Source organism: Neobacillus sp. 19, assembly GCF_049463095.1.
GTDB lineage: Bacteria > Bacillota > Bacilli > Bacillales > Cytobacillaceae > Neobacillus.
On sequence record NZ_JBMPZU010000056.1, the window covers coordinates 57,672 to 114,392 of the forward strand.

Below are 56,721 nucleotides of genomic sequence, written 5' to 3' on the forward strand. Positions count from 1 at the left end.
AATTAATTTTCCAAGTAGCTGCTAAATTCCAGACCTTTACCAAAAGGAGTACAACTAAATAAGGGAAAAAGGAACGAAAGCCGTTATTGCTGACATGCGCGTACAGCGGCATAAGCACCGCAAAGACCATTAAAAGAATATACCCTTGGAAGACAAAGCTTACGATACCAGAACGAAGAAAATATCCTTTTAGTTTCTCCTCAAGCGGCAGTAAAAACACCCTGTCAGCCTCAAGCAAAAAGTTGTAGACCGGACTATATGTGACAAAAATACCTAGGATCACAGCTAAAACAAGCTCAGCCGGAAAATCTGCAGGCAGTGCTTCAACCCATTTTTGATAATAAAATGCGGCTGTACCGATTAGAAACAATAAAACGATGACAAGATGCCCATTGAAAATGTAGCGTAAATATCTTCCTAAATCTTTCATTCGGCCGCTGGCGCGGTCCTTCCAAAGTTTCTTCTCATCAAACATAATTTTCTTCCTTTGTTAATTGAATATATAAATCATCTAGCGAAGCCGCCGGCATCGAGAACTGCTCTCTTAATTCAGCAAGCGTTCCTTTGGCACGTATTTTTCCCTCATGTAGAATGACAAAACGATCACAATATTTTTCCGCTGTTGCGAGTATATGTGTTGACATTAAAATCCCCGCACCGTTATCTTTCATCTTTTTCATTAAATCAAGCAGAGATTGAATCCCGAGCGGATCGAGGCCAACAAATGGTTCATCAACAATATAAAGCGATGGTTGAACTAGAAAGGCACACATAATCATAACCTTTTGTTTCATTCCTTTAGAAAAATGGGCTGGAAACCAGTTTAAGCGTCTTTCCATTCGAAATTCCGACAACAGCGGAGCAATTCGCTGCTTATAGCTGGCTTCATCAAGACCATATGCCATTGCCGTCAATTTTAAATGCTCATCCAGTGTAAGTTCTTCATATAAAACCGGCGTTTCAGGAACAAATGTAAACATGCGGCGATAAGCTTCTTTATTTTCTGTAAAGGATTGTCCATTAATTTTGATGGCTCCGCGATGAGGCTCCATTAATCCGATAATATGTTTGATGGTGGTACTTTTGCCAGCCCCATTTAAACCAATTAGACCGACCATCTCTTTTTCATTTACTTCAAAGGAAACATCCTTTAATACAGGGTTCCTTGTATATCCCCCGACAAGATTTTCAATGGTTAATAAAGACATTTGCAAACGTCCTTCCGTAGCATGTTATGATTTTCATTTTACCAAATTCCTCTTAATAAAAATAGGAATTCAATTTTTGATAATTTTTTTGTATATTTCTTTTGGAAGCGGACATCATAATATTCGAAGGGGAAATAACTTACTTCGATGAAGAAATTCATCAAAACTTGAAATGAGGTGTCTGTTAAAGACAATTTCCTTTCAAACAAGTGAGCTTCCAATCGTTTCAAATAAGGGGATGGTTGTTTTGTACAATGTGCATTCAATCCATTTAGAGTTCAACACCAACTGTTTATCCTAAAAAAATAAACGACAAATGAGGTGTTTACCGCAGATCGCTACCCGTTTTTATAAGTTGGGAAAACATATAAAAACAATTAGGGGATGGTCAGCTTGAACAAAGATGATTCTTTATAAAAAACACTCTATGAAAAATGAGGTGTTTATCAAAGAACACTCCTGAATGAACGTTAAAATTGAAGCAATTCCCCTTCGGGAAGGCAGGATTCCACGCGGATCCTGTCTTTTTCTTTTTCATCATTATGTGGTAAAATAATACAAACAATTTTTAAAGGGGTTGTATGAGTATGAGCGATTGTATTTTTTGTAAAATAGTTAATGGTGAAATTCCCGCAGCGAAGGTTTTCGAAAACGAGCATGTCTTAGCATTTTTAGATATAAGTCAAGTAACTAAAGGACATACACTTGTGATTCCTAAGGTACATAAAGAAAACCTATTTGAAATGACTCCCGAAATGGCAAGAAATCTTTTTGAAGTCGTCCCGGCAATTGCCAATGCATTAAAACAGGAATTCGACCCCATTGGATTAAATACAATCAATAATAACGGTGAACATGCTGGCCAATCTGTTTTTCATTTCCATATGCACCTAATCCCGCGTTTCGGTAAGGGTGACGGTTTTGGAGCGGTTTGGAAAAATAATCAAAATGATTATACACCTCAAAAGTTACAAGAAATTGCAGCAGCGATTGCTAAACAGCTGTAAAACAAGTTTTCTGAAAATTATATCTTTATTAATATTATAGTAATATGGTATAATGATTGTAAGTTTTTCGCTGCAGGCAATCAGTGCACTGCAGGAGGAACAAATAGCTTAGAATAGCAGAGGAGAGATGAGAAATGAAAACAAAAAATCTAGTCGTTTTAGCGCTTTTAGCTGGTATTGGGGTCGTATTGCATACGGTAATGCCAAATTTCCTTGGAATTAAACCAGACATGATGCTGGCGATGATGTTTTTAGGTATTATTCTTGTGCCAGAAGTAAAAAGTGTCATGCTAATGGGAATTGTAACTGGAGTTTTATCAGCATTAACCACAGGTTTTCCTAATGGCCAGATCCCAAATATTATTGATAAGATTGTCACTTCATTAATCTTTTTCGGTTTATTTTTGGTCTTAAGGAAATTGGTTAAACCGATTGTTAGTGCTGCAATCTTAACTGCAGTTGGAACATTAATTTCAGGAACTGTCTTTTTAGGCTCGGCCCTTTTATTATTTGAATTACCAGGACCTTTTGTAGCATTATTTTCTGTTGGGGTTTTACCGGCTATCGCACTAAATACTGTTATTATGATTATTTTGTTTCCAGTTGCTCAATCAATTGTAAAAAGAACAAATTTGTCAACAGCTTCCGTCATTCAAAAGTAATGCACGGGATCTTATTTAAGAAAAGAACCCCATGGGGTTCTTTTCTTAAATTACATACGACAACCATTCTATGTCAAGGTTAAAAGAATTATAGCAATCAGCAGGATAATCCCTCCGCCTCCAGCTAATGCAGCTGCTCTTTTCTTTAATACTTGTTTTGGCGGATAGACTCCTGGCCTTTTGAAATCAAATAAATATTTAACTGTTCCTAAAAAAAGAAGCGTACTTAAAATAAGTAACGTCACAGCAACACTCTTCATCTTTTTTGTCCCCCTACTTGAAACTTTAATCAGAACAATGGTTGTAACTATTTATATGTTTTACCGTCCATTCCTATGAACAAGGTCTCGATAAACAGGGTGTAGAAAACGATTAATAGTCAAAATAATTATTCTTTTAAAATTGTTTTTTTGGAACATTCACCATTATGTGGAGGAAACTAAGAAAATGAAGATGAAACCTTTTTTATACGGATTTTTAGCAGGGGGACTTGCTGCAGGTATTAGTACGCTGCTCTCAGTTCCAAATACAGGAAAAGTAACAAGAGTTAGATTGAAAGAAAATAAACAGGCAGCAATTGATCAAATACAGGAACTTAAAACGAACTTAATACAATTAAAGGATTCCGCAACCAACGCGACAAAGGAAGGAAAAACACAAATTTCAAAGTTCCTTTTTGAAGTTAAATCCTCTCTTGCCCATTGGGAAAAGGATATCCGCGCCCAACAACTAGAAATCCAAAAAGAACTTGTTGAAATGAGAGAAACAGTTCAAGAGTTAGAAGCAGATATTTCAGAATATGGTAAATAGTGTTTACTTTTATCAAGCTGCTAAGGCATTTTCATGAAAAATTTACAAATTCAATATAAAAATTTCATAATTTCTAAAAATTTTGTGAATTTATATCTTTATTAATTTTTATTTTATTGGCATAATGATAATAGAGAAATATAAAAGTAGGTGAAAATGGGGATGACTGAGAAACAATATTCAATGAAAGAAGCAATGATTTTTAGTCAAAGGATTACGCAATTAAGTAAAGCGTTATGGAAGTCGATTGAAAAAGATTGGCAGCAATGGATCAAGCCATATGATTTAAATATTAATGAACATCATATTCTTTGGATCGCCTATCATTTGAACGGGGCTTCTATCTCGGATGTCGCCAAATTTGGGGTTATGCATGTCTCAACAGCCTTTAACTTTTCAAAAAAGTTAGAAGAACGCGGGCTGCTAAAATTTTCAAAAAAGGAAAATGACAAACGTAACACGTATATTCAACTCACCGATAAAGGTGAAGAGATTTTACTACAATCCATGGAATCATATGAACCAAATGGAAATGCCGCTTTCTCTGGAGCTTTGCCATTACGGGAATTATACGGGAAATTTCCCGATATTATTGAAATGATGGCGATTGTCCGCAATATTTACGGAGAAGATTTTATGGAAATTTTTGAGCGTTCCTTCCATAATATCGAAAGTCAATTCGTTGAGGAAAATGGGACACTGAAAAAGGCGAAAGATAAGGAACAGGAGCTAGCCTAGATCTCCATCATAGACATTTTTCGAGTTCTTGAAAAAGCGGCTCGTATAAATTTTGGAGTAAGCATGCTTTTATTACCTCTTCAATCTTCAGATTTGCTGGTAAAGAGGCTGAAAGTTTATCAAAAAGCGGATGAAAGTAAACATATCCTTCCGCTTTTTGTTCTGCTAATTTCTTGCTCAATTCGTCACATAAATAATAAAATGAATTAATTTCCTGCTCAGTCATTCCCTTCTCGATGATGAGTTTATAAAACTCTAGTTTAGGATTGTGCAGCAGCTTTACCAACAACTTTTGGTGATATTCAAGGAGATTTATTCTATTCATCAATATTTCAAGTTCATTCATACTATTCGCCCTCCTACTCGAGCCGTTTCATTTCTCATGCTTATTATTCACCTTTCAAGGAGTGGGGTAAACCTTTTTTGTAATGTTTCAACAGCGGATAGAGGATTTTTTACCGTAGAATAAAGTCTAACATTCTTCCATTCTTTATGACTATCTTTTTTGTGTAATTTTTGGTATTGTATAAAGCATAATATGAACAACAGGGAGGGAATCATTGATGATCTCCGTTTTTATTGTCTTCGCTATTTTTATCTTGTTTTATGTAAATAAACTGACAAATTCTCTTTGTATCCAAAAAGAAATCCCAGAGGAAAACCAGCATAAGGTGTTCCGCACGATAAATGTTCTTATTACCATTTTACTGATCTCATCTTATTTGGAAATTTTATATACATAATCTAACGGTAAAAATAAGACGGCGGATTTGAATTTGTGTTGAAAACACTCCAACAAAAAATCGAAGCGATGAGGAAAGGTCTCATCGCTTTTAGTTTTTCATTTTTTTCTTAATAAACCCAAGAAGCCCCAATGATAATTAATAGGATGAAAAGGACTACAATTAACGCAAATCCTCCACCGTAAGCTGCTCCACCAGACATGTATCCTTACCTCCTCTCATGATAATTTTTTCATTTTAGTAAACCCAAGAAGCCCCAACAATAATCAATAAGATGAAAAGGACTACAATAAGAGCAAAACCAGCTCCATATCCTCCAGCACTCATCGAAATACCTCCTTTTTCATTTGCTAAGATATACTATTCAACATGGATTCATTTCGTTTAGGCACTTAGCTTATTTTTTTTGGAAAAGTCCTAAACTCGTTTATGTAATTTTCAATAAAACCTCACATCTTTTATTTTTGCAGTAGTTCCCATTTATGTTATAGTAAAGAATGTGGACAAAATGCCATACGAATTTACTGTTTAGGAGAGATTCAGCATGAAAAGATGGATTTTAGCCCTCACCATAGCTGGCGGGGTTCTTACATTAGGCGCTTGTAATCAAAGTGGTTCTGATACGGTGGTTGAAAGTAAGGCAGGAAATATTACGCAAGAAGAGCTTTACAACTCAATGAAAGAAAAAGTCGGAGATCAAGCCCTGCAACAGCTTGTATATGAAAAAGTTCTTTCTAAGAATTACAAAATCTCTGATAAAGAATTAAATGAGAAAATCGATCAATTAAAATCAGATCTTGGCTCAAATTTTGAGGCTACTCTTGCACAGTATGGCTATAAAAGTGAAAACGATTTAAAGAAAACGATGAAGCTTGGCATGATGCAAGAAAAGGCAGCTCTGAAAGACGTAAAAGTATCTGAAAAGGAAATAAAGGAATATTACGATAGCTATCAGCCGGATATTAAAGCTCGCCATATCCTTGTTAAAGATGAAGCTACTGCTAATGAAGTAAAGAAAAAGCTTGATAGCGGTGCAAAATTTGATGAAGTTGCGAAGGAATACTCAACAGATACTGCGTCAGCCCAAAATGGCGGCGAATTAGGTACGATTAATAATACCAACAAAGGTCAATATGATCCTGACTTTACTAAAGCAGCTTTTGCCCTTAAAGCGAATGAAATTAGTGCTCCGGTAAAAACACAATTCGGTTATCATATTATCCAAGTAACAGAGAAAAAAGAGAAGAAGTCTTACGATGAAATGAAGAAAGAAATGGAATACCAATTAAAATCATCTAAATTAACAAGTGAAGACATTAATAAAGCAATGCAGCGTGAACTTAAAGCAGCGAACGTAAAAGTAAGCGATAAGGATTTAAAAGACGCACTTAATCCGGAAACACCAGCTGCACAACAATAATAATAAAGCGGAAGCGCCTAGGGCGTTTCCGCTTTTTCTATTGTCCAGCTGAAGCGCCTATTCCCCTGTAGCCCTAAGTTCTTCCCGCATTTCCTTTTCTCGCTCTAGACGTTTAATATAAATCTCTCCTTCTAGCTCAATGTTTTCCCTTTCTACCTCCCGTTCTTCTCTACCCGTTTTAATTGCCATTATAGCACTGATTACAATTCCAACCACAACTGCATAAATCCAAATAGGTATCGTCAAAATATATTGCTCCCCTCTTAGTGGTTGTCCACTTTTTATTACAACTTATTCGGTATTCCGAGAAATATTCATTTCTTCTCAAAAAAAATAACCCTTTATGGGTTATTTTAATTTACTTATGAAACGCTGGCTTATAAAATGAACGGTTATCAAGGGCAAAAATTCTCTCTGTAAATTCACCTGGCTTTACTCGTTCTAAAGCACGATCCAGCATATTCATTTTTGCATCAAGATTATCTATATAATGAAGAATTTCCGCTTCCTTAATCATTGGCGGTTTCGGGCTGCCCCATTCTGCTTTTCCATGATGACTCAGGACAAGGTGTTGCAAAATTAATACCTCTTCCCCAGATATCCCAAGTTCTTCAGCCGCTTTGCCAATTTCGCTAACCATAATCGTTATGTGCCCGAGCAAATTCCCTTCAATGGTATAAACCGTTGATACAGGCCCAGACAATTCCAGTACCTTCCCCATATCATGTAAAATAACTCCTGCATACAATAGATCCCTATCAAGACTTGGATACAACGAAGCAATTGCTCTGGCCAGGTCTAGCATGCTGACAACGTGATAGGCAAGCCCGGAAACAAATTCATGATGATTTTTAGTGGCCGCAGGATATTCCAAAAAGGATTTTTGATGTTTCTTAATTAAATGCCGGGTTATTCTTTGGATATTAGGATTTTTCATTTCGAAAATATATTGTGTCAGCTTGCTGACCATTTCTTCCCTGACTAAGTGGAGCTGTCTCAAGAAAATCATCTAGCTTCACCCCATCAGCAGGGCTTGTTCGACGAATTTGGCGAATTTTCAGCTGACTCTTGCCGCGATAATTTTGGACATCTCCGAGAATTTTCACAATATTTTGGGCTGCGTAATTCTTTTCATCCTCTTCACCTGCATCCCAAAGTTTTGCCTCAATGTCCCCGCTTTGATCTTGCAGAATTAAAGTTAGAAACGGCTTGCCATTACTCGCAATCCCTTTTGTGGAGCTTTTGATTAAAAGAAATAATTCAACCTGTTCTCCAACCTCATAATCTAATATACCTTTTCCCATCCTTTACACGCTCCTTCCCATAGTGTGAGTATACCATATACCACTATTTCTCTATTAAATAATTTACAACAGTACCTTTTGCTAATGATAGAATATTTTCCCTCCGGAATTGGTGAAGCAGGTGTGAGTGACATGTAAAAAATAAGATTTGATTACGTTCCAGCCTTTTTAGAAGTTCAACCACTTTTTGTGTGCGTTTTGCATCAAAATTGACAAAGCTGTCATCAATGATAATAGGAAACTGATATTTTTCATATAGCGTTGTTGTCAGTGCAAGCCTGATAGAGACATACAATTGTTCCATCGTTGCTTGGCTTAGCTCATTTGCCGCAAATAAAGTATGATCTTCCCGCTCAACAAGAAAGCCAGAACCTTCTTTTTGCAGGTGAATCCTCGTATACCTTCCATCCGTTAGCCATGACATATATTCCTCCGCTTTTGAAAGCATCCTCGGAAGATGAACGTTTTTATATTTCTCTATCGTTTGTGCCAAAATGGCTTGCGATAAACTATAGACTGACCACTCTTTCGCTATTTCTTCCATTTCAAATTTTTTCTGCTTGTAGCGGTGGAGAATATCTGAATACACCCCTCCATCCTCAAGTAGTTGTATTTCGTACTTTATCGCGGCATGTTCCTCTTGAAGCTTTTTCAATTTAGCTTTTACATGTTGTGCTTCTGAATTGTAATTGGCGACTGCTTCATCCGGATTATGAACCGCTAAATAGGTTTCCCTATCATGGACAGGGAGGAGTGAGTATTGAAGCTGGATCTCAAGCTGATTAAGCCTTTCTAAAAGTTTATCATGTTTTTCTGTCTTGCCCCCAAGGTCATAGAATTGAAGTTCGGAGTCAGCCTTTGCAGCAGAAAACAGCTTATTTCTTTCAGTTTGTATTAGCTCCACTTCTTGAGATTTTTGGTTTAAATCAGCTATTAGTTCGGTAAGCTTCCTTAATCTTTCCTGACTTTTTATCTGCTTTTCATGCTCTTCCTTCAGCTTGTTTCTAAGCAGATAAGCTGAATTATGCATATCTAAGCCTTTTTCTTGCAAAAATACATCCTCATACGAGTTTATCCCTTCAACTATTTTTGACTGCCGCTGATTTATTTGCTCTAGTCTTAAAAGGGTTTGATTTTTTTCTCTGCAGATCGCTTTATATTGCTCTATTAATTCGAAAGCTTCTTGTAAAAAAGAAGCAGCGATATATTCGGGAATCTTTAATTCTCTGCTGATGGATATCAGCTTTTCTTTATTTTGAACCGCGTCTGCTTCCCATTGTTCAAATTTATTCAAAATCTTTTCGTATTGAGATTGCTGATGTTTTAGTTTGGTTTTATGCATCTGCAGCTCTTCAAGCCGATGATTATCCTGCAGTAATTGGTTCTTTAGCCATGTGATTTCAATATATTCTGCGGATTGAAGTTTTTCCTTTAACTCCTTTTCCTTTTCTCTTAACCCATTAATCTCTTTCTTCATGTCTGCTTCTTTATCTACTTTGGAACTCTTTGTTTTCAAAACAACCATGGCAAAAAAGCCTAACACTCCAAGAAATAGAAGTCCCCACTGCTTTGTGACCCCCCCATACACAATCAGTCCTAATAATAAACATCCAAATAGAAAAAATTGCAGCTTCCTCTGCTTTTGCATACGTTCATATGATGCTTTGTCCCGTTCCTGTGCCTGCTGTAGGAATTCTTGTTTTTCCTGTAAGGACCTCAAATTCCCATTCAAGGCTTTGTTTATCATTTGAATCACTTATCTGTTTTTCGATCTTCTCCCTTTCTTGTTTAGGCAGTACCTGTCTTTCAGCAAATCGGACCTCTTTTTCTATTTCCTCAAGCGTATTTTTTTCTTCCAGGTAGCGGTCCTCTAACTCTTCTTTTATTTCTTCGAGTTTTTGTCTTTTTCTAGAAGCAGCTTCAACTTGTTTTTTCATATAAATATTTGTGTTGATTGCAATGATTTCTTCTTCTTGTAAGGGTAAATGAAGCTTTTCTCTTGTACTTGCAAGTTTTTCTTCATACTCCGCAAGTTTTGTCTCACATTGCTGTTTTTCTATCAATAATTGCTCCATAATCGGAACTTGATCAAGCAATCCTAAAATAGCAGACTCATTTTCAAGAATCGAATGCTCTGGCTCAATCTCCGCTAATTCCTTTTTTAAATTTTCTATTCTCTCGCTTATACTGATCATTTCTGCTTTCTTAGGATGGATTAATTGATTTAAATGCTCCATTCTTTCAAGCCCGCGTGCTGGGAATACAATTTCCCCCAGCTCTTTAAGCTCCTTTTTAATCCACTTTTCTTCTTTGACAAGCGGCTCGATTCTCTTCCATTCAGTCAATTTCTCTACCTTTTCGCCAATATCCTGAAGTGAATTTGTTAATTCGGCCATTTCCTGTTGAAGCAAGTCTTTCTTAGAAACCAAGTTTTCATATTCCTTATTCTTTGCAGCTGCTTTCTTCAAATCTCCATTGATTTCATGAAGTTCCTGTAATCTTTCATTTAATAGCGGTTTCTTTCCGGACGGCTTAAAACGGGCTTCCAGCTCTTTCTGCAGGACAGTTTCGGCTTTCGCTAACTGTTCTGTACCTAATGTTCCGGCAGAGAATAAGAACTTGCCGATTTCTTCCCCTTTCATTTGCTGAATGTTTTGCAGCCCATGCAAATTAAAAGAAAAAATTGCTTGGAATAAACTTTTATCGAAATTCGCTGTCAGTTCTCTTAACAGTTCTTCGCCGCCAATTTCTCCTGCATCCAATACTACCTTCAGATCGCCGGCTGCTTTTCCTTTGATTCGTTCAATAACGGCGTATCCGTAATCTTCATGATAAATCCTAATGTTTCCGCCGTATTTGCTGCTATGCTTTGGCTCATAACGAAGCTCTGTTTGTTGTTTAGTAGGAAAACCAAACAAGATTCCATGAATAAAAGCCATTATCGTTGACTTACCAGCTTCATTTTCACCGTAAAAAACTTGAAAATCCTCCAAGTTCGCAATTTTAAGATTCTCTAATTGTCCAAAGCCATATATGTGCATTCCAATTATTTTCAACTCATCCACCTCTATCCACAGGTTGATAAAGTAATTCGATCAGCAGTTTCTCTGCCTTTTCAAGCAGTTCTTTTTCTTCAGCGTCTGATAATTGAGACAAATGCCTTCTTCCCAAGGAATGTTCATACAATGGTGCTAAAGCATGTTCGACATTGTCATATTGTTCTATTGTTTCAAATAGCTCAGCATAAAAGTTAGCTTCTGTTTTTAATTGTTCTTTATCAATGGGGAAACTTTCGGTGATGTTTAACTCAACAATCCAAACAAAGGACACCTCATCCTTTTCATCTTCTCTAAGAAGCTCCATAAGGTCATCATGTAAGCTTCTTGTTTCACGTTCATCGGCTAATTGAATGTTTTTTAAACTAAGCCTTAACAGGGTGCCTGTTTGTATTTTGCGCACTTGGCTGATGGCTGTTTGGCATAAACGAAGTACATCATGAAAGCTGCTTGCTGATTCAGCATTAATCACAAGTTCCTCCCAGACGATATCGGACGATTCGATAAAATCTAATTTTGCATCAATCTCTGACAAGGTAATATGATAAAACCCTTTACTGCCGGTTTCCTTTTTATTTCTCCCTTGGATATTACCCGGATAAATAATCGGGGGATTTTCAGACAAAACGGCCCGTTTATGGATATGTCCCAGAGCCCAATAATCAAAGTCTTTTGCGTGTAAGTCCTTGACTGAAAATGGGGCGTAGTTATTGTGGTCAATGCCTGTACTTTCATTGCCATGAAGAATGCCAATATGAAAATCTGCCCCATCTACCCTTATGTAATCATCTATTTTTCGGTCAAATATATGCCTGGTGGCGTAACTAAAGCCATAAAGATGCACCCATTCACCACTCTTCGTCTGCAGCACTTTTGTTTCAACCTCACTATGAAACACATGAACATTGGCAGGCATGTCAAGATGCACCCACGACCCATTTAAGTGGTCGTGGTTTCCATGAACTACGTAAACAGGAATGTCCGCTTCAGCTAGCTTAAGCATTTCCGTCCGAAAGCGCGATTGTGCCCGTAAACTGCGATCTTCTCCATCAAATAAATCACCCGCTAAAATCAAAAAATCAACCTGCTGCTCGATTGCTTCTGCGGTAAGTTTTTTTAAGGCTGTAAAGGTACTCTCCTTTACCCTAGAAAAGATATTTGCCGGTAAATGCTTTAATCCAATCATCGGGCTGTCCAAATGAAGATCCGCTGCATGAATAAACGATATCTTTTTCATAACAAAATCCTCTCAACGTCTTTTCTTTATTGTAGCATTTCCAAAAAGCGAATGCACGTTCTGTTCTAAAAAAAATGAAAAGCTCTACCAATATGGTAAAGCTTTTAAACACTATTCATTCTTTGTTAATTGTATTGCCTTTTTAATATCTTTATAGGAATTAGACTTTCCATACATTAAGACGCCACCTCGATATACTCTGGCCCCAAATATAGCTAACACTATGATCGTTGCGATAAGAATGGCGATTCCTACTAATGCCTCCCAAGCCGGGATTGTCAGCATCCCAACACGTAAAAACATAATCATCGGTGTGAAGAAAGGAATATAGGACGTCGCTGTAATGAACGAGGCATCAGGTTTTCCAAGGCCAAACATGGCAATCATAAATCCTGCCACTACGAGCAACGTCATCGGTGTAATCATCTGCTGGACATCTTCAATCCGGCTGACAAGTGAGCCCAAAAAGGCCGCAAGAGTGGCATATAGAAAATAGCCGAGAATAAAGAAGATAACCGCATAGATGATGGTCCCGACAGGAATCTCGCCAAACCCATATACACCAAAAAAGCCTTCTTTTAACGATTCCATATTTTTTGTTAATGAATAATAACCTACAATTAAAAATGCTGCTAATTGCGTAAGACTTAATAGGCCAATCCCTAAAATTTTTGCAAACATTTGCTTAATTGGCGAGACACTGGAAATTAATATCTCCATGACCCTTGAGGACTTTTCCGTCGCTACTTCCATCGCAATCATGTTGGCATACATAATCACGGCAAAATAAATGATGAACAACAGAACGTAAACGAGACCCCGGGCCTGATTAAGCTCTTCTTCCGTTTTGGCATCTCTCTCAAGTGCAACTTTCTCAAAGGATACCGGTTCATAGAGCTTCTGCAGCTGCGCCGGAGCCAAATTAATCTGTGAGGCCGCAAGCATCGTCTTTACCTGCTGCAAAGCTGTCTGAAGGTCAGTAAATAGGGCAGAATCCGCAATACTCATGGCTTTATAGGTCGCTTCAGGAAGTTTTTCATCATTTACCCGTAACAGTATAACTCCATTTACATCTCCCTTTTCTACTTCCTTTACCGCTTCCTCTTCACTGCCTTTATAAAGCGTTAAGTTTATATCTTTGTTAATTGTTTTAAGTTGTTGTTTAAATGGGGCGTAAAGTTCCCCAGTTTCATCCAATACGGCCACATTGTCTTTTCCACCATTCTTATCAAAAAGATTAATGATATTATTGATATTTGTCAGGGCTAATACGATGATCACCGTCATAATCGTGGTGACGATAAACGATTTACTTTTTAGTTTGTTTAAATAGGTATGAAAAAGGATAATCCAAAAATTATTCATATGAATTACCTACTTTCTCGATAAAAATGTCATTTAAAGACGGTTCTTCAAGTGCAAATTTTCGGATGAACCCTTTGCCAACAATCTCTTTTAAGATACTATCTGACACTTGCTCACCCTCAATCTGTAAAAAAATTCCTTCCATCGTCTTGGTTGCTTTAACCACCCCAGGAAAATGAGCCAATGATTCTAAAGGAAAATCAGCATGGATCATCAAATTCTTTTTGCCAAACTCACGTTTAATTTCCTTTAAAGAACCTTGAACTACCGGTTTTCCTTTTTGCATGATGCAAAGATGCTCGCACATTTCTTCGGCATGATGCATTTGGTGGCTTGAAAATACGATGGTTGCCCCATTTTGTTTTAGACTTAAAACAGCTTCTTTTAACATTTCAACATTTACCGGATCAAGTCCGCTAAATGGCTCATCAAGAATAATTAATTTCGGATTATGTACAACAGCCGCAATGAATTGGATTTTCTGCTGATTCCCCTTTGATAGTTCCTCTACCCTTTTATTCTCGTACTCGGGAATTTTAAATCGTTCCAGCCACTTTTTAAGCTCGGTTATGGCCTCACTCTTCTGCATTCCTCTTAATCTCGCTAAATAGACGATTTGGTCACGGACTTTCAGCTTAGGGTATAAACCTCTTTCCTCCGGCAGATAGCCAACCAGCTTGCTAGTCGAATAATCGATCGGTCGATCATCCCATGTGATTCTCCCGGCCGTGCTGTCGAGCAAACCTAATATCATCCGGAACGTAGTTGTTTTCCCTGCACCGTTTGCTCCTAGGAAACCAAACATTTCTTTTTCCGGAATCGTTAAGGATAAATCGTCAACGGCCGTAAATTGCCCAAACCGTTTAGTAACATGTTCAAGTTTTAAAACCATTACCTCACTCCTTTCCTTCCTTAATACGAATATAGCATAAAATGGTTTCATTTTCCTTTTTGCGCTATTTTGGGAATTATGCAAAAATGGTAGTATATTATTTTTAAAAGGGGTTTTTATAATGAAGATGTATAAATTAACAGCATTTGAAGCAAACGGTGAAAAGCTATTAGACGAAAGCTTTCAAGCTGAAAATGACGAGGCAGCGAAGAGACATGGGGAACAGTTATTATTGGAGAAAGATTTACTAGGAAAAACGCATCGCTGCACATCACCGAGCGGCAAGCTCTTGCTTTTCCATTCATGATAGAAGAAGGCGCATGAACAATTTTTCATGCGCCTCACTATTATTTTCCGATAAACCTCGGTTTCCTTTTTTCAATAAAGGCTTTGATACCTTCTTGATGATCAATCGTTTCACGCATTTTTTGCTGGCCATGTTTTTCTAATTCTAATATTTTCAATAATTGCGGCCGATTCTTCTCGGCCATAATTTTTTTTGTTTTAATCATCGCCTGAACCGGGCGGCTTAACCAATCGGCAACTCTTGAATCCAATGCCTCCTGAAGTTCACCAGCCGCAACCTCTTGAATCAGCCCAAGGTTAAACGCCTCGTCGGCACTTAGCATTTTCCCATCCCAGATCACCTGCTTTGCCTTCGTTTCACCCAATCTCTTTTCTAAAAAAAAGTGGGCGCCGCCGTCAGGGATCAGACCAATTCCAATAAAATTCATTGCCAGTTTGCTTGATTTGTCTGCGATAATATAGTCTGTTGCCAATGCTAAACTAAATCCCAAACCGGCTGCAGCACCTGTAACAGCACTAATGGTTAGCTTAGGCATGCTGTAAAGAGTTATAATTAATTCACTTATACAATCCATAACAGGGAAGAAATCGTTTTCATTCATGTTGGAAAGCATAGTTTTAATATCACCGCCAGCTGAAAAGGCCTTGCCTTTACCTGTTATCACCACAATGTCAATATCATCTGAATCGCTAATTTCTTTAAGCTGGTAAACAAGCCCCTTAATAACTTCTGTATCCATTGCATTTAAGCTTTCAGGTCTGTTCATTTCAAGTGTTGCCACACGTCCATCAATCCGCAAATTTACCTTATCTGTTACAAAATACATCGACATGGTAAATCCCTCCTTTTTCTTCATTCAATTCCATTATATATGGAAAAGCGAGGAATAAAAATAAGTTTTCTTAATATATTGAATCTTCCTTTCCTCTTTAACATTCATCGCAAAAGGCAAGGGAGATATCCCTTGCCTTTTGTTTATTCATTTTTTCGCGATACTTCTTTTTGGACTTGGTCCCGTAAGACCATCTTCAGGAATTTACCAACAGATGTTTTAGGGATTACATTAAGGAAAAGGATTTCATCTGGAATCCACCACTTGGCAAACTGCGGGGTTAGAAACGCTAATAATTCTTCCTTGGTAATTTTTCCTTTATAAGCATCCTTTAACACGACACAGGCTAGCGGCCGTTCCTGCCATCTTTCATGCGGTACGGCAACAACTGCCGCTTCGAACACTGCCTCATGTGCCATTAAGGCATTTTCTAAATCAACGGATGAAATCCATTCGCCGCCGCTTTTAATAATATCCTTTGTTCGGTCAACAATTTTCACGAAACCTTCTTCATCAATCGTGACAACGTCCCCCGTATAAAGCCAACCATCATGGAAGGCATCTTTTGTTCGCTCATCCTTATAATATTCAGAGGCAATCCATGGGCCCCGAAGGCATAATTCGCCCATTTCTTTGCCGTCCCAGGCAACTTCGCCATCCTTTCCAATGATTTTCATTTCCAGCCCAGGCACAAGAGTTCCTTGCTTGGCCCGCAAATTAAGTCTTTCCTCATAATCCAAATCCTCTTGGTAACTTTTTAATGTTGAGAAGAGCGCAAGCGGACTTGTTTCCGTCATTCCATAGGCGTGCATGAATGGCACCTTATATTTTTGCTCAAAGGCTTTAATCATCCCTTTTGGTGCAGCCGACCCGCCGCATAAAATGCCCCTTAAACTGCTTAAATCATAGTTACCTTCTTCAAGTTCTTTAAGTAACCCGAGCCAGATCGTCGGAACACCGCTTGTAATCGTGACTTTTTCTTGTTCAATTAACTCCGTCAGTAATTTTGGCGTGAAATACGGGCCTGGAAGAACGAGTGTAGTACCAAACCAGACCCCCGCAAATGGCATTCCCCATGCATTTGCATGGAACATTGGAACAACAGTCAGTGCAATATCTTTCTCACTTATGGCCGCACTGTCAGCAAGACCTAAAGCCAAACTGTGCAGGAAAATTCCTCTATGGGAGTAGACGACTCCTTTTGGATTGCCTGTTGTCGCCGATGTATAGCACATACCGGCAGGATCATTTTCATCAAGATTGGACGGATAGTTGAATTCTGGATTTGCTTCTTCTAACAGATGTTCATAATGATAGACGGGAGAGAGTTTTGTTTCCGGCAATTCTTTTTCATCAGTCATAATAATAAATGCTTTCACGGTTTTTAATTCGGCTGCACAGCTTTCAAGTAATGGCAGGATGTCCGCGTCAATAAGAAGAACCTTATCTTCAGCGTGATTAATAATGTAGGATATATGCTGAGGTGATAAACGGATATTAATGGTGTGGAGAACAGCTCCCATACACGGTATTGCAAAATAGGCTTCCAGGTGGCGGTGATGATTCCAGGCTAGGGTACCGACCCTCTCACCTTTTGTAACCCCTAATTTTGTCAGGCCATCAGCAAGCCTTCTCGTTCTTTCGGCTATTTGTTTGTAGGTAAACCTGTGGATGCCGCTTGCCGTTCTTGATACAACCTGTTTCTTAGGAAAAAACTTTTCCGCTCTTTCAATCATTTGCGTCATCGTTAAAGGTGTTTGCATCATAACGAAAATCCCCTCCAAAAGTGAAAGCGTTTTAATCGCCCGTAGAAATATATGGGGCAATCCTTGTAATTATTCGACATTTAGAAGGTATAATCCTTTATTAAGAACTGCTGAAAGAAAAAATTCTCCTGCTCGTTTTAAGCAGGAGATTCTTTACTAGAGAATAGTTCGTTTAATATTTTTATTTTTTCATCGGTGTAGGCTTCAAACCCATCATTATAGGATTTCGGATCCTTAGGGTTGGCAAAGTGAGTAATCTTCCCGGAAACGGGATCAATAAATTTACTTGCTGCCCCGCAGCCAAGTCCGATAATCGTCTGCTGCTCCTCCATGATCATAATATTATAGATACTTTCCTGTTCTGGGCGGGAGTAGCCGACATTCTCAAGATTGCCGAGAATGTTCTTTTGTCTGTACAAATAATAAGGCACATAGCCATGATCTTTCGTCCAATTTTGGGCAAGCTCCATCATCTTTTCGACCTCTTCGCGATCCGCGACCTTATATTTCTCTTTATTTTTGGTCATTTCTGATGCCCGCTTGAATGATAAGGTATGAACGGTCAAGGATTCAGGCATCAGCTTTTCCGTTTCAGCCAAGGAATGGGTAAATTCAGAAATCCCCTCACCCGGTAACCCAATAATTAGATCCATATTAATATTATTCATACCCATACTTCGTGCCATATGGTATTTGTCAATCGTTTCCGTAACAGTATGATGTCTGCCTATTGCCTTTAATGTTTCCTGCGTATAGGATTGCGGATTGATGCTAATCCGATCGATATCCCATTTGTTTAAAACGTCTAATTTTTCAGGTGTAATTGTATCCGGACGGCCCGCCTCAACCGTAATTTCACGGATCTGTTTCACATCCGGAAACGACGCGTACATTTCCTCATAAAGCATATCCATCTCTTCCGCTGTAATGCTTGTCGGGGTGCCCCCGCCATAGTAGACGGTTGTAATCCGGACTCCATTCTCTTTCAGCCAGGCACCAATTTTCTTCATTTCATAGTGAAGACCGCCTAAGAAAGAATCGACCGAGCCTTGCCTTCCGTTAATGGCGTAGGCAGGGAATGTGCAATAGGCACATTTTGTCGGGCAAAATGGGATGCCAATATAGATACTAACTTCATTTTGAAGCGAGTACAGGTCAGGAACAACAGCAAGCTGGCGGTCAACAATTTGCTGCATCAGTTCAATCTTCTCGTCGGTGATTAAATAATCATCCTTTAATTGCTGATGCGCTTTCTGTAACGGTATCCCTTCACGCACTTTCCGATGAAGTAATTTGGTTGGTCTGATCCCTGTCAAAATACCCCATTTTTGCGTAATGCCTGTCAAATCCTGAAGCACAGTTAAATAGACATGGGCCATGGCATTTTTTATTTGCTTGAATCTTTCCTTTTCGGAATCAACTGGTATCATTTCTTTTTGATAGCGAGAGGTAAGTACTTTCCCGCTCATATCATGTAATGCTGCAGAAACAATGATATGTTCATAAACCTGTAAAGTAAATTTTATTTTGAGGTCGGCGTCTTCAGCATCACCCATAAGTATCTTTGTCTCTTCAAAAAATAAATTGGCAATGAGCTGCAGCGGCCGGTTAAATCTTTCATCCTCTAATCCTATTATCGAAATTTTCATTAGATCACCTTTTTATAGTTTACAGAATCGCAAAAATAAGGTCAATACAGTGGATTTTATTGTCATTGAAAAAGATATCATCTGCGGAAGCGGATGATATCTTTTTAGGTTAATTTTTAATAATTTTCATTTTTCTTAAAAACTCAATTGGCTGTTGTTTGCGGAAATGCTCTTTGACCATATAGGCAACACCATGTTCATTTTTTGACCTTGTTACCCAGTCAGACGCTCGTTTTACTTTGAAATCGGCATTCCACATAGATACACCAAGACCGGCGGCTTCAATGAGCGGGATATCGTCCAAACTATCACCGATATAAACCATTTCACTCTTTCGAATGCCAAGCTGGTTGCCCAGATAGGTTAGTCCTGTTAGTTTTGAGACACCTGCAGCAACAATATCCAGCCGTAACGAATCAAGCTCAATGACGTCAACCTCGGTAAACATGTTAGCTAATGCATTTTTAGCATCCTTTAAATCTTGTTGGTCTTCAAAATATACCTCAATTTTCGGGGTAGTTACCGGCTGGTCATGTAAATATTCGCTCAATGTAGACACAAATTGTTGTGAATAGAAAACAGGATCACCCGAAGTGAAGACTGTTTTTGCCAGCAACTGATTGTGAAGCTTTAACTTATTGGCTAATGAAAATTGTTCATGGACGAGGCGGATTTGGCATGGTAACGTCTCTAAAAGTCGGACTGTATCATAGGTAATATCCTCATTAATTCTTTTTACATAAATTGGTTTTGTCTCAGCACCCGCAATATATGCCCCTTGATGGGTGATGAGCGGTGATTTTATTTTTAACGCTTTAGCCACTTTTTTAGCTGAAGGGAAGCTGCGAGATGTGACGAGCGTTACGTAAATTCCTTTTTGCTGGACATACTCAATAGCTTCTTTTGTTGATTTATGAATTTTTCCATTGGATTGGAGAAGCGTTCCATCAATATTTAACGCAAGCAAGCGATAAATCATGTTGTTGCCCCCTGTTCTTGGTGAAATTGCCCTACTATCACTTTTATGACTTTTCACTCGTTTATAGAACAGTAAAGCAAAGTGAAAAAGCCTTCGGTGTTCAAACCGAAGGCATTTCCTGTAATACTTACATATTTCCGTATAGGTCTTCTAATGGTTTCATAATAATCTTGTTTAATTCACCGATGATCATGCTCATCCGCTGTTCAGCTTCCATCAGATGTGAAATTTTTGGATTTTGCTGGACAAGTCCAACTGTTGATTGTGCCTGTTGAATTTCTTGTTCAGAAATATCCTGGCCCATCATTTGTTTCTGCTGCAGGTTCATTTGAATTTGTCTAAACTGGTCAAACATTTGCTTTGCCTGCGGGTCTGCATTTACCTGGTTATATGCCTGTTGTAATTGTGTGTACTCCGGACTTTGGCGGATTGCTGTCTCTAACGCATATGCGGAATCGTATAAGTTAACTGCCATTATGGGTCACTCCTTTTGAAATTAACAATTCTTCACAACTATAACAAACTATGCGTTTAATTGCGAGAATGTTCAAATCACCATCAACATTGTTTTCACATACATTACTATATCAACGAATGCCCATTGACTTGTAAATGAGGAGTGATTATGTCATTTTCATTAACCCCCATTAAACTAATGCCTAACAAACGGGCTTATCAGGATGAACGCCATATCCAAATGTCCAATCAATTAGTCAGCCATTTACACTTACAAAAGAACCGTGAGTTACACCTTACGATAGGGAAAAAGACGATTACTGCACATGTGCAAACAAGTAACATTCCTGCCAACGAGATTCACATTCCGGAACATATGCTGATAGAGTGCAATCTTCCGATTCAAAACCATACCTTTCATGCAGTGGTTTTCCAAGAAAGTCACACCCTTAAGCTGGGTCCAGTGATTGGATTATTAACCGACATTCCATCGACTAAAATTGAGGAGCCGCACTTTCGCACCATTCATTTATTTTGTGAGGAGCTCCATCACGGCATAACTGAACTGGGCGGCTTTTTTTACGTTTTTTCACACGATCAATTTCCTAGTCTAGGTTATTACCTAAAAAATGAAAAATGGATTCCGGCAGAGCTTCCCTTGCCTAATGTCATCTACAACCGGATTCATTCTCGAAAACTCGAACAAACAGAGCTCTTCAAGAAGTTTCGTCAAAAACTTGACCAGCTGGTCATTCCATTTTTTAATGACCGCTTTCTTTCAAAATGGGAAGTGTATGAGAAGTTAAAGGATGAAAACCAACTTCATTCCTATATACCTGAAACAAAAATATTTTCAAAGGAACATCTTTATGATTTTGCCGAAAAATATCAAACGATCTTTCTAAAACCGATACATGGCAGTCAGGGGAGAAACATTTTCAAATTGAAGAAGGAATCGGACCGCCATTACTCATTCCAAACTTCATTAACAACCGTGTCTGACAAATTTAATCAATTGTTTTCTCTGGATGAAATGTATCAACAAATCAAACCGCTCATTCATAATCGAATCTACATCATTCAGCAAGGCATTTCATTTATGACGAATGAATGTAAAGCCATAGATTTCAGAGTTTTATGTCATAAAACTCACATGCATCATTGGGCAGTAACCTCAACTGTTGCAAGGATTGCCGCCGAAACTGAGTTTGTTTCAAATCTAGCACGAGGCGGAACCATTACACGTCCGCTGAATGCCTTACGAACTTGCATGAGTCCAAAGCAATCTTCAGAAGCACTGGCCCTCATTAAGGAATTAGCACTGGAAACCGCTGCGGTGATTAGCCGCCAATCCGAAGGAATAACGGGAGAGCTCGGCATCGACATTGGTATTGATTATGAAGGAAAACCTTGGTTAATCGAGGTGAATTCTAAACCTTCCAAAAACTTCGAGGATGGTTTAGGAAAAATAAGGCCGTCAGCAAAAGCTATTATACAATTTTGTACGATCCTGGCATTTGATTCTGCGATAGAAAAGGAGGACTATGAATGATTACATTTGGCATTATGACATTAAATATGGAAAGTGAAAATTTATATATAAACGAAATGGCAAACCTGGCTGAATCATGTGAGATGGAAGTCTTTCGATTTATTCCATCCGATATAAACCCTCATACCCTTCAGGTAAAAGGGCGAAAGTTTGATGTCAAAACAAAGTCCTGGCAGGACAAAGACTTACCGATTCCTACGATTATTTACGACCGCTGTTTTTACGGAGATGATGAACATTCGAAGCAATGCCTCCCGATTGTCTCATGGCTTAAGAGCAGAAAGGATATTACCTTTTTAGGTTACGGCCTGCCTAATAAACTTGAATTATATCATGCAATCAAAAACACAGTCTTATCCTCCTATTTACCGGTCTCTCTGTTAGTTACCGAGCCAGCCCTTGTTTTAAATGAACTTTCCGCTAAGAAAAAGGTAATTTTAAAACCAATTAACGGTTCACAAGGATATGGCATTTATTACGTAAAGAAAAACGACAAAACCTTTCATGTTAAAACAGAAAAGCAAAAACAAATTATTTCACGAATTTTTCCTAATGAGGCCAAGCTCATTCAATGGCTGAGAACTATATTGAAACAGCGCGGCTATCTTTTACAGCCCTACCTGGAACTGTCGAATAATGACCAACAGCCGTTCGATATCCGCATTCTCCTGCAGAAAAATGCAACGGGGGTTTGGGGTGAACGCGGCAGAGGGATTCGTACCGGGAACACGGGCGGAATTTTATCAAACTTGAGTGCCGGCGGTTCTGTCATCAGCTTTTCAGAATGGGCCTCTTCCCTTCCACCTGCAAAGGGAGAATATATTCGCCAGGAATTAGATTATATTCTTAGTCAGCTCCCGGAAATTCTTGAAAAAGAGTTTATGCCATTATTTGAAATTGGTGTTGACATCGGAATTGCTAAAAATGGTTCGATTTGGATTCTCGACATCAACTCCAAACCGGGTAGAAAGGTCCTGTTACACACCCGTCCAGACATACAGAAAACTCTAATTCTTGCCCCCCTCCTTTACGGAAAATACCTTTCTCAGACGGAGCAAATGGAAAGGAAGAACGTTTATGAGAAAACATTATCTCATTGAGGTTGTTCAAAACGATCAATTAATTGTTTTTTGTCCTCCGGACGTCATTCGTGATAAACAAATCAAAAGGGTTGCCTTTGGTTCAAAATCTATGGAAGTAGAATTTCTTCCCCATCCCGATCATAATGACAGGATTGTAATCAGCAGAAAAATTCAAGAGGGGATACAGTTTCCACATTTCAAACTCCCATTGCATACCTTTTTGGAAAATGAAATTCTTTATATTGGCCCTCTCGTTGGAATTTTCACCGCTGGATTTACACCTTTTTCCCAGCAGCCGATCGGTGAGCGGACAGTATTCTTTTCAAAATTGCTTTCTGTAAATAAAACGGTCGGAGCCCTTCCCTTTGTCTTTGGAGAACAGCATATTGACTGGGAGCAGGGAACCATTGCGGGGTATTTTTTTCATGACCATGGATGGCAAACTGTGGAGGTTCCCTTTCCAAATGTCATTTACGACCGGCTGCCAAATCGGAAAAGCGAAGGGAATCCTAAACTTATCAAGGTAAGGGAACGGCTGCAAAAGGAATATCTTATCCCTTGGTATAATCCCGGATTTTTCAATAAACTGGATATTTATGAACGACTGCAGCAGGATGCATCGGTGACGATGTATCTCCCTGAGACCTATCCGTTTACATCCTTTTCCTCACTAGAAACGTTGCTCTCCAAATATGGCCATATTTTTATTAAGCCAAAAAACGGCAGCCTCGGACTGGGTGTTCATCAGATCATATATGACAAAAATACGGACGATTATTATATTCGCTATCAAGACGAAACAGGAGTCAATCGCTTGAGGAAATATTCCAGTCTAGAGCGATTGTTCCAATCGGTATTTGCTAATCAATCACTTGAAAAAATGATTGTGCAGCAAGGAATTCACTTGCTCAGAAATGAGACTCGATCTGTCGATTTTCGTGTCCATACGAATAAAGACGAACATGGAAAATGGCATGTAACTGCAATGGCAGCGAAAATAGCCGGTCAAGGCAGTGTCACAACCCACGCAAGAAGCGGTGGAGATATTAAAACCATCAGCGAGATTTTTTCAAAAGAAGAAGGTGATGCATTCACTGAAAAGCTGTCGCAAGCAGCACTGCTGTTAAGTACGGCCCTTGATGCCCATGTTGAAGGCATTATTGGCGAAATTGGCTTTGATTTAGGCATCGACAGGAATGGTGATGTATGGCTGTTTGAAGCCAATTCCAAACCAGGCAGGTCTATTTTTAGCCATCCGGAATTAAAGGAATTTGATTACCTGACTCGCAAATTATCGATTGCATTTGCTGTTTTTCTTACCGAGCAAGCTCTATTACATCCTGAGGAACTATTTAAATGAAAAAAAATTACCCATCACCGCTGATTGGCATTTTAACATCCCGCAAGGCAAACGGGGCACTTGCCGGTAACTGCCCTCTTTTTATCGAATTGCAAAAAAGGCTTATTTCATTAAACGGAATAAGCTTTGTCTTCATTCCAGAAGAAATAGAGAAGGATTCTATTATTGGCTATCAGTTTTCACCTGATGACAAATGCTGGTTCAAGAAACGATTCCGGTATCCGGACCTCGTTTACAATCGGATCCCTTTTCAGAAATCAGAGCAGGCAGAATCAAGCCAATATTTATTTTCTTTATTAAAAGAAAGGAACATCCCCTTCTTTAACCCTTGTTTTATCGATAAGTATGAGCTGTATCTATTACTGAAAAATCATGATCCCCTTCAGCAATATTTGCCGCAAACCATTCTTGCCAAGGATCAGGAGAAATTGTTTTCATTTTTAAAGAACTTCAATGTGCTGTACTTAAAGCCGCGGTATTCTTCAAAGGGAAAGGGAATCTTTCGTTTAAGTATAAAGGGTCCTGGGCGAATTGAACTTGAAGGAATAAAACACAAGGAGAGTTTTCCATCTTTTAAACTTTTTTGGAAGAGCTGGAACAAGGAGCTGCTTGAAAAAAACTATTTGGCACAAGAAGGAATAGAATCAGAAGAGTACGCTGGTCATCGTTTTGACTTTCGTATCCTCGCTCATGCCGAAGAAGATGATTTTGTGATAACTGGTGTTGGCATTAGGCAATCCCATAAGCAGGGGATCACTACCCATATTCCCGCCGGCGGCAGACTCCTTCCCTATCATATGTTGCAAACAACCGAGCATGATCAATTTATGCAAGCCATTGTCCCACACGTAGGAAAGGCATTATCAGCCAAACTGGGCTTTTTTGGGGAATTTTCTATCGATGCCGGTGTTAGTAAAACTGGCAGATATTATATCTACGAAGTCAATTCGAAACCAATGAGCTTTGATGAAACAGAAATTGAGGAAAGAAAAATCGAGCAGTTATGCCGTTTATTTCTTCAGTTAACAGAAACTCAGAAATGATTGAAAATTGTATTTAAATAATACCCCATTCAATGTAAGCTATAAGTATACCTGATTGAAAAGAAAGGGGATTTGACAGATGCTGATGCACTTTCAATTCAAGCCATTATTTGAAAATAAAAATATTCCAGGCTGGAATTTTTCCTTTTACCACAAGAAGCAAAGGTATACAGGGGTCTACCATCAAACGGGAAAAATTGAATGGACAAAAAATACTCCTGAACAAGAAGATTTTGAAGCTTTGACAAGCCAAATCCATGAATTAATGCTTTACCATGTATACGAGTAATTTTTATTCAACTCACCATGCATGAAAACTCCTCCTTTCCGTAAAATAAAAGTGAAAAACGGGAAAGGATGGGATGGTCATGGAAAAAGGTAAAGAAAAACTGACGAATGAAGGGCCTGCTTTCGAGGGCAAGGATATGGTCTACTTGGATATTGATCGCATGATTAATGAGGGGATGTCCGGCGGCTCTGTACATGCCCGTCATGATACGACAAATATTGAAGAAGCACGAGATCTTGTTGAAGAACAACCGCCATATGAGTGCGATTAATGCCTTCTACCATTAATACTGGCTGTCCTGACGCAGGGCAGCCTTTTTTATTTCTTTCCCTGCAGCGACTATTGGTATAATAAAACTTAAATCGTAAGGTAAATTTTTTGATAATGGGGAAATGAACTATGCTTAGAAAATTATTATCATTATATGAAGATTCCATCTTATTTTCCAGTCGCCCCAATAAGCGTTCAGAGCAATATTACTATTTTTCAAGCGATACAGAGGATGAATGGATTGGTATTCCCAAAACGGAAGTCAGTGATAAAGAAGTTAATTTGCTAAAAGCACTATACAGATTGGATGAAACTAACCATACCAGCGTCACTCCTGCCGCAAAGAACTGGTACGATTTTTTGCATGGAAAGGCCCCTTCCCCGCATTCCCAATTGGATACATATATCCGCTTGATCCAGTTTCATATTAACGGTGATAATGCAAATCAAGCCGAAATTGAATCTGCCTTAAAAGGATTTTTTACGGAAGATGTTATCATTATTTGGGAAAATGGAAATCGAGGAATTGTCATTGAAGAGAAAAAACAGATTTCTCTATCAGAAGAAGAATTAATTTCGATGTCTGAAACGCTAGAAAGTGACTTTTATGTTAAAGTATCTTTTTTTATTGGAAAGTTAAATCTGCTTTCAGAGCAACTTCGTTCTATTTTTCACTTGGAAAAAGAATACTTTTCTTTTGCAATTACGAAGCTTAATAATTCAACAATATTTACATTTGAACGGGTTTTTCCTGCCTTTTTAGCCTATCATTTGCCAGCGGATTTAAGCGCAAGGGCAAGCATTGACATTGACGGGTTATTCCATGAAGACCCGGAAATGTTTGCGACGATTAAGGTATTTCTTGAAAATAACTTGAATGCCAGTATGACAGCCAAAAAATTGTATATTCACCGAAACACACTACAATACCGGATTGATAAATTTACCGAGAAGACAGGTATTGGGTTAAAGGACTTTTATGGTGCATTTACTGTCTTTTTAGCTTGTCTGCTTTTTGACCAAAATCAACGGAAATGACAATATGCCCAAAAAAGCGTTTTCAATCTTTGTGCAACCTGTCCATATTGATTTTCGGCTAATCCCTGTAAACTTAACGTAACAAGTTACTCAGGGGAGGAATTACAAATGGCTGAATTAAAATTAGATCATATTTATAAAATATATGACAATAAAGTAACGGCAGTGCAAGACTTCAATTTACATATTGAAGATAAGGAATTTATCGTGTTCGTTGGTCCGTCTGGCTGCGGTAAATCGACTACACTTCGAATGATTGCCGGTCTAGAAGATATTTCTAAGGGTGATTTTTACATTGATGGAAAAAGGGTCAATGATGTGGCGCCAAAAGATCGCGACATTGCAATGGTTTTCCAAAACTACGCCCTTTATCCACATATGACTGTTTACGATAACATGGCATTCGGCTTAAAGCTTCGTAAATTTCCTAAGGATGAAATTGACCGCCGTGTGAAAGAAGCAGCAAAAATCCTAGGCTTAGAAGCTTACTTAACTCGTAAACCAAAAGCCCTTTCAGGTGGTCAGCGCCAGCGTGTTGCATTAGGACGTGCAATTGTCCGAGATGCAAAAGTATTTTTAATGGACGAACCATTATCAAACCTTGATGCAAAGCTTCGTGTAGCAATGCGCGCTGAAATTGCCAAGCTTCACCGCCGTCTGGATACAACTACTATTTATGTAACACACGACCAAACAGAAGCGATGACAATGGCAACACGATTGGTTGTTATGAAAGATGGAATCATTCAACAGGTTGGTTCACCGAAAGAAGTATATGAAAAGCCGGAAAATGTCTTCGTTGGCGGCTTTATCGGTTCTCCAGCAATGAACTTCTTTAATGGCAAACTCGAAGATGGGAAATTCGTGGTCGGAGAAACCACGATAGCCGTTCCAGAAGGCAAAATGAAATTTCTTCGCGAACAAGGCTATGTTGGAAAACCAATTATCCTTGGAGTTCGTCCGGAAGATATTCATGATGAGCCGCTATTTATTGAAGCATCTGCAGGAACGAAGATTAAAGCTACTATAGATGTTGCCGAATTAACAGGTGCAGAATTAATGGTATATTCTAGTGTTGGAGGCCAGGATTTCGTTGCCCGCCTTGATTCACGCGCAGATGTCCATCCTGGTGATTCCGTGGACCTTGCATTTGACCTAAATAAAGCTCATTTCTTTGATGCTGACACAGAATCAAGGATTAGAACACTTAACGATAAATAATTATGCCTGATATCCCCGTTAGTCCTTTAACGGGGATTATTCTTTTATAAAAATGACTTCATCCGAATGGCATGCAGGACACCTGTATAAATGGGGGCACTTTTCGCCGGAATTTGTATCCGGATACCCGTCCTCCATCTTCATTAAATTTATCTCCATATACGGACTATAATCATCATAAAAATCCATAAGCCTGCCGCTTTCCATCATAGGTTCCCCGCAATTTGTGCACATTAAGTAGAGCTCTCTTAAACCATTGCAGACTGGACATATCGCCATACATTTCACCCTTTTATTTAGAAGATAAGCTTAGTTTATGTTAATATACACCCCCTATGTAGTGGAATAAACTACCAAGTTGATTTTCGAATAGAACTTTAAGAATGATTCATAATAAAGATTACAAAGCAACAACAAAGCAACAAACCATTACAACGATGGATGAAACCAGTCAAGGGTCATAACCGGTGCAACTCCGGATCATCCAACCAATCTTACTAAAAGGAAACCATAATAATATGGGTTAGGCCTAGGAGGCATTAATATGGTTCAATTCCATACTGACCCCAAACTTATTAAGAGGAGTGTTATTCAACATGGCTAGTAACAACAACTCTAATCAACTTTTAGTACCAGGCGTTCAACAAGCACTTGATCAAATGAAGTATGAAATTGCTTCAGAATTTGGTGTAAACCTTGGAGCAGATACGACTTCACGTGCAAACGGTTCTGTCGGTGGAGAAATTACAAAGCGTCTTGTGCAAATGGCAGAATCTCAAATGGGCGGGTTCCAACGCTAATTTTTAGCAAACTCTTTTTAACAAATTCATAATATGGCCTTAGCCCCCTCCTTTATCGGAGGGGGCTTTCATGTTGTGTTTTATACCATTTTTTCAGGCTTCATCCATTCGGTGAATTGCTCCTCGGTGACATAACCTGTTTTCAGGGCTGCTTCTTTCAGTGTGCTATTTTCTTTAAAGGCCAGCTTGGCAATTTCCGCGGCTTTTTCATAACCGATCTGAGGGTTTAGCGCTGTAACAAGCATCAATGACCGTTCCACATGGTCTTTAATGATTTCGACATTTGCTTCAAGACCGACTACGCAATTGTGATTAAAGGAGTTCATCCCATCAGCAAGGAGCCTGATTGATTGGATCAAATTATAAATGATCACTGGTTTAAAGACATTCAATTCGAAATTTCCTTGACTGGCCGCAAAACCAATCGTGGCATCATTGCCAAATACTTGGCAGGCGGCCATTGTTAAGGCCTCGCTTTGAGTGGGATTAACCTTCCCCGGCATAATCGAGCTGCCCGGCTCATTTGCAGGAATCGTTAGTTCGCCAATGCCGCTTCTCGGGCCGCTAGCGAGCCAGCGGACATCATTGGCAATTTTCATAAGATCAGCAGCCAGTGCTTTTAAGGCCCCGTGAACATAGACAATTTCATCATGACTTGTTAATGCATGAAATTTGTTTTCTGAAGAGCGGAAAGGATAACCGGTTAGGGTTGAAAGTTCCATAGCAACTTTTTCACCAAACTTAGGATCTGCATTGATTCCCGTGCCTACCGCCGTTCCGCCAATGGCCAGATTAAGTAGATAATCACTTGCTTCCTTGATCATTCTTTCGTCCTTTTCAAGCATCGCCCGCCAGCCGCTGATCTCTTGTCCCAGTGTTAACGGGGTGGCATCCTGTAAATGCGTTCGGCCAATTTTAACAATTTGCGCGAATGCTTTTTCTTTTCCCGCAGGGTGGTTTTTAGTTTTTGGATCGCTGGAGTTAAAGTTTCAGTAATCTTTAAATAGGCCGCAATATGCATAGCAGTAGGGAAGGTGTCGTTGGAGCTTTGCGACATATTGACATCATCATTCGGGTGAATTTTTTCTGTGCTGTTTTGTGTTTTTAATAATTCGTTAGCCCGATTGGCAACCACTTCATTCACATTCATATTGGTTTGCGTGCCGCTGCCCGTCTGCCAAACGACTAAAGGAAAATGCTCATCCAAGTCTCCATGATGAATAGCATCACAAATGGTTTGAATCGCCTTCATTTTAGCTTCACTTAGCTTGCCTAATTGAAAATTCACTGCGGCAGCCGCTTTTTTAATATAAGCTAAGCCATAAACAAGCTCCAAGGGCATTTTTTCCGTGCCAATTTTGAAATTTTCCTTGCTCCGCTGTGTCTGTGCCCCCCAAAACTTGTCCGCAGGCACCTGAACCTCACCAAGCGTGTCTTTTTCAATTCGAACATTTTCCACGTGGATTCCACCTCACAAATTCATACTCCTTCCATATATATACCCAAATCTATCCATTTTATTAAAAAAACTGCAGACATTTTGTCTGCAGCCTATGCGCTATAAATAGTATATCCGATATAATAAGAAAGGATTAAAAAACTGCCGATGGCCAATACAACTGAGTAATCTGACATATACATCCACCCCATTTAAATTAAATATCATGTTTAACTTATCATAAGAGGTCAGGGTACCAAGTGATAGAAATTACACTTTCGTAAATAAGGAGTGAATTTTTTGTGAACATTTGTCTTTTCGGTGCGACTGGAAGAGTGGGTTCGGTCATTCTAAAAAATGCATTGGACCATCATTTTTCTGTCCAAGCTGTTGTGCGGGATAGTAGTAAACTGAATCTTGAAGCTTCAGGTCTTACTGTGATTGAAGGAAATGTCTTGAATCAAGCCGTAATTGCGGAATCCATTACAGGTACTGATGCGGTCATATCCGCTTTAAATACGGATGGCGGTTCAACCCTTTCCGAATCTATGCCCTTCATTATTAAACACATGAAGGAAAATGGCATCAGGCGAATAATTGCGATTGGCACAGCCGGAATACTGCAGGCCCGTTCCGCGCCGCATTTATATCGTTTTCAATCGGCAGAATCCAAGCGAAAAAGCACAAAGGATGCTGAGGAACATTTAAAGGCCTACTTGTTATTAAAGGAATCCGGACTTGATTGGACCGTTGTTTGTCCGACTTATTTGCCAATAGGTGAAAGAATTGGCACATATCGATATGAAAAGGATGTTTTACCTGAAAATCCTTCATCTATTTCGATTTATGACACCGGAGATTTCGCGTTTCAACAGCTTTTTAGTGATGAATTTATTGGAGCACGTGTCGGGCTTACATACTAGCCTTTAAAAAGAGGAACTGGCACTCCTTAAAAGAGTGCCAGTTGCTTTTTATTTCCGCTTTCTTTGAAATATTTTTCGGACAAAAATTAGGTAAAAAAGTGTTGGCATGGGGGCTTGAATCAAGCCAACAATTCCCCAGAGCCAATAATTATGATTACGTTTCCTTGCATCCATAAATAAATAGATGCTTTGACATAATAAAATGACGACAACGACAATAATAGTGGTTAACGAAAGCTCTTGTTTCATATTTGCTTCGCCCTCTTCACGAGCCGAGCACTTGTGTATACCACGATGAAGACGGTGGTGATAATTTGCACAAGGATAAAAATAGCCGGCATTTGATACAGGGATACAATCAGTCCACTTAAAATGATGAACGCAATTGTAAAAAAGACTGATAAATCTTTAATTAATTTTTTCCTTTTGTTATGCTGCTCTTGGATCACCATTTGTTCAAACCATTGTAAATTGGGCGTATAGACAGGAAATTGATCGATTTTCTCTAATCCCTCTTGCAGCTCGTGAATTGCATCAAAGTCTTGTTTATTTTGTTGTTCGCTGTTCAGTATGATGACTTTCTGTTTCTTCACCCAGCTTCAGCTCCCTTCTGACTGACTTTATTCCGTTATGCACCCGTGATTTAACTGTTCCGGGAGAAATCTTCATCCATTCTCCAATTTCTTCGTAGGAATAACCATAATAGTGCTTCAAAATGATCGGGACCCGGACATCCTCCGGCAGCTTCCCTAGTGCCTCAAGGGCATCATTCCATTCCTCATTCCTGCTTTCAAAATGCCATTTCAGCTTACGGTATACCTCTTCTTGTCCCTGCCAGGTTTTCTCCCGCTTCTTTTTACGGCATTGGTCAATGTATGTATTGGTCGCGATTGAAACGAGCCATGTAGAAAATTTACTTTGACCATTATACAGGTGAATCTTTTGAATACATTTCGCCATTGTCTCTTGTGCTAATTCTTCTGCTGTATCGGGATTCATTGTAATTTTCATTAAATATTTTACAAGGAATGGATAGTTTTCTTTAAACAGCATGGCAAATGCAAGATGATCCCCTTTTTTCGCATTTTTAATCAATGCATCCATTCGGCAATAGCCCTCTCTTTCCCCCATCATCCCTGCTTATCTCTATATATTTGTTAGACGCATGAAACGCAGAATCGTTCATTCTATAGTTTAGCTTCGAGTTTTTTTTGATAATTGTCAATAATTGTCCATACAATTCTTCGTTTAAACGATTATTTTTTTATAAAATTGAACTGGATTTATCAGAAAAAAAGAAAGGTTGTGCTTTATGGCTTATAAGTCGCGGACGGAACGAGAAGAACTAACGATATTAAGAATCTTAGACCCAAGAATGAAATTACCCGAGGAAGATAAAAGAAACTTTTTGTATTTGAAAAAGGGCTTTGAAGGAGAGATGAAGTTTGATTCTTTAACAGAAAAATTGGAAAGTGATTGTTTAATTTTAAATGATTTGCTTCTTGAGTTAAATAAATCGAAGTTCCAGATTGATTCGTTGCTCATACAAGATAAATTGTACCTTTTTGATGTAAAAAATTTGGAAGGAGATTATTATTATGAAAACGGTGAATTTTACTACCAGGCGGGGAAGTTAACAAATAATCCGATTGCCCAATTACAACGATGTGAATCCCTGCTCCTTCAATTGCTCCAAAAATATGGTTTTAAGCTGCCTGTAGAATCACGCCTAGTGTTTATCAACCCCGAATTTACCCTTTATCAAGCACCTAAAAATAAGCCTATCGTTCATCCCACACAAGTTAATGCCCTAATGAAAAAATTAAATTCGTGGACCGGGAAGGTTAACGGAAAACATAAAAAACTCGCAGATCTATTAGTTTCCATGCATCAAGTTGAATCCCCTTATCCTCGGGTTCCGCGCTATGAGTTTAAGGGGCTGAGAAAAGGTGTGATTTGTTTTTCTTGCCCATCTTTTTTCCTTACTGTTAATGGGAGAAAGATTGTTTGTGATGATTGCGGCTGTGCGGAGAGTATTGATGCCGCAATACTGCGATGCGTAAAGGAGCTCAAGCTTCTATTTCCGGATTTGAAAATTACTACTAGTGTGGTTTTTGATTGGTGTGGGGGGGAATTACGGAAAATAGTATTAGAAGAATTTTGCATCAAAACTTTAAAGTATTAGGATCTGGCAGGTGGTTATATTTCGAGTAATGTTTCATTTTCCCTTGAGGGATATTGATTTTGTAGCAAGAGTCGGAGTATCTCCTTCCTACTTCGATTCTTGCTCTCTTTTAGCCCAACATTGTCGTGGGATCTTTCTATTTCTATGTTTCCACTCTTTTTTGGCTCAAATAACGAAGTAGCACCTCTCTACTTCTATGTTCACCCTTTTTTTTGGACCAAACATTGAAGTAGAACCTCTCTACTTCTATGTTCACCCTCTTTTTTGGACCAAACATTGAAGTAGAACCTCTCTACTTCTATGTTCACCCTTTTTTTTGGACCAAACATTGAAGTAGAACCTCTCTACTTCTACGTTCACCCTCTTTTTTGGACCAAACATTGAAGTAACCCACATATAAAAAAGAGCACGATCTACTCTCGTGCCCTTTTACAGACTTAATGCTCTTTATCTTTGCCTTTTCCTTTATTCTTATTCTTATCCTTATTCTTCTTATCCCATTTCTCTTTTTGTTTATTCCATTTTTCTTCCCATTTCTGGACTTCGTTGTTGAACTTCTCTTGAAAATTACTCTTTTCTTGTTCCTTTTTTCTCGCCTCAATAAGGGAAGCAATATGCGGTACATTAAAGCTTTGATTTGGTGAGCTTTTTAATGCTTCCTTCATGACTTCGCGGAAAATAACCGAAGAACCAGTTCCGCTAACCGGCGTTATATAATGTTCAGCATCCGTCTGATCATAGCCAACCCAAAACGCGCCCACTAACTGCGGTGTGTAGCCGACAAACCATTGATCCTTTAAACCGTTGATGCCCTTAATTGGAACCTGCGTAGAGCCTGTTTTCCCCGCTGTTTCCCTGCCGGGTATTTGTGCCGGTTTCCCGGTACCCAGTTCTACAACACCAAGGAGCATAGTTGTCATATTATCAGTGACCGCCTTAGTGGTCACCCGCTCTTTTTGTGCCTTCCATTCTGCAACAACTCTGCCATTAGAATCGACAATTTTTTGAATGACATGGGCCCCTACTCGTACACCATTATTTGGAAATACCGAGAAAGCCTCAGCCATATCTAATGGGGACACACCTTTATGCAAGCCCCCGAGAGCCATTGATAAAGAACGATCTTCTTTTTCCAAGGAAATCCCAAACCGCTTAACTGCATCGACTCCTTTTTCAATTCCTAATTCATTAAGGAGCCACACAGCAGATACGTTTTTTGATTCCTTTACTGCTTCATACATCGGTACTTCACCAGCGTATTGATGGTCGTAGTTGCTAGGTTGATAATTCCCGAACTTCATTTGTTCGTCCTTCAACATATCTGTTAGTTTCCAGCCTTCTTCAAGTGCAGGAGTGTACACAGCTAAAGGCTTAAAGGATGAACCCGGCTGGGCTTTTAATTGAGAGGCGCGATTGTAGCCCCTAAAGGTATGCTCACCTCTTCCGCCGACAAGAGCCCTAATCCCTCCTGATTTCGGATCTATTAAAACTCCTCCGCTTTGTATGAGAGGGTCCCCTCCATTTGGAAATAAGGTATCATTCGTATACGTACTCTCCATCGCCGTTTGCATCGCCGGATCGAGCTCGGTAAAAATTTGATAGCCGCCTGTTAGTAGTTCATCCTGAGTAAACCCGTACTCCCGGATTGCCTCATCCAGAACTTGATCGACATAGTATGGGAATTTCCCCCTAAAGGGATCGCCGCCTTTATCATTTAAGGCTACTTTTTCCAGTTTTGCTTTTTCAAATTGCTCGCTGGAAATAACTCCTTGCTTCTCCATTTGGGCTAATACCAGATTTCGCCGTTCCGTTGCCGCTTCCATATGTTCGTATGGGTTAAGGGCAGACGGCGCCTTGATCAGTCCTGCCAGTAAGGCTGATTCGCTTAAAGTCAAATCCTTGACTTCTTTTGCAAAATATTTGCTGGCTGCTTGTTTAATTCCATACGCACCATTACCAAAGTAAATTTGATTCAAATACATTTGTAAGATTTCCTGTTTCGTATATTCCCGTTCCACCGCAATCGCCAAAAAGACTTCCTGCATTTTTCGCTTCAATGTCTTTTCTGAAGTAAGAATTGTATTTTTCGTTAATTGCTGTGTAATGGTACTGCCGCCTTCAACCATTCCACCTGCTTTCAGGTCGCGGAACAATGCTCTAGCGGTACCAATTAAATCCACACCATTATGGCTGTAGAACCGATGATCCTCGATGGCGATAATCGCATTCTTCATTGAATCAGGAACATCGCCAATCGGCACCCCTTCATTTTTATTGGCTGATACCTTACTTGCCACATTCCCGCTAACATCATAAAAGACGGTGGGCTGGGGAAGCTCATTTTTTAGTCCTGATATGTCAGCATCTTTTGAAAAATAATATAAAAGTCCAAAAAAGCTTAGAATCATAATCAACATAAATAACACGATACTTTGGAGCAAATGCCACTTTTTCAAGTTCTTAAAAATGCCAACTATTTTTTCTTTAAATACCAATTTGATGACGTCCTTTATCTGTAATCTCTAGCAACAGGTATATTTTTCGATTTTGGTCGAGGTTTTATGACGGTTTGGAAATATATTCATAAAAAAGATGCGGCTAGAACCTCATCTTTTAAATTTTTTGTTTTATTCACTTTTCGTCAATTCTTTAAAGCGCTGTTTGGATAGTTTTTCATCGAAGCTGCTAAAGATTCGATAGTTTCTTTCATCTAGGATGCGAAAATGTTTGCTGAGAATATTTTGTTGAAGGATAAATCCATTTTTCTGTGATACAATTCTCCACCAAACCCGTCCGCCCAACGTTTTCGTTTTACGCAGGTCGATGCCATTTAGGGCAACCGTTTCTAACACCTCAAGGGGCTCGCTGCCAAATAAATATTGGACCGTTTCCGTTTCACGAAAAAGGGCACATATGGAAACGACTGTCGACCAATTTGCTTGAACTCTTCCTTTTTCAATTTGTACGAGCGTTTTCTTTGATACACCAATAATATCCGCCATTTTATCTTGTGTATATCCAGCTTCCGTCCGGATGAGACGAAGCTTTTCAGAAACCTGCATTATAATTTCATCTCTCGTCATAATAAGCCCTTCCTTCAATTACATCTAGTGTAATTTTACACAATTTTTCTTTATCATACAAATCTTATTAATAAAGAAAACAAGCCGAATCGCAAAGACGTAGGGGTAATCGCAATTATGCGTTATAAAAAAGCTGCTATCCGATTCCGGGCAGCAGCTTTTACAAACCATTATTTCACTTGTGGGGGAATACCGCACTGGCTGGAACATGAACTTTTTAAATCGCAGGCTGCGCATTTCCCCTTTTTGGATTTATTAATAAACTTCACTAATGCATAGCTGGCGTATCCAAAAATTGCAACACCGATAATGATACTGGCAATCATTTGCTCCACCTCTTTTTTATTTTAAACCAATCCAAACAATTTGCCGCCTTGATATATAATCAGAGCCAATACATAGGCGATCACGAAAGCATATCCCATTGAAAAAGCTGTCCACTTTTTTGAGCTTGTTTCCTTATAGATCGTTGCAACCGTTGCCAGGCATGGAATATATAACAAGATAAACACCATAAAGCTGTAGGCAGCGAGCGGCGTATAATAATCGGCCAATAATCCTTGCAGGCTGGCATCATTCGGAACGAAATAAATAATATTCATCGTTGAGATAATCGCTTCTTTAGCAAGAAATCCGGTAATTAATGAGGCGGAAGCCTGCCAAGTGCCGAAACCAATCGGATCAAAGATTGGCGCAATCACATTTCCAATCGCAGCTAAATAACTATGATCCATATCTACTTTTAACCCATCAGGTCCCGCATAAGATAAAAGCCAGATAAAAACGGATCCGGCAAAGATAAATGTTCCCGCTTTTCTTATGAAACCCTTCCCTTTGTCCCAAGTGCTTCGCCATAATGATTGAAACTGTGGAAGCCTGTAAGGAGGCAGCTCGATTACAAATAAGGATGCTTCTGATTTTAATAATGTAGAAGAAAAGATTTTTGCCAGAATTAAAGCTACGACAATTCCCAGAACATAAAGGCTAAGAACGATAAATGCTTTATGGCCAGCAAAAAAAGCTCCGACAAATAAAGCGTAAACCGGCAGTCGTGCCGAGCATGACATTAATGGCGTTAGCAAAATGGTCAACAAACGCTCTCTTGGCGTTTCAATCGTTCTTGCCGCCATGATCCCAGGCACGTTGCAGCCAAAACCAATCATCATGGGAATAAACGCTTTGCCATTTAAGCCAACTGATTCCATAATTCGGTCCATAACCAGCGCTACGCGAGCCATGTACCCGGAGTCCTCTAATAATGAAATAAAGAAGAACAGAATAAAGATTTGCGGGACAAACACTAGAACACCGCCAACCCCTGCGACCAATCCTTCAATAATTAAAGCATGGATAAAGGCTGAGGCATTGATGGCTGTTAATACACTTTCAAATCCAGCTGTTACAGGTCCTGTTAATAAGCCATCTAACGCATCAGATAGCGGGGTGCCGAGCCAATCAAATGTCAGCATAAACATCAGATACATAAGCACCAAAAAAATCGGCATCCCCAGGTAGCGATTTGTGACAATTTTATCTACCTTTTCAGATAACGGGATGGACGAATCACTTTTTCTTGCTACATCTGCCACGATTTTAGCAATGACTTCTTTTCTTTTTCCATAAATAAAATTAGCTAATGATTTTGTATCATGTAGTTTCTGTAATTTGGATTCTAAGTTGGCAATAATTGTCTTGATTCTTTGCTGATCTGTAATCCTATTTACATAATCTTTAACAAATTCATTTCCTTCAATGTATTGAATCGCTAGAAAGCGTAGAGAGTGACTGGTTTTATTAGTCATTTCTCCCGCCAATGCTGTTATCGCCTCTTCGACTTCTTTTCCATAGTAAACGAGGTTCTTTTTAGCCGGTTGGATGGACTTGGTGGAAATAACATCAACAAGCTTATCACAGCCTTTTCCGCTCCTAGCTACGACAGGAACAACAGGAACACCGAGAACACTTGAAAGCTTCGATGCGTCGATTTGAATTCCGCGCTTATTTGCGACATCAATCATATTAAGACCAATTAGGGCCGGTTTCTCAAACTCTAACAACTGCAGTGTCAAATGTAAATTCCGTTCTAATTGGGAAGCATCTAAAATATTGAGTAAGCGATCAACGGATTCATTTAAAAAGTATGAGGTAACAACGCCTTCATCCTTTGATAAGGGATTAAGTGTATAGACTCCTGGCAAATCAATTAATTGGCCAATATTATTTTTGAATACGCCAACCTTCTTTTCAACTGTAACACCGCTCCAGTTCCCCACATACTCATAGGAACCTGTTAGATTATTAAACAATGAAGTTTTTCCTGTATTCGGGTTTCCAATAAGAGCGATTTCCATTATATTCTCTCCACTTCAATCTGAACTGCTTCTTTACGGCGGATGCCAACACATTGCCCGCAAGATTCAATCATAATTGGGCCGCCAAACGGCATGACGCATTTCACGCATACTTCTGACCCTTCGGTAATCCCTAAGTCGAGCAAGCGCCTTTGTACGAGAAGGCCAACATGAGAAATGTCAATAATTTTCCCCTTATCTCCCGTTTTTAAAGAACCGAACATGTATCTCACCCTATCTATGTTAATTGAGAATGATTATCTTTCTATATTGTCATTTTAACACTTTTTTTACGATAATAGCATAGAAATTTTGTGACAAAAGTTCGAAAAAAAAAGAAAAGCAGTCCGCTTTTCTTTTTCCATCCATCTTATTTTCCCTGTATGAAACTTTTCTTTGGCATGGCACCGATGACTAGGATGATGATAATCGCACTTATGATGAAGCTTGGAAGCATATATGTCCCATTATATATGAGCGAATAAGTTGTAACGGGCTGGCCTTTAGGTGCATATTCACCGAAGAAAACAATTCCGGAAACAACATGACATAAATAGCGGAGAAAGCTTCCCAATAAAGCTCCAATAACAGAATATACCATCCACTTACCTTTCTTACCATCAGTAAGAGATTTTTGAATATATCCTGCAAAAACACCTGCAAAACCAACTACTGTAAAAGCAACAAAATAATCAATGATCCCTTGAACAATGGTATAAATTTGGGCAAAACCAAGTATAAACTGTAATAATCCCAGTAAAAAACCTGTCAACAAACCGCCCTTTATTCCCCAGCGATAGGCCATAAGGAAAATCGGAACCATTGCAATCGAAATAGACCCACCCTGCGGCCAAAATCTTGCCATAAGGAATCCTGATAATAAATCAAGTAAATAAGCAAGTGCTGTAAAAACAGCGATTTCTGTTATAAATAGCGTGTTACTCCTCTTTTTGTTCATTTCTCTTTCCCCCTATTCCACAAGAGAAACGCAAAAAAGCAATGCAAGACGAAAAGGATTGTCTGCATTGCTTTATTATCGGCAAACCACATCCCTACGCTAGCGTTAACTAACAGGTTCATAGGGTCAGAACTCTAACGTTCACTCTCAGCCGCCTTTTAGCAGCTCCCCCTGTGGAAGTATTCTATTGATTTCCTATAGAATATACTACTATTTCAAGGTAATTACAAGGGTATTATTTTTTTCGCCAAATATCATATTGGGAAAATTATTATTATTTTATTAAAAAAAGGATTTTTGCCTTCATCAGCGAATTTACATGGTAACAGTATTGTGAATACCATAGGGGGAAACAACATGTTTACGGGAGAACAATCGGATTTACTTGCTTTTTTTAATCAAAATAAAGAAGAGTTAGTAAAAGAATGGGAGAAAGCTATTGTTGTCAACCAGGAAGATCCTTTCCAGATGAAAATACGCGAAAACGGGGAAGCACTATTGGATGTGCTCCTTACCATGCATGTAAAATCTAAACAAGAACTGTTAGCTGTAATTGAAAAAATTGCGATAGAAATATCTGTAGAAAGGGTTTTGGCCGATATTAACATTGGGGACTTCGTCTATAATGTTAATTTGGGCAGAACGATTCTTTACAGCTATTTAAGTAAAACAGGAATATCATGGTCCGAAATGCAGGAGTCGATCAATATGATCAATTTTTGCTTTGATAAATTTCTTTACTATGCCGTATCCCATTTTTCGGAAGCAAAAAATAAAATTATTGAAGAAAAGACAATGGTTATTGACTCCACACATCAGGATCGTTTGACACTTCTCGGACAGATGACTTCAAGCTTTATTCATGAATTCAGAAATCCACTGACTTCTGTTCAAGGATTTATTCAATTGCTTAAGGGTGATTTTCCAAACATGAGATATTTGGATATCATTTCAAGTGAATTAGATCAGCTTAATTTTCGAATCTCACAATTCTTACTGTTATCCAAAAAGGAACTGATTGGGAAGGAAAAAGTTCAATTTGGATTAAATAAACTGATTGATGAAGTACTGAACTTCCTTTATCCAAGTATTTTGGATGGAAAAGTAAAAATCATAAAGGAGATAAGTGAAGATGTTACATTGAATGGATATGCAGATGAAATCAGACAGGTTTTTATTAATATTATTTTTAATGCAATTGATGTTCTGAATCATCATGGAATCTCTGCTCCAACCATTGAGATTAGGAGCTGTTTAGAAAACAGTCAGCAAATTAGAATTAGTATTTCCAATAATGGCCCAGTGATCCCCGCTGAATTACAAAAAACAATTTTTGAACCCTTTTTTACAACTAAAAAACTCGGGACAGGTCTAGGATTGTTTGTTTGTAAAGAAATAATTGAAAAACATAAAGGGAATTTAACCTGTGATTCTTCAGATGATAACACTACTTTTTCCATTTATCTTCCTGCTGTTTTTACACCTGCAGGTCATAACCAAACACATTCTAGTTAGTCACCGCAAAATCCCACTTTTTATGAAGCAGGGATTTTTTATTTGTTTCATCTCCCGACAATGCACTCTGATGCATATGATGTACTAAAAATTTACCGGGAGATTAGGGCCTATGTTTACTTTAAAAGTTGATCACGAAATTGAGCTTCAATTGTTCCAACGGCATCATGCCTTAAAGTTGTATCAGCTTGTTGAGGAAAATCGAGAACATTTGCGGGAATGGATGCCATGGGTGGATAGTATGACCTCCCTCTATCAATTTGAGACCATTATTCCGGTGTGGCTTACACAATTTGCTGAAAATAGTGGTATGAACGTTGGGATTCTTTATAATGGTAACCTTGTCGGCTCTTTGGGATTGCACCAAATTGATTGGTACAACAGTATGGCGAGTATTGGTTATTATCTTGCTAGAAATGCAGAAGGTCATGGAGTTATCACTCGTTCCGTTCAAGCCTTTCTAAATTACGCCTTTTTCCAATTAGGATTAAACCGGATTGAAATTCGCTGCGGCGTGAAAAACAAGAAAAGCCGGGCGATACCTGAAAGACTTGGATTTGTAAGGGAAGGGAAAATTCGGGATGGGGAACAATTAAATGGTCAGTTTCATGATCTAATTGTTTATAGCATGCTTGCCCGTGATTGGGATTCCTTACACATTTAAATATCAGAAGATATGCTGCCAGTTTGGCGGCATTTTTATATTATTGCCTCACTATTTGCTAATCAAAACTTTTTTTGAAATAATAATATTACAGCTTATGGAAAGAAGAACTAATGAAAATATGTGTTATTCGTAAGTGAGGTGGCATACCTTACTGATCGTAAGGTGATCGATGATTTGGATAAATGTCATAATAATAGCTGTTCTTATTGCTCTAACTGCTTTTTTTGTTGCTTCCGAATTTGCCATTGTAAGGGTAAGAACGACCCGGATTGATCAATTAGTGTCTGAAGGGAATAAAAAAGCAATTGCCGCGAGAAAAGTAATTTCTAACCTGGACGGATACCTTTCGGCCACACAAGTAGGCATTACCATTACTTCTTTAATATTAGGATGGCGCGGAGAGTCAACCGTCCGTGAGATACTGGGACCCGTTTTTACGTGGATTCACCTGCCATTATCCTTAGAACCAGTCATATCGACCATTCTTGCGTTTATCATCATTACTTTTTTTAATGTAGTAATTGGTGAATTAGCACCAAAGACATTTGCAATCCAAAAAGCGGAAGAAATTATTTTGCTCTTTGCCCGGCCAATGATAATATTTTACAAACTGTTATATCCGTTCATTTGGATCCTTAATCGATCGGCTCGGTTTATAACCGGTTTGTTCGGAGTTAAACCGGCTTCCGAGCAAGAACTTAACCTTTCCGAAGAAGAATTACGCATGCTCCTTTCTCAAAGCTATGAGAGCGGGGAGATCAATCAATCAGAGTACAAGTATATGAATAAAATATTTGAGTTTGATGATCGAATTGCCAAAGAAATCATGGTGCCAAGAACTGAGGTCATTATGATGCCAAAAGATGCCACAATGGATGAAATTATTGAAACGGTTAAAGAGGAAAAATACACAAGGTATCCAATTATTGATGGTGATAAAGACAACATTTTAGGCATTGTCAATATCAAGGAAATTTTAACGGATTGTATCCAGCAAAAATGCAGCGGGGAAGAACCACTTATTCCCTATTTAAAGCCAGTCATTCATGTGATTGAAACGATCCCAATAAAAGAACTTTTAGTGAAGCTGCAAAAAAACCGCTCACATTTGGCCGTTTTATCTGATGAATATGGCGGGACTGCCGGTATCGTCACGGTCGAAGACATTCTTGAAGAAATTGTTGGAGAAATTCGCGATGAGTTTGATATGGACGAGCTCCCTCTGATCCAGAAAATAAGTAATGAAAACTTTATATTAGATGGAAAAGTCCTGATAAGCGAAGTAAATGACCTTCTTGGAACGACTTTAGAAGAGGATGATGTGGACACGATTGGCGGCTGGTTTTTAACGCAAAAGTTTGATGTCCATAAAGGAGATTCCATTGAAAAAGACGGTTTCATCTTCCAAATTACGGAAATAGAGGGCCATCATATTGTATTTATAGAAGTAAAAAAAGCGGAAGCGCCCACTGGTTAGCGGGCGTTTTTTTCCAACTTTAAATTTCTGTAATATTTTGAAAGCAACGTTCATATTTACAGTAATTTCCCATAAACTAAAGGTATCCACTACTATTCAAACCAGAACGTTTGACTGTACGGTTTAAATTCTTTATAATAATGGGTAATTTATATTATGTTGAGGTGGTAAGATGGGGCTGTCTATCGAATTGGTGAAATAGCAGAAATAGCGCATGTGTCAAAGCGAACGATTGACTACTATACGTCTATTGGCTTATTGGAGGCAGAACGCTCTAAATCAAATTACCGCATCTATTCGGATGATTCATTAGATGATTTAAAGTTTATAGAAGAATGCAAGAGTCTTCACTTTCCATTAGACGAGATTAGAAGAAAACTAGAAATGCGCAAAGCTAAGAATATCCGTGATTCAGAAGTGGAAAAACATGTAAGTGCTGTTACACAGCAGATGAAACAGTTGTATAGTGACTTGTTCGATCTTCAGCCTATTCTTGAAAACTTGGATGAGCAGCAGAAAGAAATGTTTACTCGCAATCTAAGCCTGCTCCGAACCGCACTTAGAAAATCCCTTTTGAATGTTACGAGCTAATTTTTTTACATTACTGGGAGGTGACACCTTACCCGTCGAAAACGGGATAAGGGAACTTATTTGGACATATTTAACTTGGTTATTATAGCCATTTTAATTGCTTTAACTGCTTTTTTTGTAGCTTCAGAATTTGCTATTGTTAAGATTAGAAGTTCAAGAATTGATCAGTTAATTGAGGAAGGGAATTCGAAGGCTGTTTCTGCCAAAAGAGTAATTTCAAACCTTGATGAATATCTGTCTGCCTGTCAATTAGGTATTACGATAACAGCTTTAGGTTTAGGTTGGATTGGAGAATCAACCATTGAGCACATGCTTGGCCCTCTTTTCCATCAACTAAACATTCCTGAGAGCGCCACGAAAGCATTATCAATCGGAATTGCGTTTGCAACCATTACGTTTTTACATGTTGTGGTTGGTGAGCTCGCACCTAAAACACTGGCCATACAGAAGGCTGAACTGATTACCATGCTTGTTTCACGTCCGCTTATCCTTTTTTATAAAATCATGTTCCCGTTTATTTGGGTTCTGAATGGATCTGCACGTGTTGTTTCAAGTATGTTTGGGCTAAAGCCTGTTTCCGAAAGTGAAATAGCCCATACAGAGGAAGAACTTCGAATAATCCTATCTGAAAGCTATAAAAGTGGTGAAATTAACCAATCAGAGTTTAAGTATGTAAATAAAATTTTTGAATTTGATAACAGAATTGCAAAAGAAATCATGGTTCCTAGAACGGAATTGGTATCTTTGTCAAAGGATGATTCATTGGAAACCTTTCTACAGGTTCTCCGCGAGGAAAAGTTCACAAGGTATCCTGTCATCGATGGCGATAAAGACCATATCATTGGTCTCATCAATATCAAGGAGGTCATGACCGATTTAATAGGCAACGAAAAACCAACAACTCAAACACTTGAGAGCTATACACGACCTATCATCAGAGTGATTGAAACTATTCCAATTCATGATTTATTAGTAAAAATGCAAAAGGACCGCGTTCATATGGCGATTTTAATGGATGAATATGGCGGAACTTCCGGACTTGTAACGGTTGAGGATATACTGGAAGAAATTGTTGGCGAAATTCGTGATGAATTTGATATGGATGAGATCCCTGAGATTCGCAAAATTAAAGAAAACCATTATATTATTGACTCGAAGGTTTTAGTGACTGAGGTTAACGATCTATTGGGTGTTGAAATTGACGATGAAGATATCGATACAATTGGCGGTTGGATACTGACCGAAAATTACGACGCTAAGGAAGGCGATATCATTCATCATGAAGCATACACCTTTAAAATCCTTGATATGGAAGACCATCATATTAAATATATTGAAGTAACAAAACATGTTCAAAATGAAGAATCCAATATCCCGCAAATTGCTGTTTCAAAATCCGGGGTGCTATCATAATAAAAAATAGACCGTGCCCCTCACGCCCGGTCTATTTTTTGTGTACTTAGAATTATTTTGATTTTAAAATAATCAGTTCCTCTTCCACTTTTGCTATTTTTACTAGATGAGAATCAAGCCGGCGGTTGATATGTTGAATATCATTGCTTTGTGTTCGTTCAATACGCTCTAGTGCTTCTTTAATATCAGATAAATCAATTTGATTAACTTCCACTCTGTGTTCAATGCTGTCCATTTTCTCTAATCTCGATAGCCTTTTTTCTATGGTTTCCAAAGTGGCATTAAATGTATGAATTAAGCTTTTTATATCCATATCGTTATCGATTAGGTTTTCAAATTGTTTTTCCATGGTCAAAACTCCCTTGTTTTATTTCCTTTATTTTATCATCGTTTTCACTATACACATGTTACAAAAACAGTAACAAAATGCTGAAATGTTCATAAAAAATTCGGAAGTTTTTAAGAAAAACGATCAGATTTTCCAAACCCGCAATACATAACCTCCGCACCCGCACTGATCAATGAATTTAATCTTTACTTTCTTTGGATACATCTCCTCTATTAAGGGCTGTAAATAGTCAACGGGACTGCCAAATACTGAGGAGGTCACAAGGTTCACAAAACAGCCTTTAGCGGTCTCTTCCACTGCTGTTAATGCATCTTTTATGATTAGGTCAATATCCTGTTCATATTCATCATGCTCCAAGTCCTTCGTCCAATCTTTATTCATAGGTTCCTCCAAGCTAAAAAAAATATTTGTTATTTTTATTTAAACATTTATTAAACCCATTAGAGTTGATTTTTAACACACTTGTGTACAATTCGAAACGAAATAATGAACTTTTTTTAAAATCAGCGTGATTCCGCACTAAGCGTGAATATTGTCACATGCAAAAGCCATTGAAAAAGATAATCTTTCATTATAAGGGAATGAAAAATCATTTTTTTCCTTATAGGAATATCAACGATGGAAGGGTTGGTGTAATAATATGTTCATATCTATCGACGAAAAAGCTTCATTATGGTTCACAAAAGAATTTGAATTTAATAAACCATTCAGCATTCGGATGTTTCCTCAATATGCTGGGTTTGGCCAAAAACATAAAGGCTATAGTCTTGCCTTTTCTGCTGAACATCCTGCAAACGCAGGCTTTACAAAAGAGGTAAATGGAATTAATTTCTATGTTGAAGGAAATGATGTTTGGTTCTTCGAGGATACCAAAACTTACTTATCTGTTGACAATTTCCTCGATGAAATACAGGTTATATTTAAGGAAGAGACTGCGGTTCAATAAACTAAATAACAATGTAAAAAATTAGCCGGATGATTTTCATCCGGCTAATTTAAAATTATTAATTTACTTGTTTCCCTATGCTCGGTGGCAGTAATTTTGCACCTTCAAATACTTTACCCAGCTTTTCTTCCGCTTGAGCAAAGATTGCATCTGCTGCTTCTAATGACGGAGCATCCTTTTTTAATTCTTCTGCTTTTGCTTGATATGAGGCGGCGTAATCCTTAATTGCTGCTTCAAGATCGGCCTTTTGGTCTTTCAGTTCTGCTGGAATCTGAACGCTATTTAATTCAGCTGCAACGGCTGATGCAGATTCACTTGCTTTTGCTCGATCCTCAGCAGTTGGTAATTCTTCAGGCTTTGCATCTTCCTTCGTTGCTTTCGCCACATATGCATTTAAATCAGCATCTTTTTGATTAATTTTATTGCCCAGGTCCATATAGAATTTTACTAATTCCTTTTTAACATCAACTTTAGGTGCTGTTTCTTCTTTTGGTTCAGCCTTCTTTTCTGTTTTTGCCTCTTCATTACTTGAACAAGCGGCAAGCCCAAAGGCCATTGTAATAGCTGCTAGTAAAACTAAAAACTTTTTCATCTGAGATTCCTCCTATTTCTTTATTCGCCTTGATTATTTTACAACATTTAATGAGAAGAAAAAAGTAATAAAAGGTTTCATTTGCTCCAAAATTATTATTCTATGCAAAATAATTTGAAAAACTAATAATCTTTCCCACTATGTCAATCGTACTTTCCAGAAAGTTATGGAATAATTACGAATTATGTTACAATAATGAAAATTTTGGTATATAATAAAGATGTCATGATTTATTCCTCTTACTCTATGGTTCCTTTCATTCTGTTTCTATCCTTTAATAGAAAGGGGTTGGACATCACGGAACACACGAGGCCTCAAGTAGTCTTGTTTCATTTAACATTTGATTTATCCATCATCTTAACCACTACCGCAGCTGCCATTATTGTATTTCTCATCGCCTATTTATTCACAAGAAATTCAACAACAAATACACCTAATAAATGGCAGAATTTTATGGAGTGGCTTCTGGAGTTTATTAAGGACATCATGCATTCTTCAATGGTTGCTTCAAACAATTTATTTATTTTGTCGACAGGAGTTTCTTTATTCATGTACTTGTTCATAGCAAATCTTATGGGGGTCCCCTTCTCCATTGTTACGACTGATGAAAATTCTGTTGCCTGGTGGAAATCCCCCACTGCTGATGCACATGTAACAATGACTCTGGCCATCATGATCATCGCATATACCCACTTCATTGATATTCGCCTGCATGGCTTTAAACATTTTTTTGTTAGTTTCTTTAAACCCTTTAAGGTTTTGTTCCCAATCAATGCCATAGAACAGCTCGCCACCACCTTAACGCTCGGTCTCCGTTTGTTTGGAAATATATATGCAGGGGAAGTTATGCTCGCTCTTTTAGCAGGTGCTGTCACACATGGATTGGTCATCAGTCTGCTAGCATCTGTACCAATGTTAATCTGGCAGGCATTTTGTATTTTTATTGGTGCGATTCAAGCCTATATCTTTGTTACACTTACAATGGTTTATATCGCTCATCGATTAACATAATTTAAACGAAAGGAGTATTATATAATAATGGGGGATTTAACGTTATTCGGACTTCCTATTTCTCTGGGCACAATGGTATACCAAGCCATAATTTTTACTGTTTTAGTATTTATTTTAAAGAGGTTTGTTTTTAAAAAACTTGTGGATATTCTTGATAAAAGGAAAGAGCATATAGAAAACCAACTGGAGTTAACGGAAAAGTACAAATTTGACGCAAAAATAAACCTTCAAGCTAGCGAGGATATCCTCAAAAAGGCTAAAATAGAAGCAAGAGAAATTCTACAGCGGAGCGAAAAAGAAGCTATGCAGATCATTCAAGATGCAAAAGAAGAGGTGAGAAAAATAAAAAAAGAGGAAAATGAAGACGCCTTTTTATCACCTTCACACTCGTATCCCCGAAATACTCAAATAAGGGGGGCATAAAATTATGAAGCACAAGTTTACAAAAGACTTAGGAAGAGTGACAGAAAACCTCGAATTAGGGTTTGAAGAAAAGTGGATTTTCGTTCATTACACAAAAGGATCGCATGAAAAAACTGCCTGTCTGTTAAAGAATGAAAATAAATCTGTGGAAGAGTACCTTGAGGGCTTCTTCGAGGAAAATAAGGTATCGTCAGAAATGAAAAACGAAGTGAAGAAGTTTTTAAAGAATGAAAACAACTCAAATGAGACACATTGGAATGAGTTCACGCTTTTTCTTATGAAAGCCCTTTCCTTAAACATGGTTTTTGGAATTGCGATCGCAATCTCGGTTTATGCAGGATTTAAACTGGGAACATTTCTTGATCACCGTTATGAGCTATACCCCACCTTTACATTAATTGGTACATTTTTAGGGATAGGAATTGGAGGATTGACTGTTTATTCAATAGTGCAAAAATACTTTAAATCCCCTGTACAGAGAGGAAAGGAAACAGAGAAAACCGGACTGATGATCTCGGAGGATCAGAAGAGTTATCCGATTATTGACGTGACCATTGAAGAAGTAAGAAGAGCTGTTAGAACATTTTCCGAAGATCTGCCAAAGGGAGTTTTTCGGACAATCCTTGTTCAAGAGGACAACAGTATCGACTTTAAACAACTAGCTCACCTACTTGGCGGTATTCCTTCAAAACAGTTCTATATGTCGAAGGAAACTTACGATTTGTTTGAAGAACATGAAAAACAAATACCAATTGAAATGGATCTCGTTCAAAAAGCGGTCGATCAATACGTAAGTGACAAAAAGGAATATCCAATGTTAAAATTTGATCCACTGCACAGAGTGAATTATTATCAACTTTTACAGGAGCATTACCTTAAAACAGAACCTGAAACGCAATTTTATATTACTGACCTAGATGGCTTGGTCACCCATATCAGGCCACAGAAAAAGAACTTCTCTCAACATTGAGAGAAGTTCTTTTTCTATACATGACCATTATTGAATCCAGGCACCATCTTTACCAATTTTGTATTTTCCAATTGACGTATTCGCCGCCATGTGGCCATCATTGTAAAGGAAATACCATTTCTTGTTAATCTCTATCCATCCTGTTAGCATTGCACCATTTGATGCAAGATAATACCAGTTGTTATTTATTTTTATCCAACCAGTTTGCATTGCTCCGTTAGCAGATAGGAAATACCACTTACCGCTAGAAAGAATCCATGCATTTGTTTTCATGATACCATTACTATCAACATAGTACCATTTCCCGCCAGAAAGTACCCATGCAATTGTTTTCATGACACCATTTGCATCGAGATAGTACCATTTTCCGCTAGAAAGTACCCATGCATTTGTTTTCATAGCACCATTTCCATCTAGATAGTACCATTTTCCGCTAGACAGCACCCATGCATTTGTTTTCATGACACCTTGATCATCAACGAAATACCTTTTTCCGTTGGTCCAAATCCAAGTACTACTGCTCATGACACCAAATGTACCAAGATAATACCATTTCCCTCCGGATTTTACCCATTCATCTGTAAGCATCGCTCCATCAAGTCCTAGGAAATACCATTTTCCTTCGGTTTGAACCCAAGCATTTATCTTTTGAACACCATTATTGTAATAATACCAGTGGTCATTCTCAAGGTGCCAGCCGTTTTTAATTACTGGATCTGTCTCTGGTGTCTCGTCAATAACAGTCCCAGCCAATTCTCTAGTGTCTCTTACACGGATACGCTCCCCTTGTGCAAAAGAACCGGATAGGCCAACTGCTTCTAATGTGTCACCTTTTTTAAGATCTGGTACTGAAACGTTGCTTTGATTCACAATGTATCCATCCGTAAACACTAGGACATCACCGGAACCATCATTGATCACATAAGAGTTTTCATCATACTTAGAAACAACTGTTCCTTTTACCTTCACAAGTAGACCTTGGTTGGCAGCAGTTGTTGCTTCACCTGTAGCAACCTGCTTCGGTTGAACAGGTTCACCTTTTCCAAGTTTGATCACGTCTTTTGCAAAGCTAGTAAACTCTAATTCTTTGTTATTTTCGAATGTCTTTATGTGTCCATATACGCGAACTTTATCGCCTGCTTTTAACGAACCGTCTGGAACTTCAAGGAAGGCCATAATTCCGCTTGTATCATCTTGTAGATAGAAGGCATCGAAGAACACGCCGGCAGCGGTTGTTACCGTTCCTTCTACTACGACATTCGTATCATCTGCCAGTTTGCGGACATCGGCAATTTTAGCCACTTTCATTTCGCGATGTGCTAACCAGTTTACTGCGTTTAGGGTAAACTCGTCATTTCCTTTTGGCTCAAATGACTCATCCATTTGTTTGTCGTTAAAGATGTTCATCCCGGAAACAATGATCCGGCCATTTGCACCAATTTCTTCTGAAGCGATTAACGGAATTGCTGAACCGCCCGTTTCATCGGAAACAGCGTCATAAGTGTAACCGCCTTTGATATTGCCTTGGTATGTTGTTTCATTACCTTTTGCCAGAATTGTGACCTTACCGCCTTCTGTTAAAGCCGTATTATTTGGCCCTGAAAGACTCGTTCCGCTGTAGTAATCGATAAACGATACGCGGTCGGTAATATTATTGGAAACTAATCCTGGATGTACTCGGACAGCATATGGGCTAACCTTTGGATCGCCCCAGAAGTTTCCTGTTTTACTATCATCAAATACACCGTCATTCCCCATGCGGATGGCTGAACCAATATCACTTAATAATGGATTATTAACGGTTGGGTCTGTGGTTCCGTTATTACTCTTTCCAGCCATTAATAACGAGCCGCCATTATTGATGAAATTTGTAACCGCTGTTCGTTCAGCCGCTGTCAGTGCAGTTCTTGCATGAGTTAATACTAATACTTTTATATTGCTTAATACTTCGTCTGTTAGGGCAACTTTATTTTCCGTAACGGTATAGCCTTCCTTTTGAAGCATTAGTATAAAGGCTTTTAAGTTATCCTTATACGTACCGCTGTCAGCACTTGTATTTTCATTTCCATGCGCCGCATCAATTAAAACCGTTACTCCCAGGGGCTCTTTAATTTTTACTGGTAACGTATACTTCACATTACCAATATCGAGACCATCCGTTGAAGTCACTACAACTATAAGCTGATGGTCGCCTTTCAACGGGCTGGTCCATGTAGCTGTTGCACTGGCTGAGCCCTTCGATAGAATTGATGAAATAGTATTGGTTCCAATCAAATTCTCAGGCTTCACTTCATCATAATAGAAGTCTACTTTCAGATTTTTGATGGCTTCCATACCGTTATTGGCAACAGTCGCAGTTAATTTAGCAGGGTTGCCGCCAATAATAACGCCGCCGTCAATATCAATACCGTTTACTTTTACATCAACAGATTCTTCTTTTGACCAAATTGGTGCAGAATAAATCCGTTCCCCATCCATTTGCGTAACCTTAACGACAAACCATTGCTGGCCGCCAGTCACGGTGTACGTTGGATTCCATTTAAAGTCTTTTGTCATTGGCTCATACGAGTCAACGACTTTGCCGCCGTTTGAAATCAATTCAACCTTTGCAATTCGATCATCAGATTTATAGGTTTTCGGAAGATAACTATAGTCAGGGCTATTGCGATCTTCAGCAACATCGTCGCTTCCTTTAATGTCAAACTTCAATGTTTTGCTATCAACGGTTGAACCCATGAAGTAGCCATTTGCTAATACATCCAGCTTGAAGTTTGGATCTTCCTCCATGTACACGCGCATATTCCGCATCGCGTGCATTAAGGAATCTTGTGAAAGATCATCAGCAACAATAACTGTACGAGCGTTCGTCTGTCCCCATGTGCCATCGTGGTTGTCTTCCCCATAAGTTGGAGCGACATGCCAGCCAAGGTCTAAGGCTGTATAGAATTTTCCTTCAGCATTGGCATAGCCATAGTGACCGGAGCCATTACCGACTTCTAACATCGTAAATAACTTGTCTAAATCTTTATTGTATGGCTTAAAATTATTAAACGCATTTGCCGACATATCTGGGTGGTTAAATTGCCCAACGATATCATCGTACGTCATGACCCATGCATAATACTTGTTTAAGTCTTGATATTGTTTGCCATTAATATTCCGGTCAATGAAATTATCTGTACCGAAGATATTAGAGTGTCCCCATGTGGTTGAGGTCATTTCAAATGCAGGGAAGACAACATAGTCATTATTTTTTGTATATTGCTTTGCTAAATCCTTTGTTAATTTCCATTGGCTGCCGCCTGTACGCTCCTGCATACCGCCGTGATCAACTGTATCCACTCCCAGCTTTTCAGGGTCAATATCATGAGAGTGGTCAGAGAATGCGAACCAATCGTAATGATGGGCTTTACCTGCTTTAAGTGCTTCTTCTGGCGTACCAGCCGCATCATGTGAAATATTCGTGTGGTTGTGCGTTGTACCACGATAGTGATTTCCACCGGTAAAGCGCGGAACGACTTCGAATGTCCATTGTTTTTCAGATGTATTGCCTAAAACGTCTTTAGCAGCAACCTTTACTGCGTGCTTTCCAAGGGCAAGCTCTTGCTCAGGCGTGTATTTTACTTGTGTTTTGCTAATGACAGCAGCCGGTGCTTTCAGCTCTTTGCCATCCAGCCACAATTGTACGGTTGCTTCATCGACACCACTTGGGTCATCGATTAATGCTGAAATTTCAGGTGTCGGACTTTCCACTTTTGTACCATCCTGCGGTGTTTCTCCGCTTATTGTTGGTCCAAATGTATCATCAATTAATGTAACAGCATATGGAGTTTCATTAGTTCCAGCTGTTTTTGATTGAGTACCCGCTTTTGCTTCAATATAATACTCGAAACCATTTTGCGGAACATCAGCTGCTGCCAATGTTACTGTGTAACGACCCTCACTGCCCTTAACCATAGGTAAAGGTGTGTATTCTGTCGCTCCAGTTGCTCGATAATATGCAGTTACTGTTTCTGCCCCATCGGCATTTGCAGCAAATTCTACACTTGTTCCTTTGTAAACCTCTTTAATCCCTGTGTGAGTGATTGCTAAAATCGGCGAAATATCCTTCACATCACGCGGATACAATTGATAGCCATTTGTTGCTGAAGCATTGGTCGTATACTGACCTAATACACCAGTAACCGTGTAGCTTTTACCAGTTACAAGGTCTTTATCTGGATTAATTCCTGTTGCGCCCATAACCCTAATTAATGTTGTTTTAAGATTATCGTCAACAAAGGTAACGTTATAATTAACTCCAGTTACGGCAACAGCAGAAACTTTACCTGTTACGGATACAAGGCTGCCTTCAAGCGGCTCTGCCACTGCATACGTATTTAAATCAACAATCGTAACGTTTTTAGGAGCTGGAATTGGATTTCCTTCACTAATTTTTACAATTGAGGTAGCTTCCAATTCCAATAAACCATTGTAATTTAAAACTTTACCTGTAACGCGTACTTTATCACCTTTAAGTGTCTTAATTGGTGTTTCTAGCGAACCAAAGATGTTGACCCCTGCCGTGTCATCTTGAATATAGAAATTTTGCTTTTGTGTTCCAAGAATTTGGTTGTCAACAGTTGCAACCCCTTCAACCGTGAAAAACTTGTTTTGGTTTACCGGCTGGCCTTTTGCGTCAGACTCGCGAACTTCAGCAATTTGGGTAACCACTGTTGTATCAGCTTTTGCCACGGCAACAGGAGTGCTCTCTAACATAATTCCCTTAGCAGTATTTGTAATTTGTGTTACATAGATGGTATCAGGAGCATTTTTGATTGTCGTATTAAAATCTCCTGATGTACTTGCTGTAACGGAAGCAAATCGTTCATTAGCATTTGCTTTGTCATTTGGATAGACATTCACGGTTGCATTTGCTGCTGCAGTAGCTGCACTACCGATTAATGTACCTGTACCATTATTTACGACATAGCTTAATTTATCTTGAGCGATGGATGCACTAGCTGTGGCTACATTAATTTGAATCGCGGCGCTTTCATCTAGTTCGCCTTGTTTTGCAGCAACAAATACGGTTGGCAATGCTTTGTCAGACGTAAAACTAATCGAAAACGAACCATCATTAGCAGCCGTACCAGTTGCAAGCACCATTGCTTTGGATGCGTTTTCATAAATATTAATTGTGGACGCTGGTTCAGCTGCATCAACCATACCTATTACATTTACATTATCACTTTCTTGAGTAAATTGAATATTATTTCCTTTTACTTGTAAGCTTGTAACTGGAACCATCGGCTTTTCAATTGGGCTCGCCGTGTTTTTTGGTGCTGCAACAGGTCCGACATAAAAATCTGCTCCGTTATCATCAGTATCCCAGGCATTTCCTTTGCCTGGTGCTGGATCAACATTTGCGTATGGCCGACGTTGAGCACTGTTAGCATTAGAAGAAATCTTTACAGCTGCAGAACCTTCATATTCGTTTGCAGTTCCATAGCCAACAAAGTCGACTACTGTCGGATCGCTTTTTCCTGTAATTGCATCTGTACCTTGTACTAATGCGACTTTTCCATCAGTTGCAGACATCGCAATTGCACCATTATTAATATCAGGGGTATTTGGTAATGCCGGTTGTGTACCAGCACCTGGTGCCTCTTGGATCAAATAATATCCATATGCTGGAATGGCACCTGATAATACTGTTGTTGCCGTTGGTGCAGTTGAAAATGCACCTGCCTTTGAAGCATATTGAACTGACCAGCCTTCTAATGAGATTGGACTGCCGGTTGGATTATAAAGTTCAATATAGTCATTTTTATATACAGAACCATTATTTCCCCCAGCTCCATATACCTGACTGATAACTATATGCTCAGCTTGTTCTGCATGGGCTCTTTTAATTAAGCTGCTTGGCAAAAATGTGCTAAGCAGTAATAGAGCCGCCATGAGCATACTTGTCATGCGCTTGAATCTTCGATTGGTAAAGCTCATCCATCTACCACCCTTTTCCTTTTAAGGATTTACATGAAGGCAAGTATTTTTACCTATCACGTTGTGATTCTTATCACTCTATCATTCTACAAAATTTTTAAAAATAATGATATTATTTTTTTGTAAATTATTATATAAATATCCCAAATAATTTTTATTTACTGTATACATATTCGCTCAAAGTATGATTATATAAAGAAGAATTAAATGTTGATTATTTTTTGGTATATTCAGGAAATTATTTTAATATAACATTTAGGAGGATTATCAATTTGACATTTTTCAACAAAATTCGATTCAAAGTCAGACATCTTACCTTGATATTATTAGCCGTATTTTTATTTTCTATTTTGTCATTTCCCGATAGTACTTCCGCTCACGCTTACAGTGTTAGTTATACAAAAATAACAATGGACAATAAGAATACAGAAGTTGTATTTTCACTTGATACGTTATCGGTACTAGAATTAATACCTGCTATTGATAAAAACAAGAACTTTATTCTTGATCAGTCTGAAATCAAAGAGAATACCCATCACTTAGAAGAATTAATAACAGAAGGACTTACATTAGATAAGGACAACATCGAACAAACACCTACTATTAAGAAAATGGAAATTATCAAAAAGGAAAATAAAGAATTTTTTTCAATTACAATGATGTTTCCTGCTTTTGCACCCGGCGAGACATTCATTTTTAATGATGGGTTTTATTATCATGATACGGGCACCAATTACGTCAACCTTGTTTCTGCATCA

At 38.6% G+C, this 56,721-nt stretch carries 59 protein-coding genes, 2 pseudogenes and 1 riboswitch (2 of these 62 running past the window's edge); of the genes and pseudogenes, 28 read left to right on the top strand and 33 right to left on the bottom strand.

The window, feature by feature from the left end:
• Positions 1–475, bottom strand: the 5' end (the start) of a protein-coding gene (locus tag ACO1D1_RS17280) for an ABC transporter permease (RefSeq protein WP_149869227.1). 737 nt of this gene lie to the left of the window's left edge; the window shows 475 of its 1,212 coding nt (coding positions 1–475); it begins with the start codon at positions 473–475; the stop codon falls past the left edge of the window.
• On the bottom strand, positions 468–1,208 hold the full coding sequence (locus ACO1D1_RS17285; RefSeq protein ID WP_149869226.1) for an ABC transporter ATP-binding protein: 741 nt from the start codon (positions 1,206–1,208) through the stop codon (positions 468–470). Before ACO1D1_RS17285 ends, ACO1D1_RS17280 begins: the two co-directional genes overlap by 8 nt.
• 587 nt (positions 1,209–1,795) lie before the next feature.
• Between ACO1D1_RS17285 and ACO1D1_RS17290 the strand changes: the two genes are divergently transcribed.
• Positions 1,796–2,215 (top strand): HIT family protein, encoded by a 420-nt coding sequence (locus ACO1D1_RS17290; protein WP_423336564.1) that lies wholly within the window; start codon positions 1,796–1,798, stop codon positions 2,213–2,215.
• A 134-nt stretch (positions 2,216–2,349) separates the two neighbouring features.
• The gene (locus ACO1D1_RS17295) at positions 2,350–2,877 is read left to right on the top strand and encodes a tryptophan transporter (RefSeq protein WP_149869224.1); all 528 of its coding nucleotides are present in this window, start codon (positions 2,350–2,352) and stop codon (positions 2,875–2,877) included.
• Positions 2,878–2,945: 68 nt separating this feature from the next.
• Here ACO1D1_RS17295 and ACO1D1_RS17300 read toward each other — a convergent pair whose 3' ends face one another.
• Positions 2,946–3,137 carry a hypothetical protein gene (locus ACO1D1_RS17300; RefSeq protein WP_149869223.1) on the bottom strand — a complete coding sequence of 64 codons (192 nt, stop codon included), beginning with the start codon at positions 3,135–3,137 and terminating at the stop codon, positions 2,946–2,948.
• Between the two features lie 187 nt (positions 3,138–3,324).
• Between ACO1D1_RS17300 and ACO1D1_RS17305 the strand changes: the two genes are divergently transcribed.
• Both ACO1D1_RS17305 and ACO1D1_RS17310 read left to right on the top strand, forming a co-directional pair.
• Positions 3,325–3,687: a YtxH domain-containing protein gene (locus tag ACO1D1_RS17305; protein ID WP_423336565.1), complete on the top strand. Its 363-nt coding sequence runs from the start codon at positions 3,325–3,327 to the stop codon at positions 3,685–3,687.
• 162 nt (positions 3,688–3,849) lie between these two features.
• A complete protein-coding gene (locus ACO1D1_RS17310) occupies positions 3,850–4,425 on the top strand; it encodes an HTH-type transcriptional regulator Hpr (protein ID WP_149869221.1) in 576 nt (191 codons plus the stop codon).
• Between the two features lie 7 nt (positions 4,426–4,432).
• Here the strand turns inward: ACO1D1_RS17310 and ACO1D1_RS17315 are convergent, their stop codons facing one another.
• Entirely contained in the window at positions 4,433–4,771 is a 339-nt protein-coding gene (locus ACO1D1_RS17315) for a DUF1878 family protein (protein ID WP_149869220.1), read from the bottom strand.
• 217 nt (positions 4,772–4,988) lie between these two features.
• On the opposite strand from ACO1D1_RS17315, the gene ACO1D1_RS17320 reads away from it, so the two are divergent.
• A complete protein-coding gene (locus ACO1D1_RS17320) occupies positions 4,989–5,168 on the top strand; it encodes a hypothetical protein (protein WP_066084143.1) in 180 nt (59 codons plus the stop codon).
• Positions 5,169–5,277: 109 nt separating this feature from the next.
• Here the strand turns inward: ACO1D1_RS17320 and ACO1D1_RS17325 are convergent, their stop codons facing one another.
• Both ACO1D1_RS17325 and ACO1D1_RS17330 read right to left on the bottom strand, forming a co-directional pair.
• Positions 5,278–5,370 (bottom strand): YjcZ family sporulation protein, encoded by a 93-nt coding sequence (locus tag ACO1D1_RS17325; protein WP_149869219.1) that lies wholly within the window; start codon positions 5,368–5,370, stop codon positions 5,278–5,280.
• Between the two features lie 35 nt (positions 5,371–5,405).
• A complete protein-coding gene (locus ACO1D1_RS17330; protein ID WP_149869218.1) occupies positions 5,406–5,495 on the bottom strand; it encodes a YjcZ family sporulation protein in 90 nt (29 codons plus the stop codon).
• 217 nt (positions 5,496–5,712) lie between these two features.
• Here ACO1D1_RS17330 and ACO1D1_RS17335 point away from each other — a divergent pair, with 217 nt between their 5' ends.
• Positions 5,713–6,588 (top strand): peptidylprolyl isomerase, encoded by an 876-nt coding sequence (locus tag ACO1D1_RS17335; protein WP_149869217.1) that lies wholly within the window; start codon positions 5,713–5,715, stop codon positions 6,586–6,588.
• 57 nt (positions 6,589–6,645) lie between these two features.
• On the opposite strand, the gene ACO1D1_RS17340 is transcribed toward ACO1D1_RS17335, so the two are convergent.
• The 7 genes and pseudogenes from ACO1D1_RS17340 to ACO1D1_RS17370 all read right to left on the bottom strand — a co-directional run bounded on the left by ACO1D1_RS17340 (position 6,646) and on the right by ACO1D1_RS17370 (position 14,442).
• A complete protein-coding gene (locus ACO1D1_RS17340) occupies positions 6,646–6,834 on the bottom strand; it encodes a sporulation YhaL family protein (protein WP_149869216.1) in 189 nt (62 codons plus the stop codon).
• Positions 6,835–6,946: 112 nt separating this feature from the next.
• Positions 6,947–7,892, bottom strand: a pseudogene (yhaM, locus tag ACO1D1_RS17345) (3'-5' exoribonuclease YhaM).
• A 43-nt stretch (positions 7,893–7,935) separates the two neighbouring features.
• Positions 7,936–9,639 carry an ATP-binding protein gene (locus ACO1D1_RS17350; protein WP_423336566.1) on the bottom strand — a complete coding sequence of 568 codons (1,704 nt, stop codon included), beginning with the start codon at positions 9,637–9,639 and terminating at the stop codon, positions 7,936–7,938.
• Positions 9,545–10,948 (bottom strand): AAA family ATPase, encoded by a 1,404-nt coding sequence (locus ACO1D1_RS17355; protein WP_423336567.1) that lies wholly within the window; start codon positions 10,946–10,948, stop codon positions 9,545–9,547. Before ACO1D1_RS17355 ends, ACO1D1_RS17350 begins: the two co-directional genes overlap by 95 nt.
• 1 nt (position 10,949) lies before the next feature.
• The gene (locus ACO1D1_RS17360; RefSeq protein ID WP_423336568.1) at positions 10,950–12,185 is read right to left on the bottom strand and encodes a metallophosphoesterase family protein; all 1,236 of its coding nucleotides are present in this window, start codon (positions 12,183–12,185) and stop codon (positions 10,950–10,952) included.
• A 111-nt stretch (positions 12,186–12,296) separates the two neighbouring features.
• The gene (locus tag ACO1D1_RS17365) at positions 12,297–13,550 is read right to left on the bottom strand and encodes an ABC transporter permease (protein ID WP_423336569.1); all 1,254 of its coding nucleotides are present in this window, start codon (positions 13,548–13,550) and stop codon (positions 12,297–12,299) included.
• Positions 13,543–14,442, bottom strand: coding sequence for an ABC transporter ATP-binding protein (locus tag ACO1D1_RS17370; RefSeq protein ID WP_423336570.1), 900 nt, complete (start codon positions 14,440–14,442; stop codon positions 13,543–13,545). Before ACO1D1_RS17370 ends, ACO1D1_RS17365 begins: the two co-directional genes overlap by 8 nt.
• Before the next feature lie 121 nt (positions 14,443–14,563).
• Between ACO1D1_RS17370 and ACO1D1_RS17375 the strand changes: the two genes are divergently transcribed.
• Positions 14,564–14,749 (top strand): YhzD family protein, encoded by a 186-nt coding sequence (locus ACO1D1_RS17375; protein WP_423336571.1) that lies wholly within the window; start codon positions 14,564–14,566, stop codon positions 14,747–14,749.
• 40 nt (positions 14,750–14,789) lie between these two features.
• Here the strand turns inward: ACO1D1_RS17375 and ACO1D1_RS17380 are convergent, their stop codons facing one another.
• The 5 genes from ACO1D1_RS17380 to ACO1D1_RS17400 form a co-directional block, all read right to left on the bottom strand.
• Positions 14,790–15,581, bottom strand: coding sequence for an enoyl-CoA hydratase (locus ACO1D1_RS17380; protein ID WP_423336572.1), 792 nt, complete (start codon positions 15,579–15,581; stop codon positions 14,790–14,792).
• A gap of 143 nt (positions 15,582–15,724) precedes the next feature.
• Complete coding sequence (locus ACO1D1_RS17385) at positions 15,725–17,347, bottom strand: long-chain fatty acid--CoA ligase (RefSeq protein ID WP_423336573.1); 1,623 nt, start codon at positions 17,345–17,347, stop codon at positions 15,725–15,727.
• A gap of 137 nt (positions 17,348–17,484) precedes the next feature.
• Entirely contained in the window at positions 17,485–18,996 is a 1,512-nt protein-coding gene (locus ACO1D1_RS17390) for a coproporphyrinogen III oxidase (protein WP_149869207.1), read from the bottom strand.
• 109 nt (positions 18,997–19,105) lie between these two features.
• Positions 19,106–19,975 (bottom strand): Cof-type HAD-IIB family hydrolase, encoded by an 870-nt coding sequence (locus tag ACO1D1_RS17395; protein ID WP_149869206.1) that lies wholly within the window; start codon positions 19,973–19,975, stop codon positions 19,106–19,108.
• A 127-nt stretch (positions 19,976–20,102) separates the two neighbouring features.
• Positions 20,103–20,450, bottom strand: coding sequence for a YlbF family regulator (locus tag ACO1D1_RS17400; RefSeq protein ID WP_149869205.1), 348 nt, complete (start codon positions 20,448–20,450; stop codon positions 20,103–20,105).
• Positions 20,451–20,600: 150 nt separating this feature from the next.
• Here ACO1D1_RS17400 and ACO1D1_RS17405 point away from each other — a divergent pair, with 150 nt between their 5' ends.
• The 9 genes from ACO1D1_RS17405 to ACO1D1_RS17445 all read left to right on the top strand — a co-directional run bounded on the left by ACO1D1_RS17405 (position 20,601) and on the right by ACO1D1_RS17445 (position 29,086).
• On the top strand, positions 20,601–21,983 hold the full coding sequence (locus tag ACO1D1_RS17405; protein ID WP_149869204.1) for a YheC/YheD family protein: 1,383 nt from the start codon (positions 20,601–20,603) through the stop codon (positions 21,981–21,983).
• On the top strand, positions 21,980–23,083 hold the full coding sequence (locus tag ACO1D1_RS17410; protein WP_149869203.1) for a YheC/YheD family protein: 1,104 nt from the start codon (positions 21,980–21,982) through the stop codon (positions 23,081–23,083). Before ACO1D1_RS17405 ends, ACO1D1_RS17410 begins: the two co-directional genes overlap by 4 nt.
• Positions 23,061–24,425 (top strand): YheC/YheD family protein, encoded by a 1,365-nt coding sequence (locus ACO1D1_RS17415; RefSeq protein ID WP_149869202.1) that lies wholly within the window; start codon positions 23,061–23,063, stop codon positions 24,423–24,425. Before ACO1D1_RS17410 ends, ACO1D1_RS17415 begins: the two co-directional genes overlap by 23 nt.
• Positions 24,422–25,468 carry a YheC/YheD family protein gene (locus ACO1D1_RS17420; protein ID WP_423336574.1) on the top strand — a complete coding sequence of 349 codons (1,047 nt, stop codon included), beginning with the start codon at positions 24,422–24,424 and terminating at the stop codon, positions 25,466–25,468. The genes ACO1D1_RS17415 and ACO1D1_RS17420 overlap by 4 nt, the downstream gene beginning before the upstream one ends.
• Before the next feature lie 79 nt (positions 25,469–25,547).
• Positions 25,548–25,757, top strand: coding sequence for a YheE family protein (locus ACO1D1_RS17425; protein ID WP_149869200.1), 210 nt, complete (start codon positions 25,548–25,550; stop codon positions 25,755–25,757).
• 79 nt (positions 25,758–25,836) lie between these two features.
• Positions 25,837–26,028 carry a hypothetical protein gene (locus ACO1D1_RS17430; RefSeq protein WP_149872628.1) on the top strand — a complete coding sequence of 64 codons (192 nt, stop codon included), beginning with the start codon at positions 25,837–25,839 and terminating at the stop codon, positions 26,026–26,028.
• Positions 26,029–26,156: 128 nt separating this feature from the next.
• On the top strand, positions 26,157–27,065 hold the full coding sequence (locus ACO1D1_RS17435; protein WP_149869199.1) for a PucR family transcriptional regulator: 909 nt from the start codon (positions 26,157–26,159) through the stop codon (positions 27,063–27,065).
• A 108-nt stretch (positions 27,066–27,173) separates the two neighbouring features.
• Positions 27,174–28,286, top strand: a complete 1,113-nt coding sequence (locus ACO1D1_RS17440; protein WP_149869198.1) for an ABC transporter ATP-binding protein — start codon at positions 27,174–27,176, stop codon at positions 28,284–28,286.
• A gap of 596 nt (positions 28,287–28,882) precedes the next feature.
• A complete protein-coding gene (locus tag ACO1D1_RS17445) occupies positions 28,883–29,086 on the top strand; it encodes an alpha/beta-type small acid-soluble spore protein (RefSeq protein WP_149869196.1) in 204 nt (67 codons plus the stop codon).
• A gap of 80 nt (positions 29,087–29,166) precedes the next feature.
• Here the strand turns inward: ACO1D1_RS17445 and ACO1D1_RS17450 are convergent, their stop codons facing one another.
• Together ACO1D1_RS17450 and ACO1D1_RS17455 are read right to left on the bottom strand one after the other, a co-directional pair.
• The gene (locus ACO1D1_RS17450; protein WP_423336584.1) at positions 29,167–29,589 is read right to left on the bottom strand and encodes a hypothetical protein; all 423 of its coding nucleotides are present in this window, start codon (positions 29,587–29,589) and stop codon (positions 29,167–29,169) included.
• Positions 29,584–30,545 (bottom strand): annotated as a pseudogene (locus ACO1D1_RS17455) (lyase family protein); the annotation flags it as partial. The gene ACO1D1_RS17450 and the pseudogene ACO1D1_RS17455, both read right to left, overlap by 6 nt.
• Before the next feature lie 281 nt (positions 30,546–30,826).
• On the opposite strand from ACO1D1_RS17455, the gene ACO1D1_RS17460 reads away from it, so the two are divergent.
• A complete protein-coding gene (locus ACO1D1_RS17460) occupies positions 30,827–31,447 on the top strand; it encodes an NAD(P)-dependent oxidoreductase (protein WP_149869194.1) in 621 nt (206 codons plus the stop codon).
• 48 nt (positions 31,448–31,495) lie between these two features.
• Here the strand turns inward: ACO1D1_RS17460 and ACO1D1_RS17465 are convergent, their stop codons facing one another.
• Genes ACO1D1_RS17465 through sigY form a run of 3 tightly spaced genes read right to left on the bottom strand, consistent with a single transcriptional unit; the run spans position 31,496 to position 32,551 of the window.
• Positions 31,496–31,696: a sigma-Y antisigma factor component gene (locus ACO1D1_RS17465; RefSeq protein WP_149869193.1), complete on the bottom strand. Its 201-nt coding sequence runs from the start codon at positions 31,694–31,696 to the stop codon at positions 31,496–31,498.
• Positions 31,693–32,040, bottom strand: a complete 348-nt coding sequence (locus ACO1D1_RS17470; RefSeq protein WP_149869192.1) for a YxlC family protein — start codon at positions 32,038–32,040, stop codon at positions 31,693–31,695. Before ACO1D1_RS17470 ends, ACO1D1_RS17465 begins: the two co-directional genes overlap by 4 nt.
• The gene (gene sigY, locus ACO1D1_RS17475) at positions 31,994–32,551 is read right to left on the bottom strand and encodes an RNA polymerase sigma factor SigY (RefSeq protein WP_423336575.1); all 558 of its coding nucleotides are present in this window, start codon (positions 32,549–32,551) and stop codon (positions 31,994–31,996) included. Before sigY ends, ACO1D1_RS17470 begins: the two co-directional genes overlap by 47 nt.
• 208 nt (positions 32,552–32,759) lie before the next feature.
• On the opposite strand from sigY, the gene ACO1D1_RS17480 reads away from it, so the two are divergent.
• Positions 32,760–33,632 carry a nuclease-related domain-containing protein gene (locus ACO1D1_RS17480; protein WP_223820918.1) on the top strand — a complete coding sequence of 291 codons (873 nt, stop codon included), beginning with the start codon at positions 32,760–32,762 and terminating at the stop codon, positions 33,630–33,632.
• 437 nt (positions 33,633–34,069) lie between these two features.
• Here ACO1D1_RS17480 and ACO1D1_RS17485 read toward each other — a convergent pair whose 3' ends face one another.
• The 6 genes from ACO1D1_RS17485 to thiT form a co-directional block, all read right to left on the bottom strand.
• Positions 34,070–36,127: a transglycosylase domain-containing protein gene (locus ACO1D1_RS17485; RefSeq protein ID WP_223820917.1), complete on the bottom strand. Its 2,058-nt coding sequence runs from the start codon at positions 36,125–36,127 to the stop codon at positions 34,070–34,072.
• A 132-nt stretch (positions 36,128–36,259) separates the two neighbouring features.
• The gene (locus ACO1D1_RS17490) at positions 36,260–36,715 is read right to left on the bottom strand and encodes a helix-turn-helix transcriptional regulator (protein WP_149869190.1); all 456 of its coding nucleotides are present in this window, start codon (positions 36,713–36,715) and stop codon (positions 36,260–36,262) included.
• A gap of 170 nt (positions 36,716–36,885) precedes the next feature.
• Positions 36,886–37,041 carry a FeoB-associated Cys-rich membrane protein gene (locus ACO1D1_RS17495; protein WP_149869189.1) on the bottom strand — a complete coding sequence of 52 codons (156 nt, stop codon included), beginning with the start codon at positions 37,039–37,041 and terminating at the stop codon, positions 36,886–36,888.
• A 21-nt stretch (positions 37,042–37,062) separates the two neighbouring features.
• Entirely contained in the window at positions 37,063–39,066 is a 2,004-nt protein-coding gene (feoB, locus tag ACO1D1_RS17500; protein WP_149869188.1) for a ferrous iron transport protein B, read from the bottom strand.
• Positions 39,066–39,290 carry a FeoA family protein gene (locus ACO1D1_RS17505; RefSeq protein ID WP_149869187.1) on the bottom strand — a complete coding sequence of 75 codons (225 nt, stop codon included), beginning with the start codon at positions 39,288–39,290 and terminating at the stop codon, positions 39,066–39,068. Before ACO1D1_RS17505 ends, feoB begins: the two co-directional genes overlap by 1 nt.
• 146 nt (positions 39,291–39,436) lie before the next feature.
• Positions 39,437–40,024 carry an energy-coupled thiamine transporter ThiT gene (gene thiT, locus ACO1D1_RS17510; protein ID WP_149869186.1) on the bottom strand — a complete coding sequence of 196 codons (588 nt, stop codon included), beginning with the start codon at positions 40,022–40,024 and terminating at the stop codon, positions 39,437–39,439.
• Positions 40,025–40,098: 74 nt separating this feature from the next.
• Positions 40,099–40,206, bottom strand: a riboswitch (TPP riboswitch).
• Positions 40,207–40,381: 175 nt separating this feature from the next.
• On the opposite strand from thiT, the gene ACO1D1_RS17515 reads away from it, so the two are divergent.
• From ACO1D1_RS17515 to ACO1D1_RS17535, 5 genes are all read left to right on the top strand, one after another.
• A complete protein-coding gene (locus ACO1D1_RS17515) occupies positions 40,382–41,539 on the top strand; it encodes a histidine kinase N-terminal domain-containing protein (RefSeq protein WP_423336576.1) in 1,158 nt (385 codons plus the stop codon).
• A gap of 112 nt (positions 41,540–41,651) precedes the next feature.
• Positions 41,652–42,203 (top strand): GNAT family N-acetyltransferase, encoded by a 552-nt coding sequence (locus ACO1D1_RS17520; RefSeq protein WP_149869184.1) that lies wholly within the window; start codon positions 41,652–41,654, stop codon positions 42,201–42,203.
• 172 nt (positions 42,204–42,375) lie between these two features.
• Positions 42,376–43,683 carry a hemolysin family protein gene (locus tag ACO1D1_RS17525; protein WP_149869183.1) on the top strand — a complete coding sequence of 436 codons (1,308 nt, stop codon included), beginning with the start codon at positions 42,376–42,378 and terminating at the stop codon, positions 43,681–43,683.
• Between the two features lie 189 nt (positions 43,684–43,872).
• Positions 43,873–44,274 (top strand): MerR family transcriptional regulator, encoded by a 402-nt coding sequence (locus ACO1D1_RS17530; RefSeq protein ID WP_223820984.1) that lies wholly within the window; start codon positions 43,873–43,875, stop codon positions 44,272–44,274.
• A 60-nt stretch (positions 44,275–44,334) separates the two neighbouring features.
• Positions 44,335–45,687, top strand: a complete 1,353-nt coding sequence (locus ACO1D1_RS17535) for a hemolysin family protein (RefSeq protein ID WP_149869181.1) — start codon at positions 44,335–44,337, stop codon at positions 45,685–45,687.
• Between the two features lie 52 nt (positions 45,688–45,739).
• On the opposite strand, the gene ACO1D1_RS17540 is transcribed toward ACO1D1_RS17535, so the two are convergent.
• Positions 45,740–46,036: a hypothetical protein gene (locus ACO1D1_RS17540; RefSeq protein ID WP_149869180.1), complete on the bottom strand. Its 297-nt coding sequence runs from the start codon at positions 46,034–46,036 to the stop codon at positions 45,740–45,742.
• A 123-nt stretch (positions 46,037–46,159) separates the two neighbouring features.
• Positions 46,160–46,417 carry a CGCGG family rSAM-modified RiPP protein gene (locus ACO1D1_RS17545; protein WP_149869179.1) on the bottom strand — a complete coding sequence of 86 codons (258 nt, stop codon included), beginning with the start codon at positions 46,415–46,417 and terminating at the stop codon, positions 46,160–46,162.
• Positions 46,418–46,676: 259 nt separating this feature from the next.
• Here ACO1D1_RS17545 and ACO1D1_RS17550 point away from each other — a divergent pair, with 259 nt between their 5' ends.
• Entirely contained in the window at positions 46,677–46,982 is a 306-nt protein-coding gene (locus tag ACO1D1_RS17550; protein ID WP_149869178.1) for a HesB/YadR/YfhF family protein, read from the top strand.
• Between the two features lie 58 nt (positions 46,983–47,040).
• On the opposite strand, the gene ACO1D1_RS17555 is transcribed toward ACO1D1_RS17550, so the two are convergent.
• Entirely contained in the window at positions 47,041–47,574 is a 534-nt protein-coding gene (locus tag ACO1D1_RS17555; protein WP_149869177.1) for a hypothetical protein, read from the bottom strand.
• Between the two features lie 195 nt (positions 47,575–47,769).
• On the opposite strand from ACO1D1_RS17555, the gene atpB reads away from it, so the two are divergent.
• The 3 genes from atpB to ACO1D1_RS17570 are packed head-to-tail and all read left to right on the top strand — an operon-like array spanning position 47,770 to position 49,978.
• The gene (atpB, locus tag ACO1D1_RS17560; protein ID WP_423336577.1) at positions 47,770–48,585 is read left to right on the top strand and encodes a F0F1 ATP synthase subunit A; all 816 of its coding nucleotides are present in this window, start codon (positions 47,770–47,772) and stop codon (positions 48,583–48,585) included.
• A gap of 27 nt (positions 48,586–48,612) precedes the next feature.
• Positions 48,613–49,008, top strand: a complete 396-nt coding sequence (locus ACO1D1_RS17565) for an ATP synthase F0 subunit B (RefSeq protein WP_149869176.1) — start codon at positions 48,613–48,615, stop codon at positions 49,006–49,008.
• A 4-nt stretch (positions 49,009–49,012) separates the two neighbouring features.
• Positions 49,013–49,978, top strand: a complete 966-nt coding sequence (locus tag ACO1D1_RS17570; RefSeq protein WP_149869175.1) for an AtpZ/AtpI family protein — start codon at positions 49,013–49,015, stop codon at positions 49,976–49,978.
• Between the two features lie 27 nt (positions 49,979–50,005).
• On the opposite strand, the gene ACO1D1_RS17575 is transcribed toward ACO1D1_RS17570, so the two are convergent.
• The gene (locus ACO1D1_RS17575; RefSeq protein WP_423336578.1) at positions 50,006–55,963 is read right to left on the bottom strand and encodes a lamin tail domain-containing protein; all 5,958 of its coding nucleotides are present in this window, start codon (positions 55,961–55,963) and stop codon (positions 50,006–50,008) included.
• Between the two features lie 410 nt (positions 55,964–56,373).
• Here ACO1D1_RS17575 and ACO1D1_RS17580 point away from each other — a divergent pair, with 410 nt between their 5' ends.
• Positions 56,374–56,721: the beginning of a HupE/UreJ family protein gene (locus ACO1D1_RS17580; protein WP_423336579.1), read on the top strand. 711 nt of this gene lie beyond the right edge of the window; 348 of the gene's 1,059 nt are visible here — the first part of the coding sequence; its start codon is at positions 56,374–56,376; its stop codon lies off the right edge, out of view.

What these genes read in the sequence shown, in the direction of transcription:
- ACO1D1_RS17285 (WP_149869226.1), bottom strand. Translation starts at nt 1,208, where the DNA reads ATGTCTTTATTAACCATTGAAAATCTTGTCGGGGGATATACAAGGAAC.
- ACO1D1_RS17290 (WP_423336564.1), top strand. Translation starts at nt 1,796, where the DNA reads ATGAGCGATTGTATTTTTTGTAAAATAGTTAATGGTGAAATTCCCGCA.
- ACO1D1_RS17295 (WP_149869224.1), top strand. Translation starts at nt 2,350, where the DNA reads ATGAAAACAAAAAATCTAGTCGTTTTAGCGCTTTTAGCTGGTATTGGG.
- ACO1D1_RS17300 (WP_149869223.1), bottom strand. Translation starts at nt 3,137, where the DNA reads ATGAAGAGTGTTGCTGTGACGTTACTTATTTTAAGTACGCTTCTTTTT.
- ACO1D1_RS17305 (WP_423336565.1), top strand. Translation starts at nt 3,325, where the DNA reads ATGAAGATGAAACCTTTTTTATACGGATTTTTAGCAGGGGGACTTGCT.
- ACO1D1_RS17310 (WP_149869221.1), top strand. Translation starts at nt 3,850, where the DNA reads ATGACTGAGAAACAATATTCAATGAAAGAAGCAATGATTTTTAGTCAA.
- ACO1D1_RS17315 (WP_149869220.1), bottom strand. Translation starts at nt 4,771, where the DNA reads ATGAATGAACTTGAAATATTGATGAATAGAATAAATCTCCTTGAATAT.
- ACO1D1_RS17320 (WP_066084143.1), top strand. Translation starts at nt 4,989, where the DNA reads ATGATCTCCGTTTTTATTGTCTTCGCTATTTTTATCTTGTTTTATGTA.
- ACO1D1_RS17325 (WP_149869219.1), bottom strand. Translation starts at nt 5,370, where the DNA reads ATGTCTGGTGGAGCAGCTTACGGTGGAGGATTTGCGTTAATTGTAGTC.
- ACO1D1_RS17330 (WP_149869218.1), bottom strand. Translation starts at nt 5,495, where the DNA reads ATGAGTGCTGGAGGATATGGAGCTGGTTTTGCTCTTATTGTAGTCCTT.
- ACO1D1_RS17335 (WP_149869217.1), top strand. Translation starts at nt 5,713, where the DNA reads ATGAAAAGATGGATTTTAGCCCTCACCATAGCTGGCGGGGTTCTTACA.
- ACO1D1_RS17350 (WP_423336566.1), bottom strand. Translation starts at nt 9,639, where the DNA reads ATGATAAACAAAGCCTTGAATGGGAATTTGAGGTCCTTACAGGAAAAA.
- ACO1D1_RS17360 (WP_423336568.1), bottom strand. Translation starts at nt 12,185, where the DNA reads ATGAAAAAGATATCGTTTATTCATGCAGCGGATCTTCATTTGGACAGC.
- ACO1D1_RS17365 (WP_423336569.1), bottom strand. Translation starts at nt 13,550, where the DNA reads ATGAATAATTTTTGGATTATCCTTTTTCATACCTATTTAAACAAACTA.
- ACO1D1_RS17370 (WP_423336570.1), bottom strand. Translation starts at nt 14,442, where the DNA reads ATGGTTTTAAAACTTGAACATGTTACTAAACGGTTTGGGCAATTTACG.
- ACO1D1_RS17375 (WP_423336571.1), top strand. Translation starts at nt 14,564, where the DNA reads ATGAAGATGTATAAATTAACAGCATTTGAAGCAAACGGTGAAAAGCTA.
- ACO1D1_RS17380 (WP_423336572.1), bottom strand. Translation starts at nt 15,581, where the DNA reads ATGTCGATGTATTTTGTAACAGATAAGGTAAATTTGCGGATTGATGGA.
- ACO1D1_RS17385 (WP_423336573.1), bottom strand. Translation starts at nt 17,347, where the DNA reads ATGATGCAAACACCTTTAACGATGACGCAAATGATTGAAAGAGCGGAA.
- ACO1D1_RS17390 (WP_149869207.1), bottom strand. Translation starts at nt 18,996, where the DNA reads ATGAAAATTTCGATAATAGGATTAGAGGATGAAAGATTTAACCGGCCG.
- ACO1D1_RS17395 (WP_149869206.1), bottom strand. Translation starts at nt 19,975, where the DNA reads ATGATTTATCGCTTGCTTGCGTTAAATATTGATGGAACGCTTCTCCAA.
- ACO1D1_RS17400 (WP_149869205.1), bottom strand. Translation starts at nt 20,450, where the DNA reads ATGGCAGTTAACTTATACGATTCCGCATATGCGTTAGAGACAGCAATC.
- ACO1D1_RS17405 (WP_149869204.1), top strand. Translation starts at nt 20,601, where the DNA reads ATGTCATTTTCATTAACCCCCATTAAACTAATGCCTAACAAACGGGCT.
- ACO1D1_RS17410 (WP_149869203.1), top strand. Translation starts at nt 21,980, where the DNA reads ATGATTACATTTGGCATTATGACATTAAATATGGAAAGTGAAAATTTA.
- ACO1D1_RS17415 (WP_149869202.1), top strand. Translation starts at nt 23,061, where the DNA reads ATGAGAAAACATTATCTCATTGAGGTTGTTCAAAACGATCAATTAATT.
- ACO1D1_RS17420 (WP_423336574.1), top strand. Translation starts at nt 24,422, where the DNA reads ATGAAAAAAAATTACCCATCACCGCTGATTGGCATTTTAACATCCCGC.
- ACO1D1_RS17425 (WP_149869200.1), top strand. Translation starts at nt 25,548, where the DNA reads ATGCTGATGCACTTTCAATTCAAGCCATTATTTGAAAATAAAAATATT.
- ACO1D1_RS17430 (WP_149872628.1), top strand. Translation starts at nt 25,837, where the DNA reads ATGGAAAAAGGTAAAGAAAAACTGACGAATGAAGGGCCTGCTTTCGAG.
- ACO1D1_RS17435 (WP_149869199.1), top strand. Translation starts at nt 26,157, where the DNA reads ATGCTTAGAAAATTATTATCATTATATGAAGATTCCATCTTATTTTCC.
- ACO1D1_RS17440 (WP_149869198.1), top strand. Translation starts at nt 27,174, where the DNA reads ATGGCTGAATTAAAATTAGATCATATTTATAAAATATATGACAATAAA.
- ACO1D1_RS17445 (WP_149869196.1), top strand. Translation starts at nt 28,883, where the DNA reads ATGGCTAGTAACAACAACTCTAATCAACTTTTAGTACCAGGCGTTCAA.
- ACO1D1_RS17450 (WP_423336584.1), bottom strand. Translation starts at nt 29,589, where the DNA reads ATGCCGGGGAAGGTTAATCCCACTCAAAGCGAGGCCTTAACAATGGCC.
- ACO1D1_RS17465 (WP_149869193.1), bottom strand. Translation starts at nt 31,696, where the DNA reads ATGAAACAAGAGCTTTCGTTAACCACTATTATTGTCGTTGTCGTCATT.
- sigY (WP_423336575.1), bottom strand. Translation starts at nt 32,551, where the DNA reads ATGGATGCATTGATTAAAAATGCGAAAAAAGGGGATCATCTTGCATTT.
- ACO1D1_RS17480 (WP_223820918.1), top strand. Translation starts at nt 32,760, where the DNA reads ATGGCTTATAAGTCGCGGACGGAACGAGAAGAACTAACGATATTAAGA.
- ACO1D1_RS17490 (WP_149869190.1), bottom strand. Translation starts at nt 36,715, where the DNA reads ATGACGAGAGATGAAATTATAATGCAGGTTTCTGAAAAGCTTCGTCTC.
- ACO1D1_RS17495 (WP_149869189.1), bottom strand. Translation starts at nt 37,041, where the DNA reads ATGATTGCCAGTATCATTATCGGTGTTGCAATTTTTGGATACGCCAGC.
- feoB (WP_149869188.1), bottom strand. Translation starts at nt 39,066, where the DNA reads ATGGAAATCGCTCTTATTGGAAACCCGAATACAGGAAAAACTTCATTG.
- ACO1D1_RS17505 (WP_149869187.1), bottom strand. Translation starts at nt 39,290, where the DNA reads ATGTTCGGTTCTTTAAAAACGGGAGATAAGGGGAAAATTATTGACATT.
- thiT (WP_149869186.1), bottom strand. Translation starts at nt 40,024, where the DNA reads ATGAACAAAAAGAGGAGTAACACGCTATTTATAACAGAAATCGCTGTT.
- ACO1D1_RS17515 (WP_423336576.1), top strand. Translation starts at nt 40,382, where the DNA reads ATGTTTACGGGAGAACAATCGGATTTACTTGCTTTTTTTAATCAAAAT.
- ACO1D1_RS17520 (WP_149869184.1), top strand. Translation starts at nt 41,652, where the DNA reads ATGTTTACTTTAAAAGTTGATCACGAAATTGAGCTTCAATTGTTCCAA.
- ACO1D1_RS17525 (WP_149869183.1), top strand. Translation starts at nt 42,376, where the DNA reads ATGATTTGGATAAATGTCATAATAATAGCTGTTCTTATTGCTCTAACT.
- ACO1D1_RS17540 (WP_149869180.1), bottom strand. Translation starts at nt 46,036, where the DNA reads ATGGAAAAACAATTTGAAAACCTAATCGATAACGATATGGATATAAAA.
- ACO1D1_RS17545 (WP_149869179.1), bottom strand. Translation starts at nt 46,417, where the DNA reads ATGAATAAAGATTGGACGAAGGACTTGGAGCATGATGAATATGAACAG.
- ACO1D1_RS17550 (WP_149869178.1), top strand. Translation starts at nt 46,677, where the DNA reads ATGTTCATATCTATCGACGAAAAAGCTTCATTATGGTTCACAAAAGAA.
- ACO1D1_RS17555 (WP_149869177.1), bottom strand. Translation starts at nt 47,574, where the DNA reads ATGAAAAAGTTTTTAGTTTTACTAGCAGCTATTACAATGGCCTTTGGG.
- atpB (WP_423336577.1), top strand. Translation starts at nt 47,770, where the DNA reads ATGAAAATTTTGGTATATAATAAAGATGTCATGATTTATTCCTCTTAC.
- ACO1D1_RS17565 (WP_149869176.1), top strand. Translation starts at nt 48,613, where the DNA reads ATGGGGGATTTAACGTTATTCGGACTTCCTATTTCTCTGGGCACAATG.
- ACO1D1_RS17570 (WP_149869175.1), top strand. Translation starts at nt 49,013, where the DNA reads ATGAAGCACAAGTTTACAAAAGACTTAGGAAGAGTGACAGAAAACCTC.
- ACO1D1_RS17575 (WP_423336578.1), bottom strand. Translation starts at nt 55,963, where the DNA reads ATGAGCTTTACCAATCGAAGATTCAAGCGCATGACAAGTATGCTCATG.